Genomic DNA, 57671 nt, shown 5'->3' with positions numbered 1-57671 from the left:
GAACCTCACGGCGTTGAGCATGGAATGCTCGTTATCTACCGATACGCTGGCGTCAAGCAGCTCGGAGTTCATGGCGTCCAGCCCAACTACGGGAATGCCGAAGGAATCAAGGTTGGTGTCCGCATAGTTGTCGATTCGAATCGACGTGATGATGAGGCCGTCCATATTGCGTTTGTTGGTGGGCAGATTTGCCAAGAAGGTATGCAGATCTTGCTCCGTACGCACAATGTTGGGTACGGGGTCGTATCCGTTTTTCGATAGTACTTCGTAAACGCCTTCCATGCAGTTGGCGCTGAACCATGAGTTGAGCGGCGTTCCCAAGAGGATGGTGACGCGCATGGTTTTGCCTGTGGCCAGTGAGGAAGCGTTGCGGGAAAGCGTGAAGTTGAGGGAGCGGGCGGCTTGCATGACCTTCGACCGGGTTTCGCTTTTTACTTTGCCGACCCCGCGCAGTGCCCGGGAGGCGGTGGCGTCTGACACTCCTGCGGTGAGAGCTACGTCGTGGAGTGTGGTCATAGGTTCCCCTTTGGTTCGCGATGTGTACCTAACACTATTATATTCTGTACTAAAGAAAGCGCTTTCTTTATTTATGTCTCCAAATTGATAGCACGAGCGTTGAAAAACGTTGCTAAAACAGCGAAGAGTTTCGGTAACTCTCCGCAACGCGCCCGATTTTGTTTTCTAAAGTGTAAGCGCTATCATTTATGTAAAGCGCGTCATCATCGCAGATTGACTCGTTTGATCGAACCCGCAATACGCTGCGGATTTCGCATTTCCGAGCAGGATATCGCATTTTGTAAGGAGGCAAAATGAAGAGAAACAGATGGGCTCTTCCCGAACGGTTGTTGTGCATTCTTTCCGCAATCGCCTTCACTCTAGGAGTGGCTGGCTGCGGAGCGAGTGCGGCACAAGGCCCCATCACGCTCGAGTTCTGGAGTTTTCAGACTGGATCTGAAGGCGAGTATCTCGACAAAGCGGTGAAGGACTATAACAACAAGCACACGGATGTTCATATTGATCATAAAGTGATCAACCAGAGCGACTACAGCACTACAGCCATCACCATAGCCTTTGCCAACGGTGCGGCGCCTGACATTTTCTATGTGGAGCCTGCCACCTTCACCAAGTTTGCAGGAGCCGGCATGCTGGCCGACCTCGATCCGTACTACAGCCCCGAATTAGAGAAGGACATCCTCCCTTCGATGCTGGAGTCGGCTAAATTCGGAGGGAAGAAGATGGCCCTTCCCTTTGAGATGGATCTGCTTGGACTCTACTACGACAAAGACGTTCTGAAAGAAGCGGGGATCTCTCCGCCCACCACGTGGCAAGAGCTGCAGGAAGACGCAAAGAAACTGACCAATGACAAGCGATACGGCCTCGTGCTTCCTGTTGAAAAGTCAGGGTACACACTGTACGACTTCTACCCGTTCATGTGGATGCAGAATGCGGGTGTGACCGACGAGAAGGGCAACGTGACCGTCAACTCGCCGGGCATGGTCAAAGCGCTTGATTTCTGGGGGTCATTCTTCAAAGACAAGACAGCTCCGCGATCCTTGCAGATCGGCCCTTGGGACAGTAGCAGCCTGTCGACGCACACTTCGGCGATGCAGGTATCCGGTTCGTTCGCCATCAACGATTTGGAAACCAAATACAGCAACGTTCATATCGGCGTAGTGCCGCTTCCCACTCCCGACGGCAAGCATCAGGTGACCGTCGCCGGCGGCCAGAAATTGGCCGTCAGCTCGAAGTCGAAGCACATCAAAGAGGCTGCCGCATTTATCTTCAGTCTGTACGGCGATACCGAAAACGAGGATTTCGCCTCGCAATGGGTGACAAAAGCCAAGTTCGCGTACCCGGCCAGGCGTTCCATCATCAAGCGCAATCAGAAGCTGTACAACAAAGGGCTGCGTGCGGAGTTCACCAAAATGTACGACGGAGCCAAACCGGAATTGAGCTTGCCGGCAGAGGCGACCGACGCGATGGGTGATGCTTTGCAAGGTGTCATGTTCGCCGGGCAAAGCGGCAAAAGCGCCGCCGATCACGCCCAACAGGTCATAGAGAAATCCATCGGGTCGAGAATCGAGCAATGACATGAAGACTTCACCTCACGAAAGGACATTTCTGCAAACAAGAAAGGAGGATACGTTATGAAATCGTTTTCCTCAACATCATCGGTCTCAGGTGGCAAACCTGTGCATGCCCGCGCCAAGCACGACGCTCGGGCCGGGATACTGTTCGTACTCCCTGACGTCATCGGCCTCGCCATTTTCGTGGTCGTGCCGATACTCTTCGCGTTCTACTATTCCTTCTTTGACTGGAATATGGTGCAGACGCCGAAGTTCGCCGGGCTGAGCAATTATGTGAAATTGTTCGGCGACGAAAAATGGTGGGCGTCACTATGGCGCACACTGGTGCTCGCACTGGAATATGTGCCGCTGGTGTTCGTGTTCTCGCTCATTCTCGCCGCAGTGGTGAACTATCTTCCCAAACATTTGGGCAGTTTCATCAAAACGTCTTTCCTGCTGCCGTTCTCGGTGACTTCCGTAGTGGCGGCCACGTTGTGGATGTTCCTGTACAGCGAGAAGAACGGATACCTCAATAGTCTGCTCAACATGCTTGGCATTCCCGACCAGCAGTTTATAGGGTCCACCAAGCAGGCGCTGGTTTCCATCGTCGTGGTAATGGTGTGGATCAACCTTGGTTATGTTGCCATTCTGTTCAACTCGGCGATTAAGAACATCCCGTCTGAATATTACGAGGCGGCACAGCTTGACGGTGCCTCCAAGATTCAGCAGTTCTTCAAAATCACCATTCCGCTGATCAAGCGCACCAGCGTTTTCGTGTTGGTGACCACCACCATTACCGCCTTCCAGATCATGGACATCATCCTGGTCATGACGCACGGCGGCCCGAACGAATCCACCCAGGTTGGTGTGCTGTACATATTCGACCAATCGTTCGGCATGCTCAAGATGGGTTATGGCTCGGCGATGTCGGTCATCATCTTCCTGATACTGCTGGTTATCTCGCTTATCCAGATGAAGCTGACACAAGACAAGGATGAGGATTGAAATGCACGCAAAAATCGCTAAGACTCTCGTATACGCATTCTTGATAGTGATGGCGGTCGCTTTTATTTTCCCCATCATTATCCTGTTCATCAGCGGGTTCAAGACGAGCGGCGATGTGTTCACCATATCGCTGATTCCCCATCCCTTCACGCTCGATTCCTACCGCGACGCCCTCACGCCAGAATTCCTCAGGGCGCTGGGTAATTCCCTGTTTATCTCGATAGTGGTCACGCTGCTGGCCATGATTCTGCACTCGATGTGCGGGTATGCGCTCGCACGACTTGAGTTTCCCGGGCGGAAATTGGTGTTCGGTCTCATCGTTGCAACACTGATGGTGCCGCTTTCCGCGATTTTGATTCCCCAGTTCATGGTGACGAAAATGCTCGGCATGACGAACTCGTATTGGGGCCTCATCATCCCGCAGCTGTTCAACGCGTACGGCATCTTCCTGTTCAGGCAGTTCTACATGGACTTTCCCAAAGAGCTGGAAGAGGCCGCGGAGCTTGACGGATGTGGAGTGTTCAGAAGGTTCTTCACCATTGTGCTGCCACTGTCCCGGCCCATGGTCGTGCCGCTGATCATATCCTTCTTCCTTGCGTCCTGGAACAACTACATGTGGCCGCTGATCGTCAACAAGAACGACAAACTCAACACGCTGCAGGTATACCTCGCGAACTTGGTATCGGGATATTCCGTGGATTGGAATATTTTGTTGGCCACTGCCGCGTTGTCGGTGCTACCTGTGTTCGTCTTGTTCTTCTTCGTGCAGAAGCAACTCAAGGAGGGGGACGCAACCGTGGGAATCAAGTAGTAAATGTAGCGCTGAAACCACAGCGTGTGAAAGCGGCTGCACAGGCTGCAAATGATGTGAGATATCTCAAGGAGTTATAACAATATGAAATCGTACGATGTTGCCAGTCTCTGCTCAGTGCCTGCAAAAGTAGAGACGCGTTGGGCCACGCATGAGAATCCGTTCGGAGAGAAAGGAAAGGGCGGCAAAGCGCGCAATGGCAGGAAAGGTTCGGCGTGGTTCACGCTCCATCAGGGAGAGGAGTCTGTGCTGGCTCAGGTCGGTGAAGGCTCTGGTGTGGTGCGCCGCATTTGGATTACCGTCGATCCGCTCGACCCGCAAGTGCAGCGTGGCACCATTCTCAGGATGTATTGGGATGGTGCCACCACCGCGGCCGTTGTGGCTCCGCTCGGAGACTTTTTCTGCCACGGTCCCAAGCACATGGCTACGTTTGACAACGCGCTGTTCTCCAGTCCTGAAGGGCGTAGCTTCGTGTGCATGATTCCTATGCCGTTTGCTCATGGTATGAAAATTACCGTCGAGAACTGTTCGGGAGAGGACATCAAGCACTTCTATTATGCGGTCGATTACACGGTCGGCGATGATGTCGATGAATCCGGTCTGTACTTCCACGCCTTCTTTAACAGGCAGAATCCCACACAGTACCGCGAGGACTTTGAGATTTTGCCGAAGATTAGTGGAGAAGGCCGTTTCTTGGGCACCAACCTGGGTATCGTCTGCGACACAGAGCGGTACTTCCAAGCCTGGTGGGGTGAGGGCGAAGTCAAAGGCTTTATAGACGGAGACGAGGATTACCCTACGCTGTGCGGCACCGGAGTGGAGGATTACGTTTCGACCGCTTGGGGGCAGGACCGATTCTATTCGCAATACCACGGCAGCCAATACTATGACAGTGAGAACATGGTTGTAGGCTGCTATCGTTTGCATGTGCCAGATCCTGTGTACTTCCACAAGGATATTCGGATGACGATTCAGCAGATTGGTGGTTTTGACACGAACGATGAACTCAATAAGGCATTGTTCCACTGGCACCAGCTGCAGACCGGCTTTGAGTATCCTTCAGTCAACGGCGGCATGATCGATATTCCGGCGATCAATCCCAAGATCGTGCAGCCTGAACTGTTCGAACGTCAGGATGACTGGTCTTCCTGTGCTTACTTCTATGTCGACTCTCCCGAACAGCAGTTGGAGCCGCTGCCGGTGGAGACGTGGCTTGAGTAAGCCGCTGTGATACCGCGGGCTGGCTGCCTGGCTCTGGCTGTCTGCCAGCCGGTCTGCCAGCAGCCAGCCTGTGGTAGCTTGTCTGTCTGCGGTAGCCCTCGACTTCGGCCCGTCTTTGAGCGAGGATCGGGCCGGGGTCTGGCATCCTGTGGGCTGTATTGCTGGGGTGAGGGCGCGGGGCGGTGCAACGTTGCTTACGGCTTGCAAGAGCAGGTATAGTTAGGGTGTATTGGCAAACGGTCTTAAAGGAGCGAACATGGCTGACGCTGTCGTACTGATTACCACCGAAGCAAGCAAAATTACCGATGCCGCGCAGGCCATCACCGAAATCCCCGGTGTGACGCGTGTGTATTCGGTGGCTGGCGACGTAGACCTCGTGGCGCTCGTGTCCACTCCCGACTTCGACGATTTGGCGAAGATCATTCCTGGCCGCATCTCCAAGGTCGAGGGTGTGGAGTCTACGCAGACGCTGATGGCGTTCCGCCAGTATTCCGCAGCCGACGACGCCGCGGCGTTCGATTTGGGTATGGACTGAGTGCTTTCTTGCTCATACGCTGGATTGACAGATTGCCGCAGCATGCGCGGATGAGGCTGGAAGGCATGGCGCTGCAAGCATAAGCGTGTGTCGCTGTGCATGCTGCTAGTTAAGCTTGGACGAGAGCTTTCACGGTGACGAAAGAGGTTGACAGTGGCCAAAGAAACGCAAGATGTGCTGCACGTTGAGGGTGGCAAGCCGCTGAGCGGTGAGATTCAGGTGCGCGGCGCGAAAAACTTCGTGAGTAAAGCCATGGTGGCGGCGCTGCTGGCACCAGGGGTCTCGGTGCTGCGCAATGTGCCTGAGATTCGCGATGTGCGTGTGGTTTCCGACCTGTTGCGCCTGCACGGTGCCACCGTTGATTTCGACAAGGTCGCCGGTACGCTCACCATTGACGCCACCAACGTACAGCTGGCCGACGTGGCCGATGTGGACACGCTCTCCGGCTCCTCGCGCATTCCGATTCTCTTCTCCGGTCCGCTGCTGCACCGTTTGGGTGAGGCGTTCATTCCGCAGCTTGGTGGCTGCAACATCGGCGGCAGGCCCATCGATTTCCACTTGGAGACTCTGCGCAAGCTGGGCGCGAACGTGGATAAAGAGCACGCCGATGGCATTCACATCACCGCGCCCGACGGCTTGCATGGTGCCAAGATTCACCTTCCTTATCCATCGGTGGGAGCCACCGAGCAGACGCTTCTGGCCGCGGTGCAGGCCGAGGGCAAGACCGAACTTTCCGGCGCGGCAACTGAGCCGGAAATCATGGATTTGGTGGCCGTTTTGCAAAAGATGGGCGCTGTTATCTCGGTGGATGTGGATCGTACCTTCCGCATCGAAGGTGTGAAACATCTCAAAGGATTCAGTCACACCTCGCTTACCGACCGCATCGAGGCTGCCTCTTGGGCCAGTGCTGCATTGGCCACGCACGGTGACATTGTTGTCAAAGGTGCCACCCAGCCTGAGATGATGACCTTCCTCAACGTGTTCCGCAAGGTCGGCGGCGAGTTCGACATCACCGATGAAGGCATCCGTTTCTGGCATCCTGGCGGCGATCTGAAGCCCGTGGCCATCGAGACCGACGTGCACCCTGGTTTCATGACCGATTGGCAGCAGCCGCTCGTGGTTGCGCTCACTCAGGCCAAAGGGCTTTCCATTGTGCATGAAACGGTATATGAGGAGCGTTTCGGGTTCACCAAGCCGTTGGTGCAAATGGGCGCCACCATTCAGCTCTATCGTGAGTGCCTGGGCAGCTTGCCGTGCCGATTCCAGCAGCGCAACTACAAGCATTCTGCGGTCATTTTCGGCCCCACTCCGCTGGAGGGTCGCGACATTGACGTGCCTGATCTGCGCGGCGGATTCAGCCATCTCATCGCAGCGCTCGCGGCCAAGGGGCCGAGCAATGTGCAGGGTATCAGCCTTATTGACCGTGGTTACGAGGACTTCCGCACCAAGCTCACCGCCCTCGGTGCGAATATCGACTGATTTCAGTGTTGCTCAGTAAAAAATGGCTCCGAATCAATGCGATTGGAGCCATTTCCTGTTCATAAGCACTATATTTTCACTGTCGCTGCTTTCCGTGAGTACTTTTGCTGGGTATCGTGGTTGATGGAAATTTGAGAGTGACGGGATTCCAACGTTCCTGTTTTGCGGGTTTGTCGAAGTGCGACAAGAAAGTACTCACGGAACGAAATGGGAGGCGATGAAGGTGTCGTATTAGTGGGAAGAGGCTCATGCGAGTTGAGGTTGCGGGCTGAAATTCGTGGGGTTTGGTGGTTTATGAGGTGGGTGATGTATGAGATGTGGTGTTGGGGAGATTGAGAGCGGTGGAGAGGCTGCGGGCGGCCGGGGCTAGGGCTACAGCCATAAGGGACAGGCAGATGGCGGTTCCGGCCATGATTGCCGAGACATGCAGATGGTCGAAGAGTAGGCCGTAGACAAATTGCCCCAACGGTGCGGCACATATAGCGAGGGTGTTGGCAAGTCCGCCGACCTTGCCCATCATATGGTCGGGCGTGAGTGCCATGATGCTTGGGCTGAGCATAACGTTGGTAAAGTCGATGCCGAGTATGCCGTCGCTGTACCCGTACACGTCGACTCACGTTCCAAGCCTCGCGGCACAATGGACGCATGAGTTCTAAAGGCAAACCGTCGCCGCGTTCCGCTGTGAAACCGCTGAGCGATGAGCAAGTGGCTAAGTTGGGGGAGCGCCACCATTTGGTGGATTCCACCTACTACTATCCCACTGGAGTGAAACGGCCCAACACCGCCGAAATTGAGGCGCAGAACCCCAAAGCCACTGAACGGCTGCTCGAAGGAGTCTCAAAGGTACTGCGCGCTCACAGCAAAGTGCGGGCATGGGGGCTGGAACGGGTACCTGAGACTGGTCCGTTCATCACCGCCGCCACTCATGTCACGCTGTACGATGTGTTCGTGCCGATGTCTGCCCTGTTCCACATGGGGCGCCGCCCGCGCTACATGGCCAAGGCCGAGATGGCGAAATGGCCCATTATCGGCAAATGGTTCCAGCTGGTCGGCATGCAGCCCGTACCGCGCAACAGCGGCAAAGCGCACCAGATCGAAGAGGAATCCATCAATATCCTCACCTCGGGTCGTCCGCTCACCATTTGGCCCGAAGGTACGCTGTCGCGTGACCCGCTCAAATGGCCGATGAGCTTGAAAGAGGGCGTGGGCATCATCGCGCTCGAAGCTTCACGCAGGCTGGGATACCAGGTGCCGCTGTTCTGTGCGGCGACCTGGGGTGCTGCCAGCATTAACCATTGGTGGCCATGGCCGAGGAAGAACGTGGTGATGTGTTTCGACGAACGGCTCGATTACGCTGATTTGCTGGAAGGCATGGATCAATGGGGCGAAGAGCCCCCGAAAGAGGCCGTGGACGAGCTGACGCAACGGGTGCGCGAACGTTTGGAAGCCGTGATGGCTGAGATACGCGGTGAGGAGCCGCCGCGAGAAGGATACTGGGATTTCCGTACCATGCGGCGCGTGCCCAGGCGTGTGCTGCCGGCAAGCCAGCGCAATGCTATGGGTGCGGTTGGCGGCAACAGTCCGCAGGCGTGATAGACAACAGGAATAATCAGAGGCAACAGAAATAATAGAGACAACGGGTACAAGCAGGTACATAGACACAGCGCAGGAGGAACCATGAAGGTAGCAGTATTGGGAGCCGGAGCATGGGGTACGGCATTCGGCCAGGTGCTGGCTGATGCCGGCAACGACGTGACGATGTGGGGGCGTGAAACATCCATCGTCGAAGACATTCGCGACAGGCACCGCAACGAGGCGCGTCTGCCCAGCGTAGACCAGCTGCCGCAGTCGATGACCGCCACCGGCGACCGTGAAGAAGCGGTACGTGGCGCTCGCATCGTGGTGGTGGCCATCGCGGCTCAGCACGCCCGTGAGGCGTTGGAACCGTTCCGCGATTTCATAGATCGAGACGCTGTTGTTGTGTCCCTGATGAAAGGCATTGAGCGCAGCTCGGGCAAGCGTATGGACGAGGTGGTCAGCGAGGCTTTGAACTTGCCAGACACGCGGTTCGCCGCTGTTTCTGGCCCTAACTTGAGCCGCGAGGTGGCTGCGCGCGAGCCTTCCGCCACCGTGGTTGCGTCGCACAGTATCAGCGCGGCCAGAATGGTGGCCGAGGCCTGCTCCACCCCGTATTTCCGCGCGTTCATCACCACTGATGTGGTGGGAGTGGAAATGTGCGGATCGCTCAAGAACGTAGTGGCGCTTGCCGTAGGTATGGCCAGAGGTGCCGGGTTCGGCGAGAACACTGCGGCAACCATCGAGACTCGTGGTCTGGCAGAGCTCACTGCGCTTGGACAGGCTTTGGGTGCCGACTCCAAAACCTTCTCCGGTCTCGCCGGTGTGGGTGATTTGATTGCCACATGCGGCTCTCCGCTGAGCCGCAATTACACGTTCGGCGCCAACTTGGGGCGCGGTATGAGCGTTGAGGAGGCCACGCAGGCCAGCAACGGTGTGGCAGAAGGGGTTCCCACCACTGGCGCTGTGGAACGTATGGGTCGTGAACTCGGCGTACCCACCCCCTTGGCCAGTGCTATGGGCCGCGTGCTGAACGAGGGTATCTCCTGCGATCAGATGCTTGCCGAGCTGCTCGGCGAGACCGTTGGCGAGGAGTGAAACGGCGCGTTCATGTTTCCTTCCTCGTGTAGGCTTAAGGGCACGACAGGGGTGGTTGGAAACGGTGTGATTCTACGCTGTCAGCAGCTGCGAGGCCCCTATGGTTGGTGCCGCTTGGCACATGCTACTGGAGGAAGATCATGCGGAAAAAACGCGTTGTGGTACTGTACGGCGGTAAAGCCGATGAACATTCGATTTCCTGTGTATCTGCGGCCGGGGTGCTGAACGCCATCGACACTGAGCGGTTCGACCCTGTGCCGATTGGCATCACTCGCTCCGGTGATTGGGTGATGGGTGGTGCCGATCCCCGCAGTTTTTCTCTGACCGGCACTGCTGACGGCGCCGTTGCCTCCGGCGCTGGCGAGAACGCCGAGGCTTCGGCCATGCCGCAGGTGGATGCTGAAGGTGCCCGACCGGTAGTGCTCAATATGGCGCAGGGCAACAATGGCTTCTATGTTCGCGAAGAGGACGGTTCGCTCACTTCTCTTGGCTACATTGACGAGGTGTTCCCCGTGCTGCACGGTCCCTTCGGTGAGGATGGCACGGTGCAGGGCCTGCTGGAGATGATGGGCGTGCCGTACGTGGGCTGCGGTGTGTTCGCCTCGGCTGCGGCGATGGACAAGCACTACACCAAGGTGCTGCTGCGCGAGGCCGGTATTCCAGTGGTTCCGGGCATCACTGTAGATACGCGCGCTTTTAACAACGAGGACGAGTTCGCCGATGACGCGGCAACGGTGATGGAAAGCGTGCGTAAGGCGAAGCTGTCTTATCCGCTGTTTGTCAAGCCTTCTCGTGCCGGTTCGAGCTTCGGGGTAACGCGAGTGGAGCGCAAGGGAGACGTTGCCGAGCTTGCTGCGGCGTTGCAGGAAGCCTCTCGGCATGACTGGAAGGTGCTGGTGGAGCAGGGTGTTGACGCACGAGAAATCGAGTGCCCGATACTTGCCCCTTCGGCCGGCAGTGAACCGCAGGCCAGTATGCCGGGCGAGATTGTGCTTGATCGCAAGGCTGATGGTGCCGACCAGTTCTATGATTTCGACAGCAAATACACCGATGCCGAGGCTTCGCACGTGCAGGTTCCGGCCGACTTGCCGCAAGACACGCTGAGCCGGGTGCAAGAGGTTGCGGTGAAGGCGTTTAAGGCCATTGACGGCACGGGTTTGAGCCGTGTGGACACGTTTGTGACACCGCGCGGTGAGGTGCTGGTCAACGAGATCAATACCATGCCTGGCTTCACGCCGATTTCCATGTATTCAAAAGCGTGGGAGGCTTCCGGGATGAGCTATCGCGAGTTGATTACCGCACTGCTTGATGGCGCAGTGAAATAGTGTCTCTGAGCGCTTCCTGGAGATGGATTAAGGCGGCGCTCAGGTTGGAGCGATACATTGAAATCCGATATACACCAACTTGGGGAGGGTCATGAGCGACGAGCAGATACATGATGAGCACGCAGACGGCAGCCTGCTGGATGACGCTGTGACGCCTGATACGAGCCCGGCTGATAGCCAAGCCGAGTCGGGATTAGACACGTCGGAATCGGTGGGTGATGCGCGGCTGCCGGTGGGGGTGCAAGCACCTCATGTGCAGGAATCCTTCTCGGGAGCGCCTGATCAGGTAGCGCAGCCGGGGCAGCCGGTACAACCCGGCCAGTATGCGCAGCCGCAATACCAGCAGTACCCGCAATATGGATATCAGCAAGCTCCTCAGGTTCCAAGCCAGGTGCCGCCGGCAGGCCAGACGTCCCAGCTGCAGTCTCAGCAGTCTCAGCCGCAGCAGCCTCAATATCAGCAACAGTTCCAGTACGGGTATCAGCCCATGCAGCAGCCATTCGGGCAGATGCCGGGGCACAATCCCGCTCCGTTCGGTCAGCCTGCTCCTTTGGGGCCGGCAGCTTATGGTGCCAGTCGTAATCCGGCATGGTTGCGATATCTGAGGGAGCATCGCAAAGTGTTCTCTCGTATCGGGTTTGCGCTCATTATGGTGGCGTTGGTCTGGAATGTGCTGACTGGCGCACTGTACGGCTGGCTGGAACCGGTATTGAGCAACGCGGGTATGGGCGAGGGCGATATCAGTACGTTGCTGAGCGATGTACCGAACTATCTCATCGCCACTCCGCTTGCATTGCTGGTTTTCCGTACACTGCCCAAAGTGAAGCGCAAGACCTCGAGTATGAAGCCGGGTGCGTTCCTTGCCATGTTCTCGCTCACGTTCCCCATCAGTGTGATTGGCAGCGATCTCGGCAGCTGGATATCCGACGCATTGTCTTCCGGGAGGTCTTCCGATCGCCTGCAGGATGCCATCACCGGCACGAACCCCGTGCTCATGGTGCTCACTACGGTCGTCTTTGCGCCGCTTGTTGAGGAGTGGCTGTTCCGCAAGCAGATTATCGACCACACGCAGCAGTATGGCGAAAAGACTGCCATCGTCTTCTCCGCGCTGGCGTTTGGTCTTTACCATGCCAACCTGTACCAGTTCTTCTACGCGACAGGCCTGGGCTTGGTGATGGGATATGTCTACGTGCGTACCGGCAAGATGCGCTATAACGTGGGACTGCACATGCTGTTCAACCTGTTCGGCGGGGCGTTGCCTCAGCTGTGCCAGATGGGCTTGTCCTCTTCGGTGATGGATGATTTGTCGAGCGGTAATTTTGCTCGCATGCAAGCTGCCGTCAGTGTCGGTGGTTTTGCGGCCGTGATGCTGATATTGCTCCAATTGTTCAACGTGGTGATGTTCGTGGTCGGCATTGTGGTGGCGATTGTCAACTATCGCAAGCTGCGGTTCCATCGTGCCCCCGATGAACTGCCGAAGGGGGCTCGCGTGAGTGTGGTGCTCGCCAACCCTGGTGTGATTGCAGCGCTGGTCATGTTTACGGCCTTGACGTTTGCGATGGTGTGGGCATAGTGCGGCTATGCGCAATCTCATGGCTGAGACGCCTGTGAGCATCGGATATTAAAATTTAGGGGCCTTCCGGTAAATCTGGAAGGCCCCTAAATTATTTACGCTCGCGTTGTGTTGTCAGCACTAGTTGGCTGTCAGCGTTGGCTGGCGTCATTGCTGCTTAGCATCAGTGCTGGTTGCCAGAGGTGTGTTCTGGCGCATCTCCTGTCTGCTGTGGCCTGTTGTCCGGTTGCTCCTGCTGTCCGGGAGCAGTGCCGTTGCTGGCGTTACCGGCGATGTTCGGTGCGCCTCCGGGTTGTGGTGCACCTGAGAGTGGCTGGTTGGGATTGTACGGCTGACTTCCGTAAGCCGGCTGACCTGGATTGAACGTCGGAACCTGCTGCGGAGGGTAGTATCGCCCGTCGGCAGGGGCGTTGTACTGCGGGGCGCCATATCCTTGACCGCCATATTGCCCGTACTGATCCATGCCGTCGTGAGTGTACGCACCACCCTGCGGTTGCATGGTCGGGTACTGAGCGCCGTAGGGTGATGCACCTGGAACCGGGCTGCCGCCATATTGCTGTCCGTTGTACGGTTCCGTATTGCCATAAGCGTCGGAATGCGGGTAAGCGGATGGGATGGCACCGTACTGCATGTGCGAGGCGGACTGAGGCAGCGCAGTGCCATTCGCGGCAGCGTTCACCTGATCAAGCAGAGCCTGCACCTGAGCCTTGAAATTGTTGTTCTCGGTTTCGATTTGCGTCAGAGCGTCGAGCGAGGAATGGTCCTGGCTGCGCATGGAGGCGCGGAAGAGTCGAATCCAGAAATCAGGCATGTTCTGGTTTGAGATGGAAAGGTAGAGCGTGCGAGCCAGCACGGCGCCGTCGACAGTGACGAGCTGGTCCAGTGTGATGTTCTGAGAGAGGCGCGGCCACATGCCTACGAGGGCTATGAGGCCACCTGTGGAGAACTCCAGCAGTACGTCAGAAGTGAGTGACATGTTGTTTTCGTCGAGATGCTGCCCTTTGATGAACGCGGCACGGATGGAGTCGCGCGCCAGCGTCAGCAGGAACGGGTCGCTGTTGGGGCTCAAGACGAGTGACAGATGATCGATGTGAATGCGGTGTGCCGGTATGCCCAACAGTTGGTTGACAATGCGCCGCCAGGATTCAGTAGGGTCTTCGACGAGTTCCGGCATGGCTTTCGCAATGGCGTCCACGGTCGATTTGACCGCGGCGGTGGCAAGGTCGGGCAGCTTGTCGTAATGATAATAGAAGGAGTTGCGGTTGATCTTGGCGCGCGTGACGACATCCGTGACTGTGATTTTGGTGTAGTGGGTGTCTTTGAGAATGTCCCAGAAGGCGTTCTGCATGCGCTGGGTGGCGGTAGGCTGGCTGGAGTTTTGCCGAGGTCGTGACATCTAACACTCTCCTCACATGTTGTTTCGACAGATGCAACACTTGTCTCAAGTGCATAATTCTAGTTGAATCGGTTGAGAAAAAATCAACAAGTTTATAGAAAACGTTGCAGAATGTACAATGCGTAATTATGTACTGGTCATTTCTGCTGCAACTGTATAGTAAGGGTTTGACGCGATATTGCTGAGGTAAGCCCGAATTTCCGGCATTGGGGCGATTTTGAAGAGGAAAAGAAACAAGGTTGAAATATTGTATTGGTTATTTGCTTTGTTGATAACTAAGCACAAGTATGTGGAAAACCTAAATATTTAGGCAAATAAATGCCCGGCGTGTCGTGCATCACTTACCAACCGGTCAGGTACAGGCGTATCGTTGTGAATTGCTTTAAAAAATTTGCATGAATTTAGTACCTTTGCACAAATATTGCATTTCTGCTTGTTGTGGAAAACGTACGTCAGGCTACCTTGCTATACTACTGCAATAGTTATGTTCTGGCTGCATGCAACGCGTGTGGTGCAGAAAGACTCAAACGTTTAAGTCAATAGTAATAGGAGTTCATCATGGCAGCTCGTTGCGCAGTGTGCGGCAAAGGACCTCGCACCGGTTACAGCGTTTCGCATTCACATATCCGCAATAAGCGCACGTTCTCGCCGAACCTGCAGTCGGTGCGCACCACCATTGACGGCCACAACCGCCACGTGCGCGTGTGCGTGAAGTGCCTCAAGGCTGGCAAGGTTCAGCGCGCAGCCGCGTGAATGTTCGCATAAACACGAAGCAGCGCTGATAGCTACAGCGTTGTAAAGCCTCCGGATGGTTCCGTCCGGAGGCTTTTTCGTACCCGAGGGCAAGCGGGAGTGAGGGTTCGTGATGCGTGATGCTGCACACGGCGGTAATCGTGATTTAGCAAGAGATGTGCTGGTAGAGGCGTGCACTTTGGTATGCGTCGTACGTGACTTTCCGCGTATGCATCCGCTCGAATGTCTGCCGGGGCGCTAATAATAGGGAACTTGCTTGAGGAATTGAGGGGTTCCTGTATGTAAGCGGACGCCGAGTGCGTCACTCTCGATAATGAAATGCGTCGCCGCGGGACAGGCAGCTTTTGCGCGCCCGAAAATCGATGCGAACTCTACCAAAATAATTAGAGAAGGGAAGTCATGGGGACCACCATGTCTGAAACTACCATGCCCGAAAAGGCAAACGGAGGCGCCGGGAACGCGGCGCACAATCACAATGAGTCGGGGAGTGCGCCTGCCGGTGCACCGAATCCGATGAAGGCACGCTTCGGTGTCAAGCATCCGAATCTCACCATGCTCGGACTCTACTTGGGCGCATTCCTGGGCATGCTTTCCGAAACATCCATGAACATCGCACTGCCCGACCTGATGCAGAGTTTCAACATCTCCGCAGGCGTGGCGCAGTGGATGGTGGTGGGCTACATGCTCGTCATCGGCATCGTGCTGCCGTTCACCGGACTGCTGCTCAAGTGGTTCAAGGCACGTAACATCCTCTTCGTGGCGCTGTCCGCGTTCTTCATTGGCTCCCTGCTTTCCGGCTTCGCGCCGTCGTTCGCCGTGCTGCTCATCGGCCGCATGATTCAGGGCATCTCCACGGGCTTGGTGCTGCCGATGATGTTCTCCGTCATCCTTGAGGTGTTCCCGCTCAGTAAGATCGGCGGTGCCATGGGTACCGCGAGCCTGGTCATCATGTTTGCTCCGGCCATTGGCCCCACCCTTGCCGGCGCATTCATCGGCGCTCTCTCATGGCGCGCCATCTTCTTCTTCTTTGCCATCATCGCCTTTGTGGCACTGGTTTGCGCGGCTATCTGGATGGTAAACCCCTATGAGCTCACCAAGCCAAAGATTGATGCGCTTTCCGTCATTACTTCCATCCTCGGCTTCGGCGGTCTGGTGCTGGGCGTGAGCCTCATCAGCGAGCTCGGCTTCAGCTGGCCGGTCATTGTCATCCTCGTGGTGGGCGTGGCTGCGATCGCTTGGTACAGCTACCGTCAGCTGCACATGACCAACCCCATCATCGACCTGCACGCCATGGGTATCCGCCAGTTCACCGTCGGCGCGCTCATCGTCATGATGAACTTCGGCATCACCCTCGCTTCGATGTACCTCATGCCGCAGGAACTGCAGAAGGGCATGGGCATCGCCGCGGCCATGACCGGTTTGGTTATGCTGCCCGGTGGTGTGATCAACGCGCTCGTCTCGCTCATCTCCGGCAGGCTCTACGACAGCATCGGCCCCAAGTGGCTGGTGCGCGTCGGCCTGGTGCTCTCCATGGTCGGCCTGGTACTGCTCATGCTCGCCGGCCCCAAGAGCTCCATCGCCTACATTATTCTGGCGCACGTGGTGCTCATGATCGGCGTGCCGATGGCCATGAGCCCGGCACAGTCCTCCGCACTCGGTGCGTTGCCTGAGCATCTGTCCACCGACGGCTCCACGATTCTGAACACGCTGCAGCAGGTGCTGGGTGCGGTCATCACGGCCGTTACCACGGTGCTGCTCAACGCCGGCCAGCAGTCGGCCAGCAAGGGCGGTGCCAGCACGGCGATGTCGTTCGTCAGCGGTTCACGTTGGGGCTTCATCTTTGCTCTGGTGCTTGCGGTGGTGGCCTTTGTGGTCTCCTTCGCAATGAGCCGCAAGAACACCGCGGACAAGGCCTGATTAGGCCGGTCGATTTGCTGGTTGGCTGATCGCTGATTGGCGCATGCGACGGCACTCAACTGAGGGGTGCGGAAGATTCGTCTTCCGCACCCCGTCGTGGTATATAGGCGGGGTGACATCGGTGGGATGTATGCTGCGGTTGTGCAACTGTATCTTATATGATACATTCATAAGATGAAGTGCAAAGTCGAGCTTAATGATTTCCGGGTTGAAGATTATCTGGAGAGCGAAGAAGATGTGGCGCAATATCTTGATGCTGTACTTGAAGAGGCTGAGAGCATCGAGGATGATGGGCAGGCGGCAGCTTTCTTTGTAGCGGCCTTGGGAGATGCCGCTAAGGCAGAAAAGAAAATGACTAGCATTGCGCAGCGTGCTGACGTAGGGCGTGAAAGCCTCTACAAGTCACTGAGTAACGATGCAAATCCCTCGTTCAGAACGGTACTAAGCGCTATTCGCGAACTTGGTGGGCAGTTGCACATCTCGTCGGCAACAGTGTAACCGTACCGTGTAGCGGTGTCAGTGGTCTGAAGCGCAGTCTCAGCGGTCGATGCTGCTGGTACTGGTCTCGTCGGTGTCTGCGGCGGGCTTTTTCTTACCGAACTTGGCTTTGACCAGGCCGATGATGGTGGGCAGCAGCGAGACGAGCAGAATGGCCACGATGACCAGTTCAAAGTTGTTCTGCACCACCGGGATACCGCCGAAGAAGTAGCCGAGCAGGGTGAACAGCGTGGACCAGATCAGGCCGCCCAGCACGGAGAACGGGGTGAATCGAGCCCAGTGCATGCCCGAAAGTCCGGAGATGAACGGCATGAACGTGCGGATGAAGGGGAAGAAGCGCCCTAGGAACACTGCCAGAGGTCCCCACTTGTCAATCATCCCCTCCGTCTTGGCAAGACGCTCGGGGGTCATGGCCTTCACCTTGCCCGAGGCGACGATTTTGCGGCCGAAGAAGCGGCCGATGAAGTAGTTGCACTGGTCGCCGATGATGGGGGCAAGCCAGACGATGGGCAGCAGGACCGCAAGGGGCAGGGCGGACTTGCCGGTGGTGGCGTCCGGTGCGGCGAAGAAGCCGGCTGCGAAGAGCAGCGAGTCGCCGGGTAGGAACGGGAAGAAGACCACACCGGTCTCGACGAAAACGATGAGGAAGATGAACGCGAGCGTGGGTGTCACTCCCATCGAGATCCATCCGGCGATGATAGTGCGCGGATCCTTCAGCAGTTCGATGAGGAAGGTGATAAAGCCCATAAGTTCCTAAATCCTATCGTTCGATGCGTGGCGGCGGCAGGTCGCTTGCGGGCAGGCTGCCCGGTTTGCTGGTACAGCTCCGCCGGTTCGGTTCCGTTGGTTTCGGCCGCGCGTAAGTCTGCCCACACTCTACCAGCTCCCGCAGTCGTGCCTCACTGGCGCATGTAATTGCCGGTGGACTGTAGACACTTTCGATTTGATGTATGCGTTCAAGACCTGTTGCGTAGTGGTTGACACAATTTGACTAGAGCAGCCCATCGTGGGTGCCGGTGCGCGCGAGGGTTACCTGCTCGCCCTCCACGAAGTAGACCAGGAGCCAGTCGCCTTGAATGTGAAGTTCGCGGAACGCGCTGAGGTTGCCTTTGAGCTGGTGGTCGCGGTACCGGGTGGTAAGCAATGCTCGGTCGTTGCGGCGCAGCGCAGCCTCGGCCTCCAGCAACAGCTGCATGTCGTAGTGCTTTTGCTTGAGCCTTTTGATGTCCCGCAGAAATGCGGGTTTGACCTGTACTTTACGCATGAGCGATCATTTCGGCAAACATGGTGTCATCTTCCACATCGATTGATGGCTCGTCAAGTGATGTGAGTACAGCGGACTCAAAAGATGGGGCTTTCGGTTGGAATGGGAACTTGCGTTCGTTCACGATTTCCTTGAGCAGCATGTTGACTGCGGTGGTCATGTCGAGCCCCATGTCTTCAAGCAGCGCTGCGGCTTCATCTTTGAGTAGTTGGTTGCTGCGCACTTGCACGCGTGTGTTCATCTCCATAATGCCTCCATGTGGAATCACAGTGTAAGGTCATTGTACTCTACAAAATGGTCACAAGAAAACGCTGCTCCAAGTCAACGCGCATCGAGGATGAACGCTCAGCGTGCGGTGTGCCGTGCTCGCCGTTGTCTGCTGCGCAGCGCCACGGCGACGCAGATGAGCATCGCGGCGGTTATGGTGGCGCATGCCGCAGCCAAGGTGCCACCGGTGCCACCGGCCATAGGTAGTGCGCTCGCTGCATCTGATGGAGGTGTGGGTGCAGTGGCGGCCTTATAGGTGAACTGGAACGTGTTGGTGCGAGTCGCTCCTCCGTTGAGTGTCCAGGTCACGGTGGCGTCAATCGCGCCAGCCGCGTGGGCCGGGGTATCGGTGCGCCAGGTGCCTGAAGCGGCGTCCAAGACGGGAGCCGTGCCAGGGGTGCCGTCGAAGGCTACGGAAAGAACCTGCAGGTCGGCGCCGTGCAGCAGTCCGCCCGAAGGTGCGGACACATATACGGCCGTTCCGCCGGATTCGGACCCGGAACTGGGGATGGCGGTGAACTGTTCCCAGTGAGCGGTCAGCGTGATGTCGGAGGTGACCGGACTGCTGAAATCGTAGAGGTGGCCGCCTTGCGCTGCGGTGAACCAGCCGGTGAACACCCAGTTGCTTTTCGCAGGTTCCCCAGGGTCGGTTGCTGTGCTCCCGTCGGTCACGCTCTGGCAGAACGTGGAGGAGCCGGGGGAGCAGGGTGTGGTGCCGGCCGGCGGCGCGTCTGCATCGGGGTTGAAGGTGACGGTGTGCACGGTGGCGGGAGGTGCAACATAGGTGAACGCGAATGTGCTGGTATGCTCCACACCGTCTTCAAGACTCCAAGCAATCGTTCCGGTCACGTTGCCTTCGGCATGCGCCGGCGCGGTGACGCTCCATACTCCCGAAGTGGGGTCTTGCGCCAGACCTGTGCCGGCAACGGCGTCGAAGGTGACGGACTTGACGGTTATTGCGGCTCCGGAACTGAGCGTGGGAGCGGTGATGTTCACAGTGGTGCCGCCTGCGGTCGTGCCGGAGGTGGCGGAGAGCGAGAACTGCTTCCAGTGCGCGGTGATGGTGATGTCGCCGGTCACGGGCTTGGTGAAGTCATATTGTGCGCCGGTGCCGTCAGCGTCGTTGAACCATCCGTCGAAGATAAAGTTCGACTTGGTGGGCTCTCCTGGGTTGAGGGCCTGGTCGCCCTGGTTGAGACCTTGGCAGAAGGTGCCGGAGTCTCCGGTCGGGCAGGGCGAGATGCCTGCTGGTGCCGTGCCGCCTTTGAGCTCGAAGGTGACGGTGTGGTAGGGCGTGTAGGTGAACGGAAGCACCATGTCCGGCTGGGTTGTGCCGCCGAGTGTCCAGCTGATGCGCACGTCCACTGCGCCTTCGGCGTGAGGAGGCGTGGTGGTGACCCAGTTGCCGAATACAGTGTCGAAATGCGTGTTTTTGCCCGGTGTTCCGTCGAACGTGACTGCGGTGACGGCGGTGTCCTTCTTGTCGGCAAGTGCGGAGATCTTGATGGGTGTGGTGCTGTTCTTGACGGTGTCGCTGCCGATTTCGAAGTCCTGGCCTCCCCAACCGTAGAGGGAACCATCGTTGCCGATGGCAAAGGAATCCCGCTCTCCGGCGCTGACGTGAGTGAAGGTGACGCCGCTCGGGGTCTGCACCTCAACCGGCGTGTTGATTACGTCGAAGGTCTGGTTGCCGTCGCCGAGCTGCCCCTTGTCGTTGTAGCCCCACGCGTACGTCTTGCCGTTGGAACAAGTCACCAGCGTGTGCCCCAAACCGGAAGCGATGCTGGTGAATGTGGTGCCTGCGGGAGCATCCACCGCTGTGGGCACACCTGCATTGCCGCCGGACGGATCCCACATGTAGGCTTTGCCGTCCTTGCCTAGCGCTGCGACCACGTAGCTGTCGGAGCTGGGAGCCAATTGGGTGAACGTCATGTTGTTCGCAGGTTTCAGCTTTACAGGTTCTTTCCGATCAGCGCTGCTGCCGTCTCCGGGCAGGCGGCCGATGCTGCCCCAAGCATAGACGTCACCGGTGGTGCTGAGCGCGAATGACTGGTATTTGCCTGCGTTGATACGGCTGAAGGTGACGCCCGCAGGGGCTGCGATGGCGGTCGGCGTGAGTTTGTCGTCCAAGGTGCCGTTGCCGAGCTGGCCCGCATAGTTCGTTCCCCACGTGTAGATGGTGCCGTCCGCCGCGAGGGCCATGGAATGGTCGGTACCGGCGCTGACCTGGGTGAAGGTGACGCCCGCAGGGACCGCGATGGCCGTGGGCTTGAGCGCATTGGCAGTGCTGCCGTTGCCGAGCTGGCCGTATATATTTTTTCCCCACGTGTAGATGGTGCCGTCCGCTGCGAGCGCTGCGGAATGCGAATATCCGGCGCTGACTTGCTTGAATGTGACGCCGGCGGGCGTTGCTGCTTGAACCGGAGTGAGCTGCGTGTCTGTGCTGCCGTTGCCGATTTGGCCGTACATGTTGTCCGAGCCCCAGCCGTAGATCTTGCCGTCGTTGGTGAGGGCGAGGGAATGGCAATACCCGCCTGCGCTGACTTGCGCGAAGGTGGTGCTGAGCGCCGGCTGGGTGATGTGCACGTCGGTGCCGCCGGTGTCCGGACCGGTGCTTGGGGTGAGGGAGAATCCGCTCCAGCGGGCTTGCAGGGTGATGTCTTTGGATACGGGCGTGGAGAAGTCATATGGGTGGCCGTTCGCGTCGTCCCAGCCTGCGAACACCGCGTTCGCTTTGGTGGGGCTGCCCGGGTTGGACGCCGTGCCGCCGTAGTGCACGCTTTGGCAGAACGTGGTCGTTGAGCCCACGCATGGAGTGACTCCCGCCGGCGCCTTGCCTCCCTTGAGGTCGAAGGTGACGGTGAAGTCCTTGCTGTATTCGTAAGTATAGGTGAACACGAGGTCGGGTTGCGCCACGCCGTCCTTCGTCCAGCTCGCCTTCACGTTGACCGTGCCGGGAGTGTGCGCCGGGGCGTTGGTGTGCCAGGCACCGTCGACCTGGCTGAGCTGCGGCGTTGAGCCGGGCACGCCGTCGAACGTGATGCCGGTGACGACGATGGTGGAAGCGTCTTGCAGGCTTTCGACTTGGACGGGTGTGGTGGCTTTGGTGCCATTGCTTGAATTCGAACCGGCAATGGATCCCCACACATAGATGTTGCCGTCGGCATCGAGCGCAGTGCTGCCGTTGCATGCTTGGGCGAACGTGACGCCGGCTGGGGCCAGGGCCTTGGTGGGCAAGGCGCGATGAGTTGTGGTGCCATCTGCGATCTGACCGTCACCGTTGTATCCCCATGAGTATGCGTTGCCGTCGGTGCCTAGCGCTGTCACGCCGTTGGAGCCGGTCGAAACGGAAGTAAACGTGATGCCGGCGGGCGTGGTGGCTTTATGGCGGACATAATCACCCTCCTGCAGCCAGTCGTTGGGGTTGCCCATGACGAGACCGTCGCCATACTGTCCGTACTGGTCATACGCGCCCCACGTATAGACCTCGCCAGTGGTGGAGAGCGCTGTCGAGAGACGGGTGCCGGCGCTGATCTGCTTGAAGGTGACACCCTCTGGGGTCTGGGCGGCAACAGGTGAAGTGCAGTACCACGAAGGCAGGCCGTCGCCTTCTGGCACGCCGCATTCACCGTGCTCGAAGGGGTAGTTGATGCCGTTCATGTAATTGCTTCCCCAGGTGTATATGGAGCCGTCGGAACTGAGTGCCATGGCATGCTCGGTGCCTGCGCTGACCGAGGTGAAGGTTACGCCTGCAGGCGTGTTCACCGGCTTTGGGTCAAGGCGGCTGGTCTGTGTGCCGTCGCCGAGCTGCCCGGAGCTGTTGCTGCCCCACGCATAGATACGTCCGTCGTTGCCCAAGGCGAGAGCATAACTCTGATATCCATAAATGCCCGTGCCAAAACTGATCTGCGTAAAAGAGACTCCCGAGGGCGTGCGTACTTTGACCGGTTCGCTCTGACCAGCGTAGTCACCGGTGCCGAGCTGCCCGTCGCTGTTGTCTCCCCATGCGTACATGGTCCCGTCAGCGGCGAGTGCGGCCGCGCTGTAGCCGCCCCCGAAGATCTTGGTGAATTTGACGCCGGCAGGTGTGTGCACTTTCACTGGTGCGAGGCGGCTGGTATGGGTGCCGTCACCGATCTGACCCTGGCCGTTGCCGCCCCAGGCGTAAATGTCTCCGTCCTCAGTCAGTGCCGCTCGGGTGATGTACTGGTACTGAACAACCTGTTTGAATTTGATGGTGCGCGGAGGGGGAACGATGGATACGTCGGAGCCGGTGTCCGGGCCGGAAGCGGGGGTTATTGAAAAGCCCTGTTTGTTCTCAGGCTCGAGTGCGGCCGCTGCGTGGGGGGGGGGGTAATCAATGCAAGCATCGAGGCGACGGCGGTGCATGCGGCAAGGAACAATGCCAGCCGGTTGTTGTGCTGGGCGGTGGCATGTTGGGGCTGTCGTTGGTGTCCGTGTCTCATGTATGTACCTATCGCGCTTGTACTCTGCAAATATGTGAATATTATCTACTAAAGTATCGATATTGTGTGATATAGGTTACAGATGTTGCGCAGCTACAATGGCTGTCATCTGGCCTGTGGCCTTGCCAAGGAGATGGAAACGTACGGTGTGGGCAATATGCAGTAGGCGGTGGGATATGCCTTGATGGGTGCTTGTGACTATTCGTAGTTGTGCTGTATGTCGTGTAGTCCTAGCGTCCTTGTGGCGCTGTGCTCTGTCGGTGGTGCGGTTGGCGAGTTGACAAACCGGAAATAGTGTGATTAAAATAACAAAAGCGAAACGTTTCGACGATGAACGTCACGCGTACCACTGGCTTCGTTCGGCGCACTGCGAGCGAGGCTGCAGGCTCTCGCAGTGGAGAGGAGATGACATGGCTGGCATCAAGGATGTGGCGCAAGACGCCGGTGTCTCGGTCAGTACCGTCTCGTATGCCCTGTCGGGAAAGCGCTCCGTTTCCAAAAAGACAACCGACCGCATCATGGCCTCCATTGAGAAGCTGGGCTATATCCCCGATGCCAGTGCGCAAAAGCTGCGCGGTGGAGGCAACCACATCATCGCCATCGCCCCTGGGCGTCGTGAGGTCAAGCAGGCGCGTTTCAGCGTGTACTTCATGCAGACCGCACTTCAGGCAAAAGCCGCCGGCTACGACGTTCTGTTGCTGACCGGCGAGGATGCCGTGGCCGACATCGAACGGGTGACCCGCAGCAACCTTGCGGACGGGGTGGTGCTGCTTGATGTGGAAGAGGACGACGCACGCACCGCCGCGGCGGCGAACTACGGGAAACCGTGCGTGGCGATCGGATATCCGGCCAATCATGGCGGCTGCGCATGCGTTGACATCGATTTTGCGGCCATGGGTGTGGAGGCTGTGCGCATGTTGCACGATGCCGGGCATGACCGGGTGGCGTTGCTGCGCAGCGTGGTTGACATTCACGAACCCATTCCGGGATACATGGAGCTGTTCCGCGATGCGTTCTTGCGCGCCGCGCGCAGTTCCCGCATCGAAGTCGTGGTTCCCGAGCTGGTAAGTTACGCTGATTTTGATGCCGAACGGTTCGTTGACGATGTGTTCTGCGGGGCGCATGCCCCGACCGCCATGGTCAATGAGGCCGATGGGTCGTTGCTTTCCCTAGTGCTTGCAACCCTGGACGCCAAGGGTCTGCGGGTGCCGGGGGACGTATCCGTGATTTCGTGTGGCACGTTGCTGGAAAGTCAGTTGCCCAACCGGAACATATCCGAAATGCCTATCACCCCTGCAAAGCTGTGCGAACGGGCCATGCGCATGCTGCTTGACTCCATCGAGCGGCATGAGGACATCCGCGGATTGGTGGAGCTGCATCAGCCGGTGTTTGTCGATCGCGGCTCGCTGGCCGATGCTCCACGACGCAGCGGAAGGGGGCGGCGTATGTAAAGCAATGTCAACACTCAGCAAGGTATGTCAATGAGGACATCGTAACCATGTCAGGCTCTGCAGTATAAGAGTCGATGCAATCAACAGTGAAACGCAACGAGGCGTGCAACTCTGCCGATTGTCGAAACGTTTCGCATTATGCATGCAATGCGCGTTTGTGACATCGCGGGCCGTGCGGCTCAAGGACAAAGCAAAAGGACAAAGCAATGAATGCGAAGAAAAAAATAGCCGCCATCGTCGCGGCCGTGACGATGTTGAGCCCACTGGCGGCCTGCGGCAGCGGCGACACGCAAAAAGGCGACTCGGGAGCCAAGCCCGAGTCGATCTCCTTCTGGTACTACGAGGATCCGACCTCCGCCGAGACCGCAGCCTGGAAGAAAGCCGCGGACAAGTTCACCAAGAAGACTGGCATCAAGGTGAAGTTCGAAACCAAGTCATTCACCCAGATCGCACAGAACGCCAGCCAGTTCCTCAACTCCGACGAGGCGCCGGACATCATGGAATCCAACCGCGGCAACGGTTCCGCCGGCATGCTCTCATCCATGAACCTGCTTTCCGACCTCGGCCCGTACGTGGAGAAGTATGGCTGGGACAAGGACATCTCCAAGGGTGACGCCACCATCGCCAAGTACGACGACAAAGGCGTGATGGAAGGCGACAAGTGGGTCGGCCTGCCCAGCTACGCCGAATACCAGCGCGTGTTCTACAACAAGGACATGTTCGCCAAGCAAGGCATCAAGATTCCGACCACCATGGACGAATTCGAAGACGCCTGCGCGAAGTTCAAGGCCGCCGGCATCACTCCCATCGCCGCGGATGCCCAGGACTACGGCGTGCTCTGGCTCTGGTGGTCGCTGGTCGGCACCAAGGCCGATAAGAAATTCATCGACGCCTGGCAGATGTACAAGCAACCCGTCGATTGGAATTCCGAACCGTTGACGTACGCGACGAACAAAATCGACGAATGGCTGCAGAAGGGCTACATCTCTCGCAACGCCACCGGCCTGAAGGGCGAGGACACCACGGTGTCCTTCATCAAGGGCGAAAGTCCGATCTACCAGACCGGTACCTGGACGGAAAGCCGCTTCAACAGCCAGATCAAGGACTTTGATTGGGACGCCTCCGTCATGCCCGGCACCAAGATGCTGCAGGGCTGCACCGGCAACCTGCTGGTCATTCCCGAGCGCTCGAAGAACAAGGACTGGTCCGCCCAGCTGCTCAACGAAGTAATCTCCCAGGACGTGCAGACCGGTATCGGCAATGCCGGCAATGTGCCGCTCAACGCCGACATGAGCAAGATCACCGATGAGAAGAACAAGAAGATGATCGAGGAGTATCAAAGCTTCTCGTCCGAGAGCGCTCTTTCCTACTATCCTGACTACCCCGCTTCGAGCCTGACGGACGCCATGTCCGCCGAGTTCCAGGAACTGGTCAACGGCACCAAGAAGCCCGACCAGATTTTGCAGGATCTCAAGAAGGCCTACAACTCCGGCGTGGAAGATATGGGTGTCAAAGACTAACCGCTCTCCCTACTTGCCTTCCGGTTATGCGCAATTGCAGGATCGGAAGGCAAGAGGCCCGCCGCGGTGGGTGCCAATGCGCACAGCACGTGCCCACCGCGGCTCACATCATTACCGTATCCGTTTGGAAAACTGCGCATTGCATAGGAGGCTTGTATGTCTAAACGAAACGCAAAATCAGGAGTCACGTATTCCCGGTTGCCGGGCAACAAATCTTCCCGATTTATCCCCTACCTCATCCCCGGATTGCTCTCATTGCTGGTGATCATCGTCGTTCCTGCACTGTGGAACGTCTTCTTGAGCTTCACCCGTTGGCGTGGCGTGGGCCCCGTGAAAATCATCGGGACGACGAATTGGCAGCGCCTGTTCCAAGACGGCATGTTTTGGAAGTCCTTCGCCAATTCGCTGTGGATTATCGTTGCCATCGTTATCATCCCAACGATTCTTGGCCTGTTTATCTCCTCGCTGCTCACCGATGTAATACAGAAAAAGTTCGGGCCACGCATCGCTTCGTTCATCCGAGCGCTCTACTACCTTCCCCAACTGTTGCCCGTCGCGGTCGCATCCATCATTATGGGCTGGATTTTCAGGCCGGACGATGGCGCTTTTAACGCATTGCTAGAAAAAATCGGCCTTGGCATGCTGCAGGGCAACTGGCTGGGCAGCCAGAAAACGGCGCTGCCAGTGCTCATGTTCATCCTCATTTGGATTCAGCTCGGCTACCCAATCGTCATCTTCATGTCAGGTCTGCAAAGAGTTGACCCCGAGCAGTACGAAGCCGCCAGCTTGGACGGCGCGAATTGGTGGCAGAAGTTCCGCGTCGTCACCCTGCCGGCCATCATGCCGGAACTGCTGGTGGTGATTCTCACCGCCACGATCGGCGCCCTGAAAACCTTCGGCCCGGTGTATCTGCTCACCAAAGGCGGGCCCGGCACCTCCACTATCGTGCCGTCGTACTATTCCTACAACCAGTTCTTCCAAGTGCAGCAAGTAGGTTACGGTGCGACTATTTCGACTGCTTTGACGGTGGTCATCATTGTCTTCTCCGTGGTGTTCACGCTCGTGCAGGGGCACGTCGAAAAGAACATGGATTGAAAGGGGTTCATCATGGTAAAAGAAACGGCTGCAACAACTGCAATAGCTTCAACGATTTCAACGGCTTCGGCAACTTCCGCAGTTTCACCATTGACGCGTGGCGGCGCGGCACATGCCAAGGTGGCGTCTGCTTCTGCGTCTGTGCCTGTGTCTGCATCAACGGCGGTATCAATATCGATGTCAAAGGCACAACCAAAATCAGTGTCACAACCAACGCCAACGCCAGCGCCGACGCCAGTGGCACAGTCGCATCCAAAGAACAGGACGAAGGCTCCGCTGAAGGCGCAGCGCATCCGCTCCTGGAGCGATTGGTTGGTGCTCATCCTGCTCATCGTCGGGGCAGTCGTCATGCTCAGCCCGCTCATCATCCTGACGATGAACGCGTTCAAGACCATCAGCGACTACAACTCCACTGGCCCGCTTTCCTGGCCGGCGCACTTTACCGTCAGCGGCATCGTCTCGTTCTGGAAGACGAGCCATTTCCCGACGAAATTCGTGAACAGCCTGGTCATCTCACTGGTCGTCGCGTTTTTCGGGGTGCTGCTTGCGGTGCTCAACTCCTTTGCGCTGGGAATCGGTAAGGTAAAGGGCAACCGGTGGATCATCCTGGTTATCATGCTGGCCAATATGATGCCGCAGGAGGCCCTGCTCTACCCGCTGTACACCATGTTCAAGCGAGTGGGGCTCTATAACTCCCAGCTGGCCATCATCGTCATCTTCTCGGTAATTCAAAGTGCTTATGGAACCTATCTGCTGTCGTCGGTCTACGGCACCTTCCCGCAGGCCATCCTCGAAGCCGCAACGCTGGACGGCGCCACACGCTGGCAGACGCTCATCAAGGTGGTGCTGCCGGTTTCGTGGTCGACCATCAGCGTGCTCTTTGTGTTCTTCTTCGTCTGGACATGGAACGAGTACATGATGCCGATGGCGTTCCTTATGGACGACAAAGTGCAGACTGTGCCGTTGGCCCTTGCCACGCTGCAGGGGCAGCATACGATGGATGCTACCACGCTGGCTGCGGCCTCGCTGCTGAGTATTGCGCCTACGATCATCTTCTATATCATCTTCCAGCGCAAGCTCAACCAAGGCATTGTATCCGGTTCGGTGAAGTAAGCGCGTCGGTGACGTAAGTATGGAAGTAAGCGCATCGGTAGCGTAAGCAACATCGGCGACGTCGGTGGTAGCGAAACATAAGGAAGGAATATCAATGAACGAGCGAGCACAAGAATCGCGACCCACAACGGACACGACAGGCGGTTCCGGCCTAGGCTTGGGCTTTGGTGGCGGATTGAGCTCCGGGGGTGGCTTTGGCTCCGCGGGCGGCTTCGGCTTAGGTTTGCTCGACGGCGTCGCCATGGCCTCCAGCGCTCGCTCGCGGTGCGTCAATGCCGAAAACCCGCGCGGGCAGAAGGGCAAGGGGGCCATGAGCGCGAGCAAACTTGGCCCCAGCCGCAAAGGCACGCCGTGCCTGGGCACGGTGCCGGCCGGCGCTTCGGTGACGCTCATGGACGTGGACGGGCCGGGGGTGATCCGCCATATCTGGATGACAGTGACCGACAAAACCTCGCCCACCGGGCCGAACGTGCTGCGCAACCTGATCCTCGAATTCTATTGGGATGGCGAGGAAAGCCCCTCCGTGGTGGCGCCGATCGGCGACTTCTTCTGCTGCGGGCATGCACAGGACTGCCGCGTCAACTCGCTGCCCATCATGGTGGCGCCTAAGCGCGGCTTCAACTCCTACTTCTCCATGCCGTTCGAGCACGCCAAAATCGTACTGCGCAGCGACCATAACGAGGACGTGCCGGCCTTCTTCTACCAAATCGACTACACCGAGTACGACGCTCTGCCCGTGGGCGCCATGCGCTTCCACGCGCAGTGGCGGCGCGAGCGGGTCACTGAGCTTGGGCGCGACTACACCATTCTCGATGGCGTGCGCGGCAAGGGGGCGTATGTGGGCACGTATGTGGCGCTCACGGCGCTCGAAAGCCGCTGGTGGGGCGAGGGCGAAATCAAAATGTACATCGACGGTGACGGCGACTATCCCACGTGGTGCAGTACGGGTAGTGAAGACTACTTTGGTGGCGCATGGAGCTATGGGGCGTTCGGCGACGGGGGTGAGGGGAACGGTGCGGCCGGCTGCGATTTGGGCGCGCCCACGCATCCGGGGTCACCCACTCCTGCACGCGGGCAGATGTACGAGCAGACCTACTGCAGCCCCTTCGTTGGCTTCCCATTCTATTCGCAACGTTTGGAAGGGCGCAGCAGCGACTATTGGGATCTGGCCACGCCGGTGATGCGCGGACTGTACCGTTGGCACCTGCCTGACCCCATCTATTTTGACCACGACCTGCGCGTTACCATGCAGCAGATCGGCAGTCAGGAGGCGGGGCTGTTCGAGCGCAGCGACGATGTGGCCAGTGTGGCCTACTGGTATCAGCTTGAGCCGCACGCCCCCTTCGAGCCGATTGGCGACCGCCACTTCCGCCAGCCGCGATGATGGTGCTGCCACGGTACTGCCGGCTGCGCGACAAAACCGTCGCTAGCGCCCGCTCAGCGTCGGTTTTGTTGCGTTTGGCAGTAGAGTCGCAACTAATCCGTCGTTGAGGCAGTGCTAGCGTCGGTTTGGTTGCGGTGGGTGGTCGTGCAGCAGCTGAATCGTCGCTGGGATGGTGTCAGTGACGGTTTTGTTGCGCGTTGGGGTGTGGCTAGTAGGTGGCGTAACGCGTAACCGACGTATACCCCGGTGGTGCGCAGTTAACCTGAATGTTATCGCAACAGAACCGTCGCTTATCGAATGTCAGAGACGGTTTGGTTGCGTTGGGTGACGTGGTTGCGGCGAAACCGTTGCTTGTTGGACGTGAGCGTCGGTTTGGTTGCGTTGGGCGGCAGTGAAGCAGCGTAACCGTTGCTGAGGTGATGTGAGTGACGGTTTTGTTGCGTTGGGTGGTCGTGCAGCAGCTGAATCGTCGCTGGGATGGTGTCAGTGACGTTTCTGACGTGTTGAGTATGGGTGAAGCGGCGAAACCGTCGCTGAGGTGAAGTCAGTGACGGTTTTGTTGCGTTGAGTGTTCGGTTGTGGTTTGTTGGCGGCATAATCATGTGTGCCCCGGTGATTGGGGGTTGTTGGATCCGTGCAATCGCTGCTGATAACGGGTTAGTGACGGTTTTGCTGCATGACTTGCTATTCAATGGTTGTGCAGGTGGCGCAGGAGATGGTCAAGCAGTGCTTAGACTGCATGGCGCGTTATTCAAATAGGTGTGCAGGTGGGTTTTACAGGTCTCGCGCGATACTGGGGATATGACGCATGATTTCGGGGACATAGAGCACGGGATGACAGATAAGATGGATGGGGAACCTGCTGTTGCTGAGCCTGACAGCCAAGTAACCAAGGGTCATCAGTATGGCACTGATGCTGCGTTGAGTGTGGATACCGAATACTCTTGCGGTGCCGGTGGTGATACTGGTATGTCTGATGTTGATGTTGATGAGTCTGGCACCGGTATGGCTGGTATGGATGTGGCTGACAGCGATGTGGCTGATGCTGCGGTGAGTGCTGATACCGAACATTCTTGCGTTGCTGATGGTGATACGGATGTGGTCGGCAACGATGCGGCTGATATGGTTGCTTCTGGCAACGATATAGCTGATGCTGGGGCAGATGCGACTGGCACTGATATGGTTGGCACTGATGTGGCTGATGCTGCGGTGAGTGCCGATTTTGATCACTCTCGCGTTGCTGATGACGATACTGATATGGCTGATACTGATATGACGGACAGTAATACGACGAACACCGATATGATCCCGCGCGGCACGGTGGTGCTTGCGGCCACGCCCATTGGCAATACTGGCGACGCGTCCGACCGGCTGAAAGCCTTGCTGGAACATGCTGACATTGTGGCTGCCGAGGATACGCGGCGTCTTTACGATTTAGCACGTCGACTGGGTGTTTATGTCAACGGTCGTGTGGTGGCGTACCACGATCATAACGAGCGCAACCGTGCAGACGGTCTGCTGGATGAGGTGGAATCTGGTGCCACCGTGCTAGTGGTGTCAGATGCCGGCATGCCTACCATCAATGATCCAGGGCTTGCGATTGTGCGCCGCGCTATCGAGCGTGGCATTCCCGCCACCTGTGCGCCCGGACCAAGCGCGGTGCTTGACGCGCTGGCGTTGTCTGGCCTGCCTACCGACAAGTTCTGCTATGAGGGCTTTCTGCCGCGCCGTCACAGCGAACGTGTGCGCTATTTGCGTACTATGCTCGCAGAGCGTCGCACCATCGTCTGGTATGAGACGCTGCATCGCATTGATGAGTCGATGGCTGACCTGTTGGAGGTGTTCGGTTCGGATCGTGCCATGGCGTTATGCCGAGAACTGACGAAGACTCACGAGGAGATTCGGCGAGGTACTGTCTCGCAGATTCGCAGCAGTGTGGAACAGGACCCGCCGCGTGGTGAGCTTGTGTTGGTGGTCGCCGGTGCAAGTGATGAAGAGGCGCAGCAGGCCGCCGATGCCCAGGGAGGTTCGCTGAGCATCGTTGATTTGGCGCAGTTGGCGATGGAACGTGCGCAGGCGAGTGGGGTGCGCGTCAAGGATGCCATCGCCGAAGTGGCGAAGGAACATCTTCTGGCTGACGGTTCAATGCCGGCACGCAAGGAGATATACCAGGCGGTACTTGAACTCAAGCAGCAGTAGGCATCAGGCAGTGCGAATTTCAGCGGCAACCGGGTGTATGTGCTGCCTATGTAGGGCAGCGTCTGGCTGGTAATCGCGTGTATCGAAGGTACGATATACGCAAGTCTGGCATGCTCTACCGTTGTGTACGGCCTCCTTTTCCGCACTGGCTAGTTCCAAGTTGGTCTGATTATTGGTGTGGTTTCTCCTTGGTTGGTGAAACAGCTGGCCCAGACTCCTCATGTTTTGGTGGCTGTGTGGTATTGGATATCTGCCGTTGAGCCGCCGTTTCATCGCCATTCGCGGGTTTGACTTCGGCGCGGGTTTCAGGTTTTCGCGCCAATCGTACGTTTTCGGGCTGTTGTGGCAGTATCTGTCCGGCGGGAATCTCTACCGTTACCAGCGGCATGGGCATGGTGCTGGTGTCGATAAGCGGGTTCTCTCGCTGTGTGCGCACCAGTTGTTTGGCTTCGGCCTCGCTTTCCACAGTAGGCATGGAGCCGGGTAGAGGTGAGCGGGAACTTTCCTTCATGCACAGTGCCGCAATGCCGCTGAACAATGCGAAGAACATGATGTAAAAACCTGGCATGTCATGGTTGCCGGTCACTGAGATAAGCGCCTGCGCCACCAGCGGAGTGGTGCCGCCGAACAGGGAGACGGCAAAGTTGTAGGACAGTCCCATACCGGAGAACCGCGATTCGGTAGGGAAGAGGGCTGGCAGTGTGCTGGCGGAGACACCAGCGTACAGGGCGATGGGAACCGCAATCATGGCCAAGGCTGCTTGAATCGACCAGAAGGTGCCCTGGTGCAGCAGCTGGAATGCCGGATAGACCAGTATGAGCGTGGCGATTGAGGCAGCGAGGTAGATCGGTTTGCGGCCGATGCGGTCGGAAAGCGCGCCCACCAGAGGCAGGCACAGCGACATGACGATGAGCACTGGCACGGTGGCTGCGGCTGCCATGGTGGTGCTGGTGCCAACTTCTTCTTCCAGATAGGTGGGCATATAGCTGGTGAGCACATATCCCGCCGTGTTGGTGGCGGCGACGATGGCGACTGCGATGAGTAGACGGCGCCAATAATGTTTGATGACATACCGCATTGTGCCGGTGCGGTCCCACGCGGAAACATTGGTTTGCGGCTGCGGTTGCGCTTGCGATGTGGTGCGTGTGCTGGAACCGGTCGTTCCGCTGGCCTGCTGGGCCTTGGCGGTCTCCTCGCGCTTGACGTGTTCGGAGAACTGCGGAGTCTCGGGGATTCTTGACCGCAGCAGAATTGCCAAGATACCCAAGGGGATGGTGAGCAGGTAGGGGATGCGCCACCCGCCGTTGACCATGGAGTTCGGGCCTGCCACATGGTTGGTGACGACTGTGGTGATGGCTACAGTTGCGGCGCCGAACGCGGAGCCGAGATAGGAACCTAAGTCAAGCCATGCACTGTAGAAACCGCGCTTGCGGTCGGGTGAGAATTCGGAGATGTATGTGGTAGCGCCTGCGTATTCGCCGCCGGTGGAAAAGCCTTGCACCATCTTGAGCAGGTAGAGCGGCAGAATAGCCCAGCCGCCGATTTGCTGGGAGGTGGGCAGCAAGCCGATAAGCCCAGTGGAGATGGCCATCATGCTCATCGTGACCATCAGCACTTTTTGCCGGCCAACGCGGTCTCCGATGGGGCCGAGCACAATACCGCCAAGCGGGCGTACCAGAAAACTGATGGCGAAGCCAAGCAACATGACGAGCAGCCCCATGCTCTCCGGCATATCTCCAGTGAACACTTTGCTCATGGTGACGGCGAGATACCCGTAGACGCCGAAATCATACCATTCCATGAAATTGCCGACCACGGTTCCAGCGATGGCTTGCTTGAGCACTGTGGGCTCGACGATGGTGACGTCCTTTTTGCGCAGGAACAGCCTGCGAATTTGGATGCGGCGCGTCTTTTTCTTTGGCTTGGCACTCGTTTTTATACCTGCGAAGGCGCGTTGATTGTGATATTTGCGATGTGTGTTCTGCACTTCTGCTGTCACTCCTCTGTCCTTGTCGATCATCCGGAATAATCGGACTCTCTTAGTGAACTCGGGTTGGGAAGCAGCGCCGTGACGGCTCCCTCCTTAATGTCGATGGCGACTTTCCACTTTCAACTCGAACATAACGGTACGGGTGAGTCTATCACCGTTATGTTGCGATAATCGTGGAATGCCGGCTGGCACGGCGCAATTTTCTGCTCCAATAGCCTGTTCTCACAGGCTTTTCGTTGTCTCCTCTGAGAGCTGATCTTGCATCTGAGAGTTGATCATGCGTCGGAAGGCTGTCGAAGGCTGGATGGTGACGATGTTGCACCGTCACGAGACCGCCTAGAAGCAATACCGTATGGTTTTGAAAAACTCCTTTGCTTGCCCGCTATTTGGCCAGAACCGATTTTCTTCGAGAATGTGCAGACAGTCTGCAGGGTCGAAATGATATTCCTGAATGAGCGCGCAGGCGTTTTCCCGGGCTGCCGCACTTATCGTCCCGGTCTTGGCGGCACATGCATGGCATACTTTGCCCATTCCTCCAGGCATGTTCTCCATGTCTCGTAATGGTTCCGTCTTGTCGTCTTGTTCAATCTCCACGCATGACGCCAGCACGATATCTACTGCGGTACGCGCAGGAGTGGTGATGTTCAACCCGGCGATGTTGCTGATTTCGGACGCGCATGCATTACGTTCGCAGCTGTGCACCTTGCGCCCGTAGGCGAGCGTGCGGTAGTGGGAGGTCGAGATGACATCCACAGTCTCAGGGAACTCGCCTCCCAACCACACCCATGCAGCTGTGCCTGCACAAGCGGTAGCATGTGGGGGAACCAGATTCGCCATGATGATGCCGCGCCCGAACAGTGTGTCGGCATATTGCGACAGGTAGGCATTGATATCGTCAAGACGATGCAAGGTTCCGGAATCTCCCAATATATTCATGCTCATGGGGCCGGGCAGACTTTTCAGCTTGAGCAGTGTCGGCGCAATGCTTGCCTCACCGGGGAAAGCGGGGGCAGAAAGGTTTCCTACCGCTTTTGTATGGGGAACTTTGGTATGCAAACCGGTGCTGTGCACCTGTTCTGCGCCATGAATTGAAGGATTGCCGATAGGTATGTTGGGAGGAAAAAGCGGTGAAGAGGGCACCTCGAACCGCTGTTGTTGTGTGTGGCCGGAAGAGACAGCCATCGGAGAGGCTGTCGAACCAGTCGAACCAGTGGGAGTAAGGGTTTTCATGTTGGGTGCGGTCTGCATATTGCTCCTTGGGTGTGGTGGTTGCCGGTCGTGCCGGTCAGTGCCGTTGGTGTGCGCCGGTATGGATTGGCTGTGTCCTTCCGCTGGATGCCGGAGGGATTGCGCTTGACTGTAACCGCTGCAGCATGAGTACGCCAGCCGGTTTTGCAAATCCGTGGATATGTGGATAACTTCTGCGAGCAAAAAAGATTTGTGGACGACACTGCGAACAACTTGCTCGGCAACAGCCCTGATATAGGTGCATCGCACTGTTTACCATTGTTCCGATGAAGTTTGGTCAGCGGTAGAGCCGGTCTGGCTGTCCTCGCTCGGCCCGATAATCGGGACATGACTCATATCTTGGTAAATGTTGCCTGGCCCTACGCGAACGGCCCTCGCCACATCGGACACGTCGCGGGCTTCGGTGTGCCCTCCGACGTGTACGCGCGCTACGAGCGTATGAAAGGCGACGACGTGCTCATGGTCTCCGGCACTGACGAGCACGGCACCCCCATTCTTGTCGAAGCAGACAAAGAAGGCGTGGGGCCACAAGAGCTGGCCAACCGCTACAACCGTGTCATAGCGCAGGATTTGTGTGACCTAGGCCTGAGCTACGACCTCTTTACTCGCACTACTACCGGCAATCATGAGCAGGTGGTGCAGGAGATGTTCAAGCAGTGCCTAGAGAACGGCTATATCTACAAAGGCACGCAAAAGGTTGCGATTTCACCCTCTACCGGGCGCACGCTGCCTGATCGGTACATTGAGGGCACCTGCCCTATCTGCGGTGCTGACGGCGCTCGCGGCGATCAGTGCGACAACTGCGGCCACGAGCTTGACCCAGATGAGCTCATCAATCCGGTATCCAAAATCAACGGCGAGACCCCGCGTTTCGAAGAGACCGAGCACTTCTTCCTTGACTTGCCGGCGCTCGCCGAGGCGAATCTGGCTTGGCTCAAGACACGTGAAGGATGGCGCACCAACGTCATCAACTTCTCCATAGGCCTGTTTAAAGAGGTCAAACCCCGCGCCATCACACGCGACATCGACTGGGGTATCCCCGTGCCGGTGGATGGTTGGATCGACAATCCCAACAAGAAGCTCTACGTATGGTTTGACGCGGTGATCGGCTACTTGTCGGCTTCTGTGGAGTGGGCGCGCCGCAAAGGTGAACCCGATGCGTGGAAAGCGTGGTGGAACGACCCGCAGGCACTGTCCTACTACTTCATGGGCAAAGACAACATCACCTTCCATTCCCAGATTTGGCCTTCCGAGATGCTGGCTTACAACGGCGAAGGCTCCAAGGGCGGAGAACCTGGTGAATTCGGCAAGCTGAATCTGCCTGAGCAGGTGGTGGCCAGCGAGTTCATGACTATGGAAGGTAAGAAGTTCAGCTCGTCTCGCGGCATCGTGATCTATGTCAAAGACATTCTGGCACGGTACCCCGTGGACGCAGTGCGCTACTACATCTCTGTAGCCGGCCCTGAGACCAGCGATGCTGACTTTACATGGTCGGAGTTTGTGCGCCACAACAACGAGGAACTGGCTGCCAGCTGGGGCAATCTGGTCAACCGTGTGGCTAACCTCATCTATCGCAAGTTCGGTGAGATTCCGGAGCTTGACGAGGATTCCATGACTCCCGAAGACCGTGCGCTGCTCGAAGAGAGCGCCTCGGCCTTCGACACGGTCGGCGGTCTCATTGAGCGGCACCGTCAGAAGAACGCATTGAATGAAGCTATGCGTGTGGTGGGTGACATCAACAAATACATTTCCGCCGTCGAACCTTGGAAGATTAAGGACGACGACAAGCGTTTGGGCACGGTGCTGCACACCTGCGCGCAGGCGGTTTCTGATGCGAACCATTTGTTGGCGCCGTTCCTGCCGCATGCCAGCCAGAAGGTGTGGGAAGCGCTGGGAGGTACCGGTGTCTTCTCGCCGTTGCCGCGAATCGAAGAGGTGGAGGATCTCGATAAGCCGGGCTTCACCTATCCCATCATCACCGGAGACTATGAGCTGGGCCGTACGGTGCACCCATGGCGCAGTGAAACGTTGACGGCAGGTACCCCCGTGCCGCAGCCGACTCCCATCTTTGAAAAGATTCCTGAAGAAGCTGTGGAAGAGGAATTGGCTCGTTTTGAGGCTGATCTCGCTAAACGTCAAGAAGATGAAGCGAAGCGCTTTGAAGAGGCGAAAGCCAAACTTGATCAAGCAGAGTAAGTAAACCTTGAAGGTTCTTTCAGAGATTTTTGAGGTGTGACCATCGTTTTTCCAAGAACTATGAGGTTATATGGTTCTTGTCAGCGGGTAACACCGGTGATGGAGTTTCTTCGGGATCTTCATAACTGAATTTCTTCTCTCTCAGCCCGGCGGGTACCCCCTGCCGGGTTTTCTCTTGTCTATGTTCAACCCGATTCTTGCCCATGCGCGTTATTCCTTGAATTCTGGCCACTTTGCGGAACAAACTTTGATGCTGGACCGTTTTTACTTTAGATGTTGGCTTTTAATCAAGGCAATGGGGCGAGCTGGCTCTTTGCAAAGGCGGGCGTGGAAGTTCTTGCGGAGCGAGGTGCCGGTCGAATATCTCGATATAACACAGTGTGGCCCTGCCGCGAACACGACAGGGCCACACTTGCACACGCCAATGAGACAGAGAAACCTCAAAACAGACTACAGACTATACGGACGATACAGACTATATGCTAGCTCGAGTTTCTGCTTGGTTCCGGTTACTTTGCTGCGTGCTTGGCGGACGGATTGGTGGATGCCTGAGAAGCGTTCACTACGCCCGGCTTCTTGGCGGTTTGCACGTAGGGAATCAAATCTTTGACGCCTTCGACCACGTGCGAGGGGCGGAACGGGTATTTGTCGATAGACTCGCGGGTCGAAATACCTGTCATTACCAAGAACGTCTCCACGCCGGCCTCAAGACCTGCACGAATGTCTGTATCCATCCGGTCTCCGATCATCGCTGTGGTCTCGCTGTGTGCACCCAGCTGGTTGAGCGCGGTGCGGAAGAAGACCGGGTTTGGCTTGCCGATGAAATATGGTTCGAAGCCACTTGCCGTCTTAATCATCTCAGCCACGGCGCCGGCTGCCAGCAGATCGCCGTCTGAGGAGGGACCGGTGTAGTCCGGGTTGGTGCAGATGAATCGTGCGCCGTGCTGGATAAGACGCAGTGCCGTGGTGAGCTCTTCGAAGGAATAATTGCGCGTCTCTCCGATGATCACGTAATCCGGATCCTGGTCAGTGAGGATGTATCCCATCTCGTGCAGGGCGGTGGTGAGACCGGCCTCGCCCACCACATAGGCGCGTCCCCGGGGAATCTGCTGGCTTACGAAATTCGCGGTGGCCATGGCGCTGGTCCAGATGTAATCCTCCGGAATATCAATGCCGCTGGCGTGCAGCCTCCAGCTCAGGTCTCGCGGCGAGAAAATGGGATTGTTGGTGAGCACCAGGAAAGGCACGTCGGCCTTCTTGAGCGCGTCAATGAATTCCACGGCTCCGGGCAGTGCCTCGTTCTCGTGAACCAGCACACCGTCCATGTCGGTGAGCCAAGCTTGAATATGTTCTGTCTGTGCATGTGCCATACTTTCAGACTACTCTACTTTGCGCGCATATGCGCCTTCTGATGGAAAATTTCAATGAGAAAATCAGAGGAGGGTGCATGATGGTTGAGGTCGGTGTGGTGAAGGAGAAGACATGAGTGAACGTGCTACAAGGCATATTGTGGTGATGGGAGTGTCCGGCTGTGGCAAAACGACTGTGGCAACAGGTTTGGCGGAATATTTAGATTACCGTTTTGCCGAAGGCGACGACTTTCATCCGGCTGCCAACATCGCCAAAATGAGCGCTGGAACCCCCCTGACCGATGACGACCGGTGGCCGTGGCTCCGCTCTGTGGGCGAGTGGACGGCTGAGCGGGCTGCGCAAGGAGTGTCCACAGTGGTCTCCTGTTCGGCGTTGAAGCGTGCATATCGAGACGTGCTGCGCGACGCTTGTCCGATGTACTTTGTGCACCTTACGGCAAGCCGCGAGTTGTTGACGGCCCGTATGGAGGCTCGTCAAGGACACTTCATGCCCTCAAGCTTGTTGGGCAGCCAGCTTGCCACTATAGAGCTGTTGGAGCCTGACGAAGCCGGCTGCCAGATTCCGGTGGAAGGTTCGCCGCAAGATGTGCTGAACCGTGTGATTGCAGCATTGCAGCATTGCGGTAAGGCGGTAAGGCGGTAAGGCGGTAAGGCGGTAAGGGGTGGGACTGTATGGAATCAGTACTGCATACCCATCGCTTCGCGTACCTCGCCGAGCGTCTCTTCGGCAATTGCGTTGGCGCGTTTGTTGCCGTCTCGAATGACGTCGCGAATGGAATCCATATCTTTCGCCAACTCCTCACGTCGTTCACGGTGTGGTGCCAAGAAGTTGTTGACGGATTCGATCACATAGGCTTTGAGCGCGCCGGCGCCGGCATCGCCAATCTCCTCGGCGATTTCAGCGGGGTCGCGGTCGGTGACCAACCCTGCGGTGGTGAGCAGTGCCGAAACCTGAGGGCGGTTGGTAGGGTCGAAGGTGATGCGGCGTTCGGAATCGGTGGGGCTTTTCTTGATCAGCTTCGCGGTCTCTTCGGCGCTGGCGCCCAGCATGATGGAGTTGCCGTACGATTTGCTCATCTTGCGTCCATCGAGCCCGGGAATCTCGGGAGCTTCAGAGAGAATCGCCGCAGGCTCGGGGAACACGGGGTTCTTTTTGGCGTAGCGCTCGTTGAAACGGCGGGCGATGGTGCGTGTAATTTCCACGTGTGGCAGGTTGTCTTTGCCGATTGGCACCACGTTGGCTTTGCAGAAGAGGATGTCGCACGCCTGATGCACCGGGTAGGTGAGTAGCAGACCGGTCAGCGCATGGCCTGATGCTTCTTTCTCTGACTTGACGGTGGGATTGCGTTCCAGCTCGGCTTCGGTAACCAGGGAGAGGAACGGCAGCATGAGCTGGTTTTCAGCCGGTACCGAAGAGTGTGTGAACATCATGGTTTTGGTCGGGTCAATGCCGGCGGCCATGTAATCGAGCACCATATTCAGCACATTCTCGCCAATGTGATCGGTGGTGTCGCGGTCGGTGATCACTTGGTAGTCTGCAATCACCACGTTGGTGTGCACGCCTTTGTTCTGCATTTCCACGCGTGATTTGATGGAACCGAAATAGTGGCCAAGGTGCAGGCGACCGGTGGGGCGGTCTCCAGTGAGCATGGTGAACTTGCCGGGGTTGGCTTCGAGCTTCGCGCGTGTCTTCTCCGAGCGCTCCTTGGCGGCGAGGAAACTGGCGCTCATCTCGTTCCCAGCGGCGGTAACCTGGTGTTCTTCGTGCTCTGCGTCTGTCATGGTGATCCTTTTCCAGCGCCGCAAACCTTGCGGGATAATAATGATTTCATGCTAAAAGTCTGAGCCGACAATGAAACGAGCATACCAAGTGATACTCTGGTGGCAATGAAATGTCACTGGTAGAAGAGCATGCAGGGGGTCAAATGGGCCGCGGACGTCAGAAGGCTAAACAAAAGAAAATAGCCCGAAAGTTGAAGTATCTGACAACCGATACCGATTATGACGAGCTCGCCAAAGAGTTGAACGAGCAGGAGCCGGGTTCAGGGTTGGTGGATCCTTTCGAGCAGATCGAGGGAACGCAGGAGTCTGCCGTGACTTCTGGCACTGAGGCTGTCGAGTCCGAGGGGGTCGCTGCGGGAGCAAACGCCGATGATGCGCTGTCACAGGACGATTTGGACGAGTATGCCCAATGGGCGGCTGAAGCTGCTGCAAAGGCCACCAGCACCGAAGCCAAGGCTGCTCCCAAAGCGGTGAAGCCTCGTAAACCGTTCCCCATGCCGGTGCCGGGTGCGTTGCGCCGAGCCAAGTCCGGAGAGTAGCTGGCACTAGGAGTAGCTGGCGCAGCTGGACTGAGTTGCATACCGCTATAGGGTCGGTGCATATAATGGGCGCATGACGTTGGCGACCCCGGAACGATACGCGCACATGCTTGATGCAGCCAAGCAAGGCGGCTACGCGTTTCCTGCCATCAATGTGACCAGCACGCAGACGCTTAACGCTGCGCTGCAAGGTTTTGCCGAGGCCGAGTCAGATGGCATCATTCAGGTTTCGGTAGGTGGCGCTTCCTATCTGTCGGGGCAGAGCGCGCAAAACCGTGTGGTCGGTTCACTTGCCTTTGCAGACTTTGCTCGCCGCGTTGCTGCACAATACCCGCATATTGCTGTGGCGTTGCATACTGACCATTGTGCCAAGCCCTACCTTGACGAGTGGGTGTTGCCGCTCTTGGAGCATGAGGCCGAGCAGGTGAAGCGTGGAGAAGAGCCTGCGTTCCAGTCGCACATGTGGGACGGATCGACGTTGCCGTTGACGGACAATTTGGATATTGCACAGCGGCTGCTTGACTGTTCACAGGCGGCACGCACAGTGCTGGAGATTGAGATCGGTGCTGTTGGCGGCGAAGAAGACGGCCACCGTGCAGACATTGATGAACGGCTTTATTCCACGCCTGAAGATGGGTTGGAAGTGGCGAGAAGGCTTGGTCTGGGCGAGCGTGGACGATACCTGGCGGCATTCACATTTGGCAATGTGCACGGTGCTTACAAGCCTGGGGTGGTCAAGCTACGTCCGGAACTGCTTGGTGAGATTCAACACACTGTGGCCGATGCGGTCGCGTCCGGTCGCTTGGAAGGTAGCTCGCCGGTTGGTCGATTCGTCGCAAAGGGCTTGAATGGTTCGGCCGGTTCATTCCCGGCAGACAAGCCATTCTCCATGGTATTCCATGGCGGTTCCGGTTCGAGTGCGGCGGAGATTGCCGATGCGGTTCGCGCCGGCGTGGTCAAGATGAACATTGATACCGACACGCAGTATGCCTTCACGCGCGCCGCTGCCGGCCACATGTTTGCGCACTATGATGCGGTGCTCAAAGTGGACGGCGAAGTGGGCGATAAACGCTACTACGACCCCCGTTCTTGGGGAGCAGAAGCGGAAACTGCCATGGCAGCGCGCGTGGTAGAGGCCTGCGAGATGCTCGGCAGCGCCGGCAAAGCTCTGAAATAACCTTCTCTTTCCACCATAGTGAGCTCCGCCGGGCAGGCGTGGGCTGTAGGTATGGCTGCGAGTAGGCTAGGAACGGCCAAATTCGGGCGTTTGGAGGTCTGCTATGTCTGGAATCATTCTTATCGGTACCCAATGGGGAGACGAAGGCAAAGGCAAAGCCACCGACCTCATCGGTACGCAAGTGGATTATGTGGCGCGGTTCAACGGCGGCAACAATGCCGGCCATACTGTGGTGGTGGGTGACGAGAGCTATGCGCTGCACTTGTTGCCGAGCGGTATCGTCAACCCGAATGCCACTCCGGTGATAGGCAACGGCGTGGTGGTGGACCCGCAAGTTCTGTTCGAGGAAATCGATGGGCTGGAAGCCAGGGGAGTGGACTGCTCGAAGCTGCGTGTCAGCGAATCGGCGCAAATCATCGCCCCGTACCATCGCGTAATCGACAAGGTGACCGAACGGTTCTTGGGCAAGCACAAAATCGGTACCACCGGTCGTGGCATCGGCCCTGCCTATGCGGACAAGATCAACCGTGTTGGCTTGCGTGTGCACGACCTGTTCGATGCCGAACGTTTGCGCGACAAAGTGGAAGCGAGCCTGCACCAAAAGAACCAGGAGTTGGTCAAGCTCTACAACCGCCGCCCCATCGATGCCGGCCAGACCACCGAAACACTTCTCAAGCTCGGTGAACGCCTGCGCCCGTACGTGGCAAACACGTCGCTGCTGCTCAACCAGGCGCTAGACGAGGGCAAGACCGTGCTGTTCGAGGGCGGTCAGGCTACCATGCTCGACGTGGATCACGGCACCTATCCGTTCGTCACGTCCTCCAACCCTACCGCTGGTGGTGCGTGCACAGGCACCGGCGTTGGGCCCACCAAGATTTCGCGTGTTATCGGCGTGGCCAAAGCGTACGTAACCCGCGTGGGCGAAGGCCCATTCCCTACCGAACTCAATGACGACTCGGGCGAGTGGCTGCGCACCCAAGGTCACGAGTTTGGCGTGACCACCGGCAGGCCGCGCCGCTGTGGTTGGTTTGACGCGGTAGTGACGCGCTATGCTACTCAAGTCAACGGGTTGACCGACATCGTGCTCACCAAGCTTGACGTGCTCACTGGCCTGAGCGAAATCCCGATTTGTGTGGCATACGATGTGGATAACGGCGACGGCACCCACACCCGCTACGACGACATGCCCATCGATCAAGATGCATTCGCCCGCGCCACTCCGGTCTACGAAACCATGCCCGGCTGGAGTGAGGACATCTCACAGGTGCACCGTTTCGAAGACCTGCCCGCCAACACGCAAGCCTATGTGAAACGCCTCGAAGAGATCTCCAACTGCCGTATCTCCGCCATCGGCACCGGCCCGGCCCGCGACCACATCATCGAGGTGCGCTCGCTGGTGGAGTAATTGCACACAGCCTGAGCATCAATGCACCAGCCAAGAACCAGTGGTGAGCGGGTTCTACTCCAGCAATGCGCCGACATGCGCACTGCCTCCTTGCGTCCCACCTCGTCGGCGATGGCGGCATCCGCCAAATCGTCGATGTTGGTGAAGTGACGGTAGAAGGTTGTGCGAGTGATGTGCGCGGCTGCGGCGACCTGAGTGACTGTGATGTTTTGGTACGGTGTGGTCTCGCGTTTAATGACCTGTGTTTCTTCGTTAGATGGTTGTATTGCGTCGTTTCTGTCATTGTTGGGCTGTGAGTGACGTTTTTGTTGCGTGAGACAGTGGTGTCGCGTCATTTCCGTCGCTGACGAGCGGTAAGTGACGTTTTTGCTGCGTTGGGTAATGATGTTGCGTTGTTTCCGTCGTTGAGAGCTTGTTAGCGACGGTTTTGCCGCGTCAGGTTTTGCGTGTGCAAATACATGGTTTTATGTGTTCAGTTAATTGGCCTCCGAGGATTTGCTTCTGCTGGGATGAAAGGGATAACAGCAGAGATAAACCACGTTTCGTGAGTCAATTACTTCGCCGATCATGCAAGTTGTTTGACAGTTGTCCTGCCGCTGGTGATGGGGATGATTCCCATCGACGCCGTGCAAAAGCTGCGGCGTTGCACCTAGTATAACGTTGATTAGAATTTTCGAGTCAGCTCTCTCCAAGTAGCCGCATCTAAAGAAGGCTCATCAAAAAATCGTGCATCTGCTTGCTCTAATGATTTAACTGACTCGGTATGAGAATTGTCACCAGCGAAGCGGCGGAAAGAAATCTCATTTTGTCACTTTCTACTATCTCGACAGCCTCGACTTCAGTCTCTTCTGCGATTCTGTCTTCATACTGGTCGTCAGTTTCGTCCGATTTTTTCTGCACCTTGTATGTTGGCCACGCCATGAAAAGGTGTTCGTGGGAGCAGACGTCGTTAATGCCTATCTCTTTCTTTCGCCAGTCTATTATATCTGCAACGTATTTAACGTTACTCATCTGTGTGAATACTCCCTCGTATACCCATATGTAAAGTGGAGCTGATGGTAATCGAAACCACGACCTCTTCGATGCGAACGAAGCGCTCTACCAACTGAGCTACAGCCCCAGTGTCTCACAGAGACAACATCACATATTGTAATACTGCCGAAGTACAAGCGCAACACCTGCGGGTTACAGTAGAGCTCGACACTCACAGGGCTTCAAGTTAGCGCAGTCGAACACTTGCGGATTGCCACGCAACGTGTGCTCAATCCTCAGGAAATCTTCAACCTCAACCAAACACCCAAGTCGGGTATGTCGCCCAACATATGGGACCCGGCGCCATACGCTCACATGTCCAACAGTGCTTCGGCGGTGTTCTGGTCGGTGACCAACGCAGAAACGTAATGCCCCAGCAAGCATGCGCGAATCGCCTTGAGCTTGACTTGCCCCCACGCCACACCGATGACGAGCGGGATGCGTTTGAGTCGTTCCATATCCACAGAGATGGTGCGGTCGCACAGGTCGCCATGAATATGGCGGCCGCGAGCGTCGAGCAAATGCCCGCAAATATGGCCCACCACGCCGCGCTGGCGCATATCGCGCACAGTAGGTTGGTCCACGTACGCATCGAAGATGTGGCCAAGGCGTTGGTCGGTAACGGCACCGATGCCGACGATGGCCACGTCTGCAGCTCCGCCCAGCGCCAGCGTGGTGGCGATCTGCTGCTCGTGCCGCATGCTCTTGGCCAGTGCTACGTTGGAGAGAATCATAGGCGCCGGCAGTGTGGTGCATGTGCCGCCAAGACGGCTGGCAAGCAGCCGGCATATGTCCGGTGAATCAATCATGGAATTGGTGGGGCTCAACGCCCCGATCATTTGCGTCACGTTCGTTTTAGGCCAGTCGCTCACCGGAACTTCGCGCACTGTGGCCGCTACGGCATGACCGTTGGAAACCGTGATCAGCGAGTTGGGCTGGCATAGTTCACTGAATAGCGCAGCGGCGTACCCGGGTACCACTTGGCTGGTGCTTTCACCCGGGCGCACCTCGGCCACACGCACATGTTTCAACTTATATTTGTCGCTAAGCCCTTGCTCAAGTTCGCGTAGGCGTTCCAGACTATGGCTGATGGTGATACGCACCATGCCAGTGCGCCGAGCCTCCTCCAGCAGGCGGGAAATGCTGGGGCGTGAGTAGCCGACCTCGCGTGCCACCTGCGCCTGGGTCTTATTGTCTTCGTAGTAGGAGCGCGCTACACGCAGCATGAGTTCCACATGATCGCGTGCCGTACTGGACGCTAATGATTCATCGTTGAACATGTGTTCATTCTATCGCCGGTTTTCCGGATGACGAGCGCTCGCGAAGTGGTAAACGCCATTGTTCCGCGAAAAGTCACACTTCGATGATGAACATTTGTTCACGGCGGGTGTCGCCAACCGCTTCTCGAGGCGCTAGATTGACAATCACAGGCGGCGCAACAGGTGCCAAGCCTTCAATGAAGAAGTCAATACTAAGGAGCAGCAATGGCGTTTGCACGTACCATTCTCGGAGACGTAGATCCCAGTACCCTTGGCGTGGTGGATTGCCACGACCACCTCATCCGCGTTGGCGCAGGTGAGGTCTACATCGATGGCGACCACCAGCTTGATTCCGTGCCCAAGGCCGAAGAAGAGGCCACGCGCTTTGTGGACGCTTCCAAGAACTGGAGCAAGAACGGCGGCACGGTGGTTGACATGTGCCCCATCAACTGCGGCCGCGACCCGGAGAAGCTGGCCGAGGTGGCTCGCGACGTTGACGGGCTGCAGGTCATCGCCGCTACCGGTTTCCATCGTGAGCACGTCTACCTGGAGACGCAGTCCCACTGGATCAACCGTTATTCCGTCGACCAGATTGCCGAGCTGGTCATCGCGGACATTCGCGAGGGCATTGACCAGAACGATTATTCCGGTCCGGTCGTTAACCGCAGCAAGTACAAGGCCGGTGTCATCAAGGTGGGTACCGCATACGGCAAGATCACCCCGTTCGAGCACAAGTGCCTTGAGGCCGCGGCCATCGCGTCCATCGAGACCGGCGCCCCGATCAACACGCACACCACTTTCGGTACCTGCGGCTTGGAGCAGGCGCAGGAGTTCATCAAGTTGGGCGTGCCTGCAGACCAGATTGCCATCGGCCACATTCAGCGCAACGCCGACGTCTACTATTTGGAGCAGATTCTCGATCTTGGTGTTTACCTTGAGATCGACGGCACGTACCGCATCAAGTATCAGCCGGATGTGAACCGCATCAACGAGCTTGCCGCCTTCAAGAAGGATGGCTACGAGGATCGCATCCTGCTGGGTACCGACTCCGGTAAGCGCTCTTACCAGAAGGCGTACGGTTCGGTGACCGGTGTGGACTACAACCCCGCCGTGGACGGCCCGCGCATGATTGCCGAAGGCTTCGACCCCGAGTATGTGGACAAGCTGCTCATGAAGAACGCGCAGACCTTCTTCACTATGCGTAAGGATGCCTGAGATGAGCGGAAACATTACGAGTCTGGAACGTCCCAAGCTGCAAATCGCGCTCGACACCACCGACATGCCCAGTGCGCTGCGCCCGCTCAACCAAGCGATCGATCAGATCGATGTGATTGAGTGCGGCACCATTCTCATCATTGCCGAAGGGCTCAAAGCAGTGCGTGAAGTGCGCGCGCTGTACCCCAACAAGACGATTCTGGCGGATGTGCGCATTGCCGAGGCAGGTGCGCTCATTGCCCGCAACTGCTTCGAAGCCGGTGCGAACTGGGTTTCCGTGGTGGCCGGGGCCTCCATGACCACTGTCGAGCAGGTGGTGAAAGTCGCTGACGAGTTCGGCGGCGAGGTGCAGATCGAACTCGGTGAGACTTACGACCCGGAGCAGGCGCGCGAATGGCGCCGGCTGGGGGCCAAGCAGGTCATCGTGCACCGTTCGCGTGACGCCGAGGTGGCAGGAAAGCTCACTTGGGGTCCCAACGACATCGCCCGGATCAAGGAGCTGCACGATATGGGCTTCATGGTTACCGTCACTGGCGGCGTGAAGGCCGAGGATCTGCCCTTCTTCAAGGGGGCTCCGGTGGGTGTGATCATCTCTGGGCGCGGCATCGTCAAGGCGGACGACCCGCTGGCGGCAGCCACGCATCTGCAGGACGTGATTGGTGAGGTGTGGGCCTGATGAGCAGCGTGAGGCTCGGCATCTACGAGAAAGCTCTGAAACGCGCCGATGATTGGGATTCGTTCCTCTCCGGCGTGCGTCAAGGCGGCTTCTCCTTCATGGATTTGTCTGTGGATGAGACCCCGGAGCGTATGGCGCGGCTCGACTGGACGGCCAAGCAGGCGCGTCAGTTCCGCGAGGCTGCTGACCGGCAGCAGGTACAGGTGGGAGGCATGTGCCTGAGTTGCCACCGCAAGGTAGGGCCTGGTTCCGCCGATCCGGAGGTGCGGCAGGAAGCGGATGACATCTTCCGCAAGGCCATCGACCTGTGCCACGAAGCCGGCATCCCAGTGGTGCAGGTGGCAGGGTACTACGCCTACTACGAAACCCCTGATTCAGGTCAACGTGAGCGCTACGTGGATTCGCTACGCCGCGCGGCCGCCTATGCGGCTCAAGCCGGCGTGATGCTGGGCATCGAGAATGTGGACGGCAACGACGTGACTTCCATCTCCAAAGGGTTGGAAGTCTGCGACGAGGTCGGTTCTGCATGGCTCACCATGTACCCCGACATCGGCAACTTGGCCGAGCAGGAACTCGATACTGTGGCCGAACTCAAGGCAGGGCAGGGGCGCATGCTGGCCATTCATGTCAAAGACGTTCGCCCGGGAGAGCCGCGCCGAGTCCCTATGGGAGAAGGCACGGCTGACTTTAAGGCCGCATTTGCCGAGCTGAAGCGGCAGGAGTGGTCGGGGCGCATGATGCTCGAGATGTGGAACGATGACGCACCCGACTCCAGTGAGATTTCCGCAGCTGCGCGGCGTAAGGTCGAAGGCTGGCTTGATGAGGCCGGCATTGAGATCGAACGACCGTAGCTGGCATGGTCTGCAGGCTGCCGCTGTGCCGCCGCCTTTCCGTGAGGATGGCGGTGCGGTGGCTTCCGTACCGGCACAAGCATTGCGGCCCTAGGCTTGATGAGCCTGTGCTGTTACCAATCAACCAGTATCAACCACAACCACAACTCAAAAACCGTATCAATCGCCGCGCACCGCAGCGGTAGCACGGCGATTGCGCTGCTGTTCGGAACATGGATGCCCCGAACGGCAGCACAGACATAGCGATATGCACACGCATGGCGCCCGCGCGCCACACACGAGGAAGTGTAAACTCATGGCAAAATATGATGTCTCTACTATTGGCGAAGGCCAGATTCGATTCACGGTGAAGAACGGCGAACGCCTCATGTTCACCCGTTCCGTACACATGAACCCGGCCTGTTCCGAAGCGAACGTGGCCGGTCTGCTCTCGCAACTGGGACGCAGCACGCTGTGGACGAGTTCGCTGCCCAAGGGCGACTTGGGCGATTACATCCTCTCCGAGTATCGTTCGGTCGGCGTGGACATGAGCACCATGGTGCGCAAGCCCGAAGGTCGCACGGCACTCTATTTCATGGAGCCGGGTGCCGGCCCCATGCCCGCCAACGTCATCTATGACCGCAACTGGACAGCCTTCCGCGAGACCGGGGTGGAGGACTACGACTGGGACACCATGCTCGATACGCGCATCATGTTCCTCACTGGCATTACCGCCTCGTTGACGGACACCACCGCCGAAGTGGTGCGTTACGCCTGTGATGAGTCGATCAAACGTGGTGCGAAGGTGGCACTCGACGTCAATTTCCGCCGCAAGCTGTGGAGCGGGGAGAAGGCGCGCGAGGTGCTGACCCCCATTGCCGAGCAGGCCAGCATCCTCTTCTGCTCTATCTCCGACGCGCAGAAGGTATTCGGTATCGAAGGTACGCCCGAAGAGGTGACCGATGAGCTGATGAAACGGTTCAATCCGGAATATGTGGTGTCCACCAACCATATGGAGGGGCCGTACCTGCGCACCCATGAGGGCTTCAGCGAGTACCACACCACTGAGGTGCCGGTGATCGACCGGCCTGGCGCCGGGGATTCGTTCGTGGCGGCCACACTGCACGGGTATCTCTCCGACGAGGTATCTGAGGGCGTGAAGTGGGGGCAGCGTGCTTCCGAGTTCGCGCTCACTCACAAAGGTGACTTGACCCGTATTCGTCCCGACGAGCTGCACATCCCGCTCGGCGCAGACATCGACCGGTAAATATTAAGCCGGTGATCATCAATCCGGTAGATGTCAGTCGGTAAGTATCGACCGATGAACGCTGGCTGGTAATCCCGATGGCGACTGTCCGTGCCGCTGCTGACGGTCGCCATTTATCCGCTCTATCTCCTCCGCTTCGTCCCATCTGCGTCTGCTGGCGCGGTTTCGGGAGGGCCGGCCACACGTGGGCATGCAGACTTGCACGGTATGTGTCAATGAGCATGTTTCACGTGAAACAACTGCAAATGTCACAGCGGAAGGGTGAAGATCTTCCAGCTTCATGCTTCCGCTGTGTCGAACCCTATGGAATACTAAGGAAATATCATGAGTAATACCGCTAATGCCGTGGCGCCACCGGTCGCCGCGTACGAACAGATGGACGCCCGCCCGCTGACCGGTCATCAGAAAAGTTTGGTGACCTTGGCTATCTTGGGTAACGTGTCGGAATTCTTTGACATGTTCCTCATCGGCTTTGTTGTCTCTCTGCTCACCTCCGCCTGGAATCTGACCGGTACGGAGGCCGGAGTCATCCTGGCTTGCTCGGGCTTGGGCACTGTCATCGGGTCGATTATGTGGGGCCGTCTGGCCGATCGCTTTGGCCGCAAGACCGCTTTCCAGTGGTGCGTCATCTGCTTCGTGCTGTTCACCGCGCTCTCCGTCTTCCTGCCCGACCGTGCCTGGGTGCTGCTTGCCATACTGCGTATTGGCGTCGGTGTCGGTGTTGGCGGCCTCAACATCACCTCTATCCCGTACGTGCAGGAGTTCGTGCCCAGCAAGAACCGCGGTATGCTCTCCGGCCTGACCTCCGTGTTCATCCCTCTCGGCCTGCTGCTCGGCTCCATTTCCCAAAGCCTCGTCGGCGACAACTGGCGTGTGCTGGTTGCCATCGGCGTGATTCCAGTCCTGCTGCTCGTCTGGCTGCACTACGTTCCTGAATCGCCCCGCTTCTACCAGAGCATCGGTGAGGATGCCAAGGCGCGTGAGTCTCTGGCTTGGGCCATGGAAATCCCGGTCGAAGAGGTCGGCACGCTGCCACAGCTGAAGGCCGAGGAGAAGGCCGGCTACCGCGAGTTGATCCAAGGGCATACAAAGTCCCTGCTCATCATCAGTGTCGGTTCCTTCTGCTTTATTCTCGGCAGCTTTGCCATCCAGTCCTGGGGTCAGACCCTGCTCAAGGATGCGTTCGGATTCTCCACCCAAATGGTGGCGTACCTCTTCATGGGTGTTTCCGTGGCTGACTGCATCGGTCGTTTCGGCTCCGCTTGGCTTGCCGACCGCATAGGCCGTCGCTGGACGCTCTTCATCTTCGGCATCATCGGTGCTGCCGGCTGCTTCTATGCCGCCTTCTTCCACACCTCCGGCTGGGCGTTCTACATCGCCGTGCTCATCATCATGACCTTTGCGGACGGTGCCTTCGGTATTCTCAACGCGTTCGGCGGAGAGCAGTTCCCCAACGATGTGCGCTCCACAGGTTTGGGCTTGGGCTACGGCATCGGCGCGCTGGCCAAGGTAGTGGGACCGGCGCTCATGGGCGCTCTGGTGGGCGGCAGCTTTGTCGCGACGCACATCGACATCTCCGTGGTCACCACGGCGTTCTCCTTCTTCGGTATCTGCTTGGTTATCGGTGCGATTGTGTACCTCTTTGCCAAGGAAACCCGTGGCAAGGATTTGGAAAGCCTCTAAACTAAGCCTGGTAACAATGCTTGTTGCATCGGCTCGTCAACAATAGAGCCGATGCAAGCGGCACGTTGTGCCAGTAACTCCCATACATACGCGAATATGCGTGTGTATATCACATTCGATGGTGCAGTAGCGGTAGCTTTAGCACCTACTTATTCTCATTCGGCAGTCGAGCAGCTATGTCGCAGTGTTCGGTGACGGTGTCGACGCATGCTTGGCTGCCGAGGTGATTTTAAACATACCAAACAAAGGTGTTTAACTATGGCTTCTTTATCTGATTTTTCTCCCGAAGTGCGCTCCGAAGTGAAACTGGTGCGCGAGCAGGTAGCCGCGCTGCACGACCAACTCATTAAATGGGATTTGGTGGTGTGGACGGCTGGGAACGTCTCGCAGCGGCTTCATTCCGCCGATTTGATGGTTATCAAACCTTCCGGCCTGCGCTACGAATACTTGACCCCCTCTTCGATGGTGGTTACCGATCTGGAAGGTAACGTGGTGGACGGTGCCGAAGCACCCAGCTCCGACACGGCTTCTCACGGCTACATCTACCGCCACATGCCGGACGTGTACGGCGTGGTGCACACGCACTCCACGTACGCCACCGCCTGGGCGGCCACCGGCCGGAACATTCCCTGCGGTTTGACCATGATGGGCGACGAGTTTGGCGGCCCGGTCCCGGTCGGCCCGTTCCGGCTCATCGGTTCTGAGGAGATCGGTAAGGGCGTAGTAGAAACGTTGAAAGAGTACCCGCATTCGCCGGCGGTGCTCATGCAAAACCACGGCCCATTCACTATCGGCAAGGACGCGGAAGGCGCGGTGAAAGCCGCCGCCATGACCGAGGAGGTGGCGCGCACCATGTGGGCTGCCGAGCAGCTCGGCGGTGCCAAACCCATCGCTCAAGCCGACATCGACAAGCTCAACGACCGCTACCAAAACGTATATGGTCAGTGAGGCAGCACTTGCTTGGCGCAGCGTGAGTTTGCGCGTGCAAACCGTGGAATGAGCGCGAACTGAATATACAGGCCGACCGGTAGTCATGTGGTGTTGCCGGCCGGCCTGTTTGCTGCGGGGCAACAATTTGGAGCGGTGAAGGTCATCATCCTGTGCTGCGGAATGTTATTTGCATCAAATTTGTATCGCCTTGAGATTAAAATTAGCGATGATATAGGCGTGTTGTCTATACAAATAATGAAGGAGTCGGCTATGACACATACAGTCAGTGCTGCTCTCAACTTGCAGAATTGCGGGGGGGGGGTATTTCTAGGCTTTTAGTCTGTAGTCATCACTCTCGTTCTCGCAGTCGAGAAATATAGGAGAGATGATGGGTAATAGTGCCTACAAAAGTTCCCTCGAGTCGTTGGATTTCGACCGTTCGTCCCAAGTGAATGACGCTTATCAACTTGCCAAGGGGCAATTGGCGAACGTGCACACGCAAAATTTGGAAGGCGTTAATCGCGCCAGACCAAGTGAGCTGCAAAGCAGCCTTGAGAACCTGAATACAGACTTTGTGCAGAAGCTGAGTTCTGAGAAGGCGTCGATTGATGAGCGCAAGGCACAGGTCAAGCAGAAGCATCTCATTTTCCTAGCTGTTGAATGGGTGCTGATCATTCTGGGCGTCGTGCTGGCCATGCAGATGGATAGCCCGGCCTTTGGTGTCATTCTTGCGGTGATTGGTGTTGTTTGCATTTTTGTATTCAAGTCAATTAGTGGAAAAGAAGCAGCTGCTCTGGCTTCCGAGTGGCAAGGGTTCTTTGACTCGTATATAGCACGGTTCGGTGGTGCGGAGACGCTGCATGAGCCTGCTACTGGTTTGTATAAAGACATTGATGACCTGTACTTGGCCAGCATGACGGAGCAGGAGCGCGGTTTCGAGATGCAGAGCCGCCAGATGAAGAAGCAGATGGAAGCCTCGGCTGAGCAAGCTGCCCAGTCGCAGGCCATGGCTGCCGCTCAGATGGAACAGCTGAAGCAGATGAACGCCAATCAAAAGGCAAACAATATGATCACCCTGCTGAAGAAGTAGATGCTGTTCATGAACGGCATAACTGGACAGGTGGTATAGGCCAACTATGCCAATGGTAGATGAAGAAATGGTCTGCCCCGGTTGCGGGGCAGCCATTGAAAAAGAGCAAAAAGTCTGTGAATATTGCGGTCGTAAATTGACCGTTACGGCGCTGACGTTCAAGAGCATGCGCAAAGCCACGCTTCGCGAATCCGAGCGCTTTCTTAAAACGTACCAAGGTGCGCTTAAGGATTCGCCTGATAATCCGCAGGTGCTGGCTTCGCTTGGCTTGGTGCTGATGGGGCGTGGTCAATATCAGGAGGCTGCCGCGAAACTGGAACGCGCCATGAGCAACGGCTCGGACAATCCTGATGTCGTGTTTCATGCTGCCTTAGCGCGGTATAAGTGCAAGAAACCGTTCCAGATCAAATTGGCAGAAGGCAAATCGATTATTTCGACCATAGATTCTGCGATAACAATGAACCCGGATCCGCAGTATTTCTACGCGAAAGCAGTGATTATTCGAGAAGTCTTCGAAAAACGGTATTTGAACTACCGCGAACGCTCGAGTGATGTGCTGGCTCAGGCTGGCGACTTGACGGAAAACGATCAGGCTGAGATGGATGCGATACTCGCAGACTAGATGAACGGCGCTATATGAGAAAGGGACAACAATGTCAGGTACTTCACCTGCAATCCTAGCTTCCATGAGACAACGGGCCATGGCCGCGTGCAATATCTTTGATGAAGAAGAGGTTGGCGACATTGCGCCAATCACCTATATTGAACCGGCCGGTGCCCGCGATTTCGTTACGGTATGGATGTTTGGCAACAACCGCATCCTTTCTGCGATGTTCGAGTTGACGGCCGAGCTGGATTCCATGGGCAAGCCTCAAGGAGCCTTCATTGAGGAATATCTGTTCCAGAATGTGGATTCCATCAAGGTTGATGACTATGGATGCGTCATCTGCTTGAATGGCGGCAAAAAAATCGAGCTTAAATCCAACAGCCAAGAAGGTGTGGAATCGTTCAAAGCTTCGGCAAATGGACTTTCGGCATTGTGGCGTGAATATGTCAACAAGCCGGCGATGAGTGCGAGCGACATTCAAGCACTTGTTGCAGCACTGCAGCAGGCAAAGTAGTACGCGCTTCACTTACGCTACGGCAGCGAGCGACCCCATTAGTGTCAGGCGAAAACAGCTTGGCTGATGGGGCCTCTCTAAAGCGTACGGCACTACCATATGGAAGAAGGACTGATGTCATTATTTGGAAAGAACCCCAATGAGGTGGCGTATGAAGGTGAGCAGAAGCACATTGCAGATGTGCTGAAAAATCGTTCCACCAACGATACGTTGATTTTCAAAAATCCCGAGGAAGACTTTAACAACGGCAGTACGCTGGTGGTCGAACCTGGTGAGCAAGCGATATTTGTGAATGAGGGACGGATCGAACAGGTATTTGACCCGGGAACATATACGCTGCTTTCCGAAAATTATCCCTTTATTTCGCGTCTTCGTAATGCTCTTTCTGGAGCGGTTTCGAGTTTTCACTGCCTCGTTTTCTTCGTGCGCACAGCGTCTGGGCATGAAATCAAGTGGGGTACTGATGCGCCGATCAAGGTATACGACAAAGCGTTGGCCGATCAATTTACCGGTATCGGCATCGAAACTGAGGTCAGAGCGCGAGGAGCGTACCGCGTAAAAGTGAGTGATGCCGGCGTCTTACTCACTAATCTGATAGGCAGCAATTATGATCTGACGCAGCAGGAATCGCTGCGAGATTTCTTCCGCAGCCAGTTCTTAGGCAATATTGTTTCGTTGCTTACCCAGGAGTTAACCGCGTGGAATGGCCCGCTTCTGGCGGTTCCTGCCAATGCGGTGACGTATGCGGCTCAGATTGAGCAGGCGCTGGCACCCATCATTGCTGACTATGGTCTGCAGATGTTGAACTTCTCCATTTCCGCTTTGGAAATCGTTGATAATGAGCAGCGTAGAGAAGCACAGGATCTTGCTTCTGAAAACAGGCGCAACTACTTCGGGAAAATGGCTGAGGGTGCTGGGAATGCGGCATTTGCGCAAGGTCAGCAGCAGGCGTATCAGACATATGGCACTAATTATCAGCAGGCAGAAGTGCTTAACGCGATGAACGAGACCGCAGCAAATCCCGGGTCAGATGGGTCAGCATTGCTGGGTGCTGGTATGGGTCTTACGATGGGCGCTGGCTTGGGGCAGGTTGTTCCCGGTATGTTGAACGAGACCATGCAAGCCGCCAGCGGTCCTGCTTCCGGGATGCCTGGTACACAAGCGGGTGCGCAAGGTCAGCAATCGGCACAAGCAAGCGCCGAGGCAGCGGCACCGCAGACTGAGGACTCTCCAGTGGAACGTCTTGGCCAGTTGAAGAAACTGCTTGATGCAGAGTTGATTTCGCAAGAAGAGTTTGATGCGAAAAAAGCAGAGATTCTGAAGAGCTTGTAAGGAGAAGGTGATTGGTATGCAGTATTTGGCTTCTATAGTGGTCAGCGCATTTTGCCTAGTGGATGTTGTTGCATTCGTTATGCAGATTTCTACGTACGGTTTTGTTCCGCCAGCCCAAATGGTGGTTATGGTATTTTTGCTGGTGTTTACAGCGCTGGTGTGGGCGGCCCAGCTTCAGCGCGACAAGGCCGATCCTGCACAGCCGGACAGCAACAACTTGTATTACCGAGTGATTGCTGATAACGGCGTGTTCCCGATCGTTGCGTTCATGGTTCAGTTTGTGATAGCTTCGCTCTACCTTGGCGCTTGGGATCAACCAGCTGATAATGCGATGGGGCTGGTATTCCGACGTGTGTTACCAACAGGCATTTTTGTGCCATTGGTTATTGAATTGGTGCTTGCTGTTGTTGTGGTGGTTTTGTGGGTTGGTAATGATAAGGCCAATCGTCATACCGTTGCAGTACAGCAGGTGAGGCAGCAGAAAGTTGCGCACGATCAGCAGATTGCTTCGCTAGTTACTATGGCGCAGTCTCATGTTGACGAGTCCAATCCGGCGGCTGTAGCGAACATGCAGTTTATTGCGCAGAAAGTGTCCGCGCTGCCGCTCAACATCAATCCTGCGACGCAGATTTACTACGATCAAGCCGTGCAGGCTTTGCAAGAAATGTCTATGCAGTCAGGTCCTGCCAGTGCAGAACTAGTGCAAAGCGTTCGCGACAATATTGCGCGCGTGCGGTAGAAAGACACGGTAATCGGTGGTGCGGCTGTTATGGTGACGGACGCACCACCGATTATTGTCTGGGGTATGTAACAGTGCTGCGATGCGGCAGACATTTAACCTGCTAAGTTGTTATGGTAATTGCTTTACCTCAAAATGGCGGTGAAACGAATTCCACCGCCTACAGTAAAGACTCCGTACGAGGGCCTTCTGCCGAGCCACCTCGGACGAACCAAAGTTGCTCTACGTGCAAGGGTCAATTTAGCAAATTCTAATTACAAACGCAACATAAACAGGCCATTCATTCAGCGATTCGCTGTTTTGCTGTTGCAAGCAAATTGTCTTCGTGGAGCTTTTCGGTGCCCTCGGGCTCGCTCGTGCTCGTGCTTGCCGTGTACCGTAATCGTCGTATGGCTTAGTGATGTCCAACTTGGCTGAGTAGTAACGCAACATAACCGACGCTGAGATAATGTAGGCGACGGTTGTGATGCGAAAAGTGAGTGGTGTGCAGCGTAACCGACGTTGAGCGAATCTAAGCGTCGGTTACGCTGCGAAAAGTGAGTGGTACGCACCCAAACCGTCGCTGAGTTGGTGTGAGCGTCGGTTTAGGTGCGTAGTGCCACAGTAGTGATAGCGATTCCGCCCTACATATCCTCCACAACCAAGTAGGTCATCTCCAGTGGGCCGTGCACGCCGACTACCAGCACCATTTCGATGTCGCCAGTGGAGGAGGTGCCGGTGATGAAGTTGAGGTTGGAAGTCTCCAGCCTGCCGGCCTTGATTTCCGCATCGTAATAGTC

General features: G+C 57.1%; 50 protein-coding genes and 1 tRNA gene (2 of these 51 cut by a window edge). 35 read left to right on the top strand and 16 right to left on the bottom strand.

Annotation, left to right across the window (positions count from 1 at the left end; all coding sequences use genetic code 11):
- A protein-coding gene (locus ACSYSO_RS07830; protein WP_489760749.1) for a LacI family DNA-binding transcriptional regulator crosses the window boundary here: on the bottom strand, positions 1 to 516 show its 5' end (the start). The gene continues 519 nt to the left of window position 1, outside the view; the window shows 516 of its 1035 coding nt (coding positions 1-516); it begins with the start codon at positions 514 to 516; its stop codon lies off the left edge, out of view.
- Between the two features lie 293 nt (positions 517 to 809).
- Here ACSYSO_RS07830 and ACSYSO_RS07825 point away from each other — a divergent pair, with 293 nt between their 5' ends.
- The 6 genes from ACSYSO_RS07825 to murA all read left to right on the top strand — a co-directional run bounded on the left by ACSYSO_RS07825 (position 810) and on the right by murA (position 7117).
- The gene (locus ACSYSO_RS07825; protein ID WP_489760748.1) at positions 810 to 2090 is read left to right on the top strand and encodes an ABC transporter substrate-binding protein; all 1281 of its coding nucleotides are present in this window, start codon (positions 810 to 812) and stop codon (positions 2088 to 2090) included.
- A gap of 57 nt (positions 2091 to 2147) precedes the next feature.
- Complete coding sequence (locus ACSYSO_RS07820) at positions 2148 to 3071, top strand: carbohydrate ABC transporter permease (RefSeq protein ID WP_489760747.1); 924 nt, start codon at positions 2148 to 2150, stop codon at positions 3069 to 3071.
- 49 nt (positions 3072 to 3120) lie between these two features.
- The gene (locus ACSYSO_RS07815; RefSeq protein ID WP_489760746.1) at positions 3121 to 3882 is read left to right on the top strand and encodes a carbohydrate ABC transporter permease; all 762 of its coding nucleotides are present in this window, start codon (positions 3121 to 3123) and stop codon (positions 3880 to 3882) included.
- Between the two features lie 84 nt (positions 3883 to 3966).
- Positions 3967 to 5103: a glycoside hydrolase family 172 protein gene (locus ACSYSO_RS07810; RefSeq protein WP_489760745.1), complete on the top strand. Its 1137-nt coding sequence runs from the start codon at positions 3967 to 3969 to the stop codon at positions 5101 to 5103.
- 256 nt (positions 5104 to 5359) lie between these two features.
- On the top strand, positions 5360 to 5638 hold the full coding sequence (locus tag ACSYSO_RS07805) for an Lrp/AsnC ligand binding domain-containing protein (protein WP_489760744.1): 279 nt from the start codon (positions 5360 to 5362) through the stop codon (positions 5636 to 5638).
- Between the two features lie 153 nt (positions 5639 to 5791).
- Positions 5792 to 7117, top strand: coding sequence for a UDP-N-acetylglucosamine 1-carboxyvinyltransferase (gene murA, locus ACSYSO_RS07800; protein ID WP_489760743.1), 1326 nt, complete (start codon positions 5792 to 5794; stop codon positions 7115 to 7117).
- A 292-nt stretch (positions 7118 to 7409) separates the two neighbouring features.
- Here murA and ACSYSO_RS07795 read toward each other — a convergent pair whose 3' ends face one another.
- Positions 7410 to 7724, bottom strand: coding sequence for a hypothetical protein (locus ACSYSO_RS07795; protein ID WP_489760742.1), 315 nt, complete (start codon positions 7722 to 7724; stop codon positions 7410 to 7412).
- 38 nt (positions 7725 to 7762) lie between these two features.
- On the opposite strand from ACSYSO_RS07795, the gene ACSYSO_RS07790 reads away from it, so the two are divergent.
- The 4 genes from ACSYSO_RS07790 (at position 7763) to ACSYSO_RS07775 (ending at position 12688) form a co-directional block, all read left to right on the top strand.
- Positions 7763 to 8710, top strand: coding sequence for a lysophospholipid acyltransferase family protein (locus tag ACSYSO_RS07790; RefSeq protein WP_491701769.1), 948 nt, complete (start codon positions 7763 to 7765; stop codon positions 8708 to 8710).
- 84 nt (positions 8711 to 8794) lie between these two features.
- Positions 8795 to 9790 carry an NAD(P)H-dependent glycerol-3-phosphate dehydrogenase gene (locus ACSYSO_RS07785; protein WP_489760740.1) on the top strand — a complete coding sequence of 332 codons (996 nt, stop codon included), beginning with the start codon at positions 8795 to 8797 and terminating at the stop codon, positions 9788 to 9790.
- A gap of 140 nt (positions 9791 to 9930) precedes the next feature.
- The gene (locus ACSYSO_RS07780) at positions 9931 to 11115 is read left to right on the top strand and encodes a D-alanine--D-alanine ligase family protein (protein ID WP_489760739.1); all 1185 of its coding nucleotides are present in this window, start codon (positions 9931 to 9933) and stop codon (positions 11113 to 11115) included.
- 91 nt (positions 11116 to 11206) lie between these two features.
- Positions 11207 to 12688: a CPBP family intramembrane glutamic endopeptidase gene (locus ACSYSO_RS07775; RefSeq protein ID WP_489760738.1), complete on the top strand. Its 1482-nt coding sequence runs from the start codon at positions 11207 to 11209 to the stop codon at positions 12686 to 12688.
- Positions 12689 to 12851: 163 nt separating this feature from the next.
- Here the strand turns inward: ACSYSO_RS07775 and ACSYSO_RS07770 are convergent, their stop codons facing one another.
- A complete protein-coding gene (locus tag ACSYSO_RS07770) occupies positions 12852 to 14084 on the bottom strand; it encodes a TetR/AcrR family transcriptional regulator (protein WP_489760737.1) in 1233 nt (410 codons plus the stop codon).
- Between the two features lie 558 nt (positions 14085 to 14642).
- Here ACSYSO_RS07770 and rpmB point away from each other — a divergent pair.
- The 3 genes from rpmB to ACSYSO_RS07755 all read left to right on the top strand — a co-directional run bounded on the left by rpmB (position 14643) and on the right by ACSYSO_RS07755 (position 17252).
- The gene (gene rpmB / locus ACSYSO_RS07765; protein WP_489760736.1) at positions 14643 to 14837 is read left to right on the top strand and encodes a 50S ribosomal protein L28; all 195 of its coding nucleotides are present in this window, start codon (positions 14643 to 14645) and stop codon (positions 14835 to 14837) included.
- Between the two features lie 411 nt (positions 14838 to 15248).
- On the top strand, positions 15249 to 16754 hold the full coding sequence (locus ACSYSO_RS07760; RefSeq protein WP_489760735.1) for a DHA2 family efflux MFS transporter permease subunit: 1506 nt from the start codon (positions 15249 to 15251) through the stop codon (positions 16752 to 16754).
- A 174-nt stretch (positions 16755 to 16928) separates the two neighbouring features.
- Complete coding sequence (locus ACSYSO_RS07755; RefSeq protein WP_489760734.1) at positions 16929 to 17252, top strand: addiction module antidote protein; 324 nt, start codon at positions 16929 to 16931, stop codon at positions 17250 to 17252.
- A gap of 39 nt (positions 17253 to 17291) precedes the next feature.
- Here the strand turns inward: ACSYSO_RS07755 and ACSYSO_RS07750 are convergent, their stop codons facing one another.
- From ACSYSO_RS07750 to ACSYSO_RS07735, 4 genes are all read right to left on the bottom strand, one after another.
- The gene (locus tag ACSYSO_RS07750; protein WP_489760733.1) at positions 17292 to 17999 is read right to left on the bottom strand and encodes a DedA family protein; all 708 of its coding nucleotides are present in this window, start codon (positions 17997 to 17999) and stop codon (positions 17292 to 17294) included.
- A 244-nt stretch (positions 18000 to 18243) separates the two neighbouring features.
- On the bottom strand, positions 18244 to 18516 hold the full coding sequence (locus ACSYSO_RS07745) for a type II toxin-antitoxin system RelE/ParE family toxin (RefSeq protein WP_489760732.1): 273 nt from the start codon (positions 18514 to 18516) through the stop codon (positions 18244 to 18246).
- Positions 18509 to 18763: a type II toxin-antitoxin system RelB/DinJ family antitoxin gene (locus ACSYSO_RS07740; RefSeq protein WP_489760731.1), complete on the bottom strand. Its 255-nt coding sequence runs from the start codon at positions 18761 to 18763 to the stop codon at positions 18509 to 18511. Before ACSYSO_RS07740 ends, ACSYSO_RS07745 begins: the two co-directional genes overlap by 8 nt.
- Before the next feature lie 98 nt (positions 18764 to 18861).
- A complete protein-coding gene (locus tag ACSYSO_RS07735) occupies positions 18862 to 23172 on the bottom strand; it encodes an RCC1 domain-containing protein (RefSeq protein WP_491701768.1) in 4311 nt (1436 codons plus the stop codon).
- Positions 23173 to 23659: 487 nt separating this feature from the next.
- Between ACSYSO_RS07735 and ACSYSO_RS07730 the strand changes: the two genes are divergently transcribed.
- The 6 genes from ACSYSO_RS07730 to rsmI all read left to right on the top strand — a co-directional run bounded on the left by ACSYSO_RS07730 (position 23660) and on the right by rsmI (position 32011).
- Positions 23660 to 24700 carry a LacI family DNA-binding transcriptional regulator gene (locus ACSYSO_RS07730; RefSeq protein ID WP_489760729.1) on the top strand — a complete coding sequence of 347 codons (1041 nt, stop codon included), beginning with the start codon at positions 23660 to 23662 and terminating at the stop codon, positions 24698 to 24700.
- A 206-nt stretch (positions 24701 to 24906) separates the two neighbouring features.
- Entirely contained in the window at positions 24907 to 26220 is a 1314-nt protein-coding gene (locus ACSYSO_RS07725; RefSeq protein ID WP_489760728.1) for an ABC transporter substrate-binding protein, read from the top strand.
- Positions 26221 to 26376: 156 nt separating this feature from the next.
- On the top strand, positions 26377 to 27315 hold the full coding sequence (locus ACSYSO_RS07720; RefSeq protein ID WP_489760727.1) for a carbohydrate ABC transporter permease: 939 nt from the start codon (positions 26377 to 26379) through the stop codon (positions 27313 to 27315).
- Positions 27316 to 27552: 237 nt separating this feature from the next.
- On the top strand, positions 27553 to 28428 hold the full coding sequence (locus tag ACSYSO_RS07715) for a carbohydrate ABC transporter permease (protein WP_489760726.1): 876 nt from the start codon (positions 27553 to 27555) through the stop codon (positions 28426 to 28428).
- 241 nt (positions 28429 to 28669) lie between these two features.
- Complete coding sequence (locus ACSYSO_RS07710; RefSeq protein WP_489760755.1) at positions 28670 to 29812, top strand: glycoside hydrolase family 172 protein; 1143 nt, start codon at positions 28670 to 28672, stop codon at positions 29810 to 29812.
- A gap of 1257 nt (positions 29813 to 31069) precedes the next feature.
- Entirely contained in the window at positions 31070 to 32011 is a 942-nt protein-coding gene (gene rsmI / locus ACSYSO_RS07705; RefSeq protein WP_489760754.1) for a 16S rRNA (cytidine(1402)-2'-O)-methyltransferase, read from the top strand.
- Positions 32012 to 32180: 169 nt separating this feature from the next.
- Here rsmI and ACSYSO_RS07700 read toward each other — a convergent pair whose 3' ends face one another.
- A complete protein-coding gene (locus ACSYSO_RS07700; RefSeq protein WP_489799324.1) occupies positions 32181 to 33998 on the bottom strand; it encodes an MFS transporter in 1818 nt (605 codons plus the stop codon).
- 339 nt (positions 33999 to 34337) lie between these two features.
- The gene (locus ACSYSO_RS07695) at positions 34338 to 35249 is read right to left on the bottom strand and encodes a hypothetical protein (protein WP_489760724.1); all 912 of its coding nucleotides are present in this window, start codon (positions 35247 to 35249) and stop codon (positions 34338 to 34340) included.
- 327 nt (positions 35250 to 35576) lie between these two features.
- On the opposite strand from ACSYSO_RS07695, the gene metG reads away from it, so the two are divergent.
- Positions 35577 to 37445, top strand: coding sequence for a methionine--tRNA ligase (gene metG / locus ACSYSO_RS07690; protein ID WP_489760723.1), 1869 nt, complete (start codon positions 35577 to 35579; stop codon positions 37443 to 37445).
- A gap of 509 nt (positions 37446 to 37954) precedes the next feature.
- Here the strand turns inward: metG and ACSYSO_RS07685 are convergent.
- Positions 37955 to 38815, bottom strand: a complete 861-nt coding sequence (locus tag ACSYSO_RS07685; protein WP_489760722.1) for an HAD-IIA family hydrolase — start codon at positions 38813 to 38815, stop codon at positions 37955 to 37957.
- 112 nt (positions 38816 to 38927) lie between these two features.
- On the opposite strand from ACSYSO_RS07685, the gene ACSYSO_RS07680 reads away from it, so the two are divergent.
- Positions 38928 to 39458 (top strand): gluconokinase, encoded by a 531-nt coding sequence (locus tag ACSYSO_RS07680; RefSeq protein WP_489760721.1) that lies wholly within the window; start codon positions 38928 to 38930, stop codon positions 39456 to 39458.
- A gap of 35 nt (positions 39459 to 39493) precedes the next feature.
- Here the strand turns inward: ACSYSO_RS07680 and trpS are convergent, their stop codons facing one another.
- Entirely contained in the window at positions 39494 to 40597 is a 1104-nt protein-coding gene (gene trpS / locus ACSYSO_RS07675; RefSeq protein ID WP_489760720.1) for a tryptophan--tRNA ligase, read from the bottom strand.
- A gap of 143 nt (positions 40598 to 40740) precedes the next feature.
- Between trpS and ACSYSO_RS07670 the strand changes: the two genes are divergently transcribed.
- The 3 genes from ACSYSO_RS07670 to ACSYSO_RS07660 all read left to right on the top strand — a co-directional run bounded on the left by ACSYSO_RS07670 (position 40741) and on the right by ACSYSO_RS07660 (position 43718).
- Entirely contained in the window at positions 40741 to 41136 is a 396-nt protein-coding gene (locus tag ACSYSO_RS07670; RefSeq protein ID WP_489760719.1) for a DUF3073 domain-containing protein, read from the top strand.
- A gap of 73 nt (positions 41137 to 41209) precedes the next feature.
- Positions 41210 to 42313, top strand: coding sequence for a class II fructose-bisphosphate aldolase (gene fbaA / locus ACSYSO_RS07665; RefSeq protein WP_489760718.1), 1104 nt, complete (start codon positions 41210 to 41212; stop codon positions 42311 to 42313).
- 103 nt (positions 42314 to 42416) lie between these two features.
- A complete protein-coding gene (locus ACSYSO_RS07660; RefSeq protein ID WP_489760717.1) occupies positions 42417 to 43718 on the top strand; it encodes an adenylosuccinate synthase in 1302 nt (433 codons plus the stop codon).
- Here the strand turns inward: ACSYSO_RS07660 and ACSYSO_RS07655 are convergent.
- The 4 genes from ACSYSO_RS07655 to ACSYSO_RS07640 all read right to left on the bottom strand — a co-directional run bounded on the left by ACSYSO_RS07655 (position 43616) and on the right by ACSYSO_RS07640 (position 46030).
- Positions 43616 to 44053, bottom strand: coding sequence for a TetR/AcrR family transcriptional regulator (locus tag ACSYSO_RS07655; RefSeq protein WP_489760716.1), 438 nt, complete (start codon positions 44051 to 44053; stop codon positions 43616 to 43618). The genes ACSYSO_RS07660 and ACSYSO_RS07655 overlap by 103 nt on opposite strands.
- A 406-nt stretch (positions 44054 to 44459) precedes the next feature.
- A complete protein-coding gene (locus ACSYSO_RS07650; protein ID WP_489760715.1) occupies positions 44460 to 44729 on the bottom strand; it encodes a hypothetical protein in 270 nt (89 codons plus the stop codon).
- Between the two features lie 36 nt (positions 44730 to 44765).
- A tRNA-Ala gene (locus ACSYSO_RS07645) sits at positions 44766 to 44838 on the bottom strand.
- Positions 44839 to 45061: 223 nt separating this feature from the next.
- On the bottom strand, positions 45062 to 46030 hold the full coding sequence (locus ACSYSO_RS07640) for a sugar-binding transcriptional regulator (RefSeq protein WP_489760714.1): 969 nt from the start codon (positions 46028 to 46030) through the stop codon (positions 45062 to 45064).
- 204 nt (positions 46031 to 46234) lie between these two features.
- On the opposite strand from ACSYSO_RS07640, the gene ACSYSO_RS07635 reads away from it, so the two are divergent.
- From ACSYSO_RS07635 to ACSYSO_RS07585, 11 genes are all read left to right on the top strand, one after another.
- A complete protein-coding gene (locus tag ACSYSO_RS07635; RefSeq protein ID WP_489760713.1) occupies positions 46235 to 47224 on the top strand; it encodes a phosphotriesterase family protein in 990 nt (329 codons plus the stop codon).
- Position 47225: 1 nt separating this feature from the next.
- Positions 47226 to 47900 (top strand): 3-keto-L-gulonate-6-phosphate decarboxylase UlaD, encoded by a 675-nt coding sequence (locus tag ACSYSO_RS07630; protein ID WP_489760712.1) that lies wholly within the window; start codon positions 47226 to 47228, stop codon positions 47898 to 47900.
- Complete coding sequence (locus ACSYSO_RS07625) at positions 47900 to 48751, top strand: L-ribulose-5-phosphate 3-epimerase (protein ID WP_489760711.1); 852 nt, start codon at positions 47900 to 47902, stop codon at positions 48749 to 48751. Before ACSYSO_RS07630 ends, ACSYSO_RS07625 begins: the two co-directional genes overlap by 1 nt.
- Before the next feature lie 295 nt (positions 48752 to 49046).
- Complete coding sequence (locus ACSYSO_RS07620) at positions 49047 to 49997, top strand: sugar kinase (protein ID WP_489760710.1); 951 nt, start codon at positions 49047 to 49049, stop codon at positions 49995 to 49997.
- A gap of 324 nt (positions 49998 to 50321) precedes the next feature.
- A complete protein-coding gene (locus ACSYSO_RS07615; RefSeq protein ID WP_489760709.1) occupies positions 50322 to 51680 on the top strand; it encodes an MFS transporter in 1359 nt (452 codons plus the stop codon).
- Positions 51681 to 51938: 258 nt separating this feature from the next.
- The gene (locus ACSYSO_RS07610) at positions 51939 to 52628 is read left to right on the top strand and encodes an L-ribulose-5-phosphate 4-epimerase (RefSeq protein WP_491701767.1); all 690 of its coding nucleotides are present in this window, start codon (positions 51939 to 51941) and stop codon (positions 52626 to 52628) included.
- Positions 52629 to 52995: 367 nt separating this feature from the next.
- Positions 52996 to 53700, top strand: coding sequence for a hypothetical protein (locus tag ACSYSO_RS07605; RefSeq protein WP_491701766.1), 705 nt, complete (start codon positions 52996 to 52998; stop codon positions 53698 to 53700).
- Positions 53701 to 53752: 52 nt separating this feature from the next.
- Entirely contained in the window at positions 53753 to 54322 is a 570-nt protein-coding gene (locus ACSYSO_RS07600) for a tetratricopeptide repeat protein (RefSeq protein ID WP_491701765.1), read from the top strand.
- Between the two features lie 31 nt (positions 54323 to 54353).
- Positions 54354 to 54821 carry a hypothetical protein gene (locus tag ACSYSO_RS07595; RefSeq protein ID WP_491701764.1) on the top strand — a complete coding sequence of 156 codons (468 nt, stop codon included), beginning with the start codon at positions 54354 to 54356 and terminating at the stop codon, positions 54819 to 54821.
- 99 nt (positions 54822 to 54920) lie between these two features.
- Positions 54921 to 56153 carry an SPFH domain-containing protein gene (locus ACSYSO_RS07590; RefSeq protein WP_491701763.1) on the top strand — a complete coding sequence of 411 codons (1233 nt, stop codon included), beginning with the start codon at positions 54921 to 54923 and terminating at the stop codon, positions 56151 to 56153.
- A gap of 7 nt (positions 56154 to 56160) precedes the next feature.
- On the top strand, positions 56161 to 56892 hold the full coding sequence (locus tag ACSYSO_RS07585) for a hypothetical protein (RefSeq protein WP_491701762.1): 732 nt from the start codon (positions 56161 to 56163) through the stop codon (positions 56890 to 56892).
- Between the two features lie 623 nt (positions 56893 to 57515).
- On the opposite strand, the gene ACSYSO_RS07580 is transcribed toward ACSYSO_RS07585, so the two are convergent.
- Positions 57516 to 57671, bottom strand: partial view of a LutC/YkgG family protein gene (locus tag ACSYSO_RS07580; protein ID WP_491701761.1) — the end only. It continues 546 nt past the right edge of the window; only the last 156 of its 702 coding nucleotides appear in the window; its start codon lies off the right edge, out of view — the gene reads right to left on this strand; its stop codon occupies positions 57516 to 57518.

The sequence above is a fragment of the Bifidobacterium sp. ESL1130 genome, assembly GCF_058507935.1.
This window is presented reverse-complemented; position numbering and strand designations above follow the sequence as displayed.

Bases quoted from the DNA above. Each gene is read 5' to 3' on its own strand.
- ACSYSO_RS07825 (WP_489760748.1), top strand. From the start codon at position 810: ATGAAGAGAAACAGATGGGCTCTTCCCGAACGGTTGTTGTGCATTCTT.
- ACSYSO_RS07820 (WP_489760747.1), top strand. From the start codon at position 2,148: ATGAAATCGTTTTCCTCAACATCATCGGTCTCAGGTGGCAAACCTGTG.
- ACSYSO_RS07815 (WP_489760746.1), top strand. From the start codon at position 3,121: ATGGCGGTCGCTTTTATTTTCCCCATCATTATCCTGTTCATCAGCGGG.
- ACSYSO_RS07810 (WP_489760745.1), top strand. From the start codon at position 3,967: ATGAAATCGTACGATGTTGCCAGTCTCTGCTCAGTGCCTGCAAAAGTA.
- ACSYSO_RS07805 (WP_489760744.1), top strand. From the start codon at position 5,360: ATGGCTGACGCTGTCGTACTGATTACCACCGAAGCAAGCAAAATTACC.
- ACSYSO_RS07790 (WP_491701769.1), top strand. From the start codon at position 7,763: ATGAGTTCTAAAGGCAAACCGTCGCCGCGTTCCGCTGTGAAACCGCTG.
- ACSYSO_RS07785 (WP_489760740.1), top strand. From the start codon at position 8,795: ATGAAGGTAGCAGTATTGGGAGCCGGAGCATGGGGTACGGCATTCGGC.
- ACSYSO_RS07780 (WP_489760739.1), top strand. From the start codon at position 9,931: ATGCGGAAAAAACGCGTTGTGGTACTGTACGGCGGTAAAGCCGATGAA.
- ACSYSO_RS07775 (WP_489760738.1), top strand. From the start codon at position 11,207: ATGAGCGACGAGCAGATACATGATGAGCACGCAGACGGCAGCCTGCTG.
- ACSYSO_RS07770 (WP_489760737.1), bottom strand. From the start codon at position 14,084: ATGTCACGACCTCGGCAAAACTCCAGCCAGCCTACCGCCACCCAGCGC.
- rpmB (WP_489760736.1), top strand. From the start codon at position 14,643: ATGGCAGCTCGTTGCGCAGTGTGCGGCAAAGGACCTCGCACCGGTTAC.
- ACSYSO_RS07760 (WP_489760735.1), top strand. From the start codon at position 15,249: ATGTCTGAAACTACCATGCCCGAAAAGGCAAACGGAGGCGCCGGGAAC.
- ACSYSO_RS07755 (WP_489760734.1), top strand. From the start codon at position 16,929: ATGAAGTGCAAAGTCGAGCTTAATGATTTCCGGGTTGAAGATTATCTG.
- ACSYSO_RS07750 (WP_489760733.1), bottom strand. From the start codon at position 17,999: ATGGGCTTTATCACCTTCCTCATCGAACTGCTGAAGGATCCGCGCACT.
- ACSYSO_RS07745 (WP_489760732.1), bottom strand. From the start codon at position 18,516: ATGCGTAAAGTACAGGTCAAACCCGCATTTCTGCGGGACATCAAAAGG.
- ACSYSO_RS07740 (WP_489760731.1), bottom strand. From the start codon at position 18,763: ATGGAGATGAACACACGCGTGCAAGTGCGCAGCAACCAACTACTCAAA.
- ACSYSO_RS07735 (WP_491701768.1), bottom strand. From the start codon at position 23,172: ATGCACCGCCGTCGCCTCGATGCTTGCATTGATTACCCCCCCCCCCAC.
- ACSYSO_RS07730 (WP_489760729.1), top strand. From the start codon at position 23,660: ATGGCTGGCATCAAGGATGTGGCGCAAGACGCCGGTGTCTCGGTCAGT.
- ACSYSO_RS07725 (WP_489760728.1), top strand. From the start codon at position 24,907: ATGAATGCGAAGAAAAAAATAGCCGCCATCGTCGCGGCCGTGACGATG.
- ACSYSO_RS07720 (WP_489760727.1), top strand. From the start codon at position 26,377: ATGTCTAAACGAAACGCAAAATCAGGAGTCACGTATTCCCGGTTGCCG.
- ACSYSO_RS07710 (WP_489760755.1), top strand. From the start codon at position 28,670: ATGGCCTCCAGCGCTCGCTCGCGGTGCGTCAATGCCGAAAACCCGCGC.
- rsmI (WP_489760754.1), top strand. From the start codon at position 31,070: ATGGCTGATACTGATATGACGGACAGTAATACGACGAACACCGATATG.
- ACSYSO_RS07695 (WP_489760724.1), bottom strand. From the start codon at position 35,249: ATGCAGACCGCACCCAACATGAAAACCCTTACTCCCACTGGTTCGACT.
- metG (WP_489760723.1), top strand. From the start codon at position 35,577: ATGACTCATATCTTGGTAAATGTTGCCTGGCCCTACGCGAACGGCCCT.
- ACSYSO_RS07685 (WP_489760722.1), bottom strand. From the start codon at position 38,815: ATGGCACATGCACAGACAGAACATATTCAAGCTTGGCTCACCGACATG.
- ACSYSO_RS07680 (WP_489760721.1), top strand. From the start codon at position 38,928: ATGAGTGAACGTGCTACAAGGCATATTGTGGTGATGGGAGTGTCCGGC.
- trpS (WP_489760720.1), bottom strand. From the start codon at position 40,597: ATGACAGACGCAGAGCACGAAGAACACCAGGTTACCGCCGCTGGGAAC.
- ACSYSO_RS07670 (WP_489760719.1), top strand. From the start codon at position 40,741: ATGGGCCGCGGACGTCAGAAGGCTAAACAAAAGAAAATAGCCCGAAAG.
- fbaA (WP_489760718.1), top strand. From the start codon at position 41,210: ATGACGTTGGCGACCCCGGAACGATACGCGCACATGCTTGATGCAGCC.
- ACSYSO_RS07660 (WP_489760717.1), top strand. From the start codon at position 42,417: ATGTCTGGAATCATTCTTATCGGTACCCAATGGGGAGACGAAGGCAAA.
- ACSYSO_RS07655 (WP_489760716.1), bottom strand. From the start codon at position 44,053: ATGACGCGACACCACTGTCTCACGCAACAAAAACGTCACTCACAGCCC.
- ACSYSO_RS07650 (WP_489760715.1), bottom strand. From the start codon at position 44,729: ATGAGTAACGTTAAATACGTTGCAGATATAATAGACTGGCGAAAGAAA.
- ACSYSO_RS07640 (WP_489760714.1), bottom strand. From the start codon at position 46,030: ATGTTCAACGATGAATCATTAGCGTCCAGTACGGCACGCGATCATGTG.
- ACSYSO_RS07635 (WP_489760713.1), top strand. From the start codon at position 46,235: ATGGCGTTTGCACGTACCATTCTCGGAGACGTAGATCCCAGTACCCTT.
- ACSYSO_RS07630 (WP_489760712.1), top strand. From the start codon at position 47,226: ATGAGCGGAAACATTACGAGTCTGGAACGTCCCAAGCTGCAAATCGCG.
- ACSYSO_RS07625 (WP_489760711.1), top strand. From the start codon at position 47,900: ATGAGCAGCGTGAGGCTCGGCATCTACGAGAAAGCTCTGAAACGCGCC.
- ACSYSO_RS07620 (WP_489760710.1), top strand. From the start codon at position 49,047: ATGGCAAAATATGATGTCTCTACTATTGGCGAAGGCCAGATTCGATTC.
- ACSYSO_RS07615 (WP_489760709.1), top strand. From the start codon at position 50,322: ATGAGTAATACCGCTAATGCCGTGGCGCCACCGGTCGCCGCGTACGAA.
- ACSYSO_RS07610 (WP_491701767.1), top strand. From the start codon at position 51,939: ATGGCTTCTTTATCTGATTTTTCTCCCGAAGTGCGCTCCGAAGTGAAA.
- ACSYSO_RS07605 (WP_491701766.1), top strand. From the start codon at position 52,996: ATGATGGGTAATAGTGCCTACAAAAGTTCCCTCGAGTCGTTGGATTTC.
- ACSYSO_RS07600 (WP_491701765.1), top strand. From the start codon at position 53,753: ATGGTAGATGAAGAAATGGTCTGCCCCGGTTGCGGGGCAGCCATTGAA.
- ACSYSO_RS07595 (WP_491701764.1), top strand. From the start codon at position 54,354: ATGTCAGGTACTTCACCTGCAATCCTAGCTTCCATGAGACAACGGGCC.
- ACSYSO_RS07590 (WP_491701763.1), top strand. From the start codon at position 54,921: ATGGAAGAAGGACTGATGTCATTATTTGGAAAGAACCCCAATGAGGTG.